54 protein-coding genes, 1 rRNA gene, 1 pseudogene, 1 riboswitch and 1 other annotated feature are annotated in these 52,026 nt (G+C 44.4%); of the genes and pseudogenes, 15 read left to right on the top strand and 41 right to left on the bottom strand.

The window, feature by feature from the left end; translation table 11 throughout:
• From C232_RS0109215 to C232_RS0109135, 16 genes and pseudogenes are all read right to left on the bottom strand, one after another.
• Positions 1-64: ribosomal RNA gene (locus tag C232_RS0109215) — 16S ribosomal RNA — on the bottom strand; the annotation flags it as partial.
• 395 nt (positions 65-459) lie between these two features.
• Positions 460-669 (bottom strand) — a binding site (T-box leader).
• Between the two features lie 64 nt (positions 670-733).
• Positions 734-1,423 carry a thiamine phosphate synthase gene (gene thiE, locus C232_RS0109210; protein ID WP_018663606.1) on the bottom strand — a complete coding sequence of 230 codons (690 nt, stop codon included), beginning with the start codon at positions 1,421-1,423 and terminating at the stop codon, positions 734-736.
• Positions 1,420-2,223 (bottom strand): bifunctional hydroxymethylpyrimidine kinase/phosphomethylpyrimidine kinase, encoded by an 804-nt coding sequence (gene thiD / locus C232_RS0109205; RefSeq protein ID WP_018663604.1) that lies wholly within the window; start codon positions 2,221-2,223, stop codon positions 1,420-1,422. Before thiD ends, thiE begins: the two co-directional genes overlap by 4 nt.
• A gap of 18 nt (positions 2,224-2,241) precedes the next feature.
• The gene (gene thiM / locus C232_RS0109200; protein ID WP_018663602.1) at positions 2,242-3,048 is read right to left on the bottom strand and encodes a hydroxyethylthiazole kinase; all 807 of its coding nucleotides are present in this window, start codon (positions 3,046-3,048) and stop codon (positions 2,242-2,244) included.
• Between the two features lie 18 nt (positions 3,049-3,066).
• Positions 3,067-3,186 (bottom strand): annotated as a pseudogene (locus tag C232_RS19765) (SDR family NAD(P)-dependent oxidoreductase); the annotation flags it as partial.
• 58 nt (positions 3,187-3,244) lie between these two features.
• Positions 3,245-3,352: riboswitch (TPP riboswitch) on the bottom strand.
• Between the two features lie 152 nt (positions 3,353-3,504).
• On the bottom strand, positions 3,505-3,960 hold the full coding sequence (locus C232_RS0109190) for a GNAT family N-acetyltransferase (RefSeq protein WP_018663598.1): 456 nt from the start codon (positions 3,958-3,960) through the stop codon (positions 3,505-3,507).
• A 297-nt stretch (positions 3,961-4,257) separates the two neighbouring features.
• Positions 4,258-4,377, bottom strand: coding sequence for a DUF4023 domain-containing protein (locus C232_RS0109185; RefSeq protein WP_018663596.1), 120 nt, complete (start codon positions 4,375-4,377; stop codon positions 4,258-4,260).
• A 75-nt stretch (positions 4,378-4,452) separates the two neighbouring features.
• Complete coding sequence (locus tag C232_RS0109180; RefSeq protein WP_018663594.1) at positions 4,453-5,769, bottom strand: DEAD/DEAH box helicase; 1,317 nt, start codon at positions 5,767-5,769, stop codon at positions 4,453-4,455.
• 179 nt (positions 5,770-5,948) lie between these two features.
• A complete protein-coding gene (ppdK, locus tag C232_RS0109170; protein WP_018663591.1) occupies positions 5,949-8,624 on the bottom strand; it encodes a pyruvate, phosphate dikinase in 2,676 nt (891 codons plus the stop codon).
• Positions 8,621-9,442, bottom strand: a complete 822-nt coding sequence (locus tag C232_RS0109165; protein WP_018663589.1) for a pyruvate, water dikinase regulatory protein — start codon at positions 9,440-9,442, stop codon at positions 8,621-8,623. Before C232_RS0109165 ends, ppdK begins: the two co-directional genes overlap by 4 nt.
• A 476-nt stretch (positions 9,443-9,918) precedes the next feature.
• A complete protein-coding gene (locus C232_RS0109160; RefSeq protein ID WP_018663587.1) occupies positions 9,919-11,199 on the bottom strand; it encodes an MFS transporter in 1,281 nt (426 codons plus the stop codon).
• A gap of 274 nt (positions 11,200-11,473) precedes the next feature.
• Positions 11,474-11,929, bottom strand: coding sequence for a staygreen family protein (locus tag C232_RS0109155; protein ID WP_018663586.1), 456 nt, complete (start codon positions 11,927-11,929; stop codon positions 11,474-11,476).
• A 45-nt stretch (positions 11,930-11,974) separates the two neighbouring features.
• Entirely contained in the window at positions 11,975-12,742 is a 768-nt protein-coding gene (locus C232_RS0109150; protein ID WP_018663584.1) for a hypothetical protein, read from the bottom strand.
• Between the two features lie 118 nt (positions 12,743-12,860).
• Complete coding sequence (parC, locus tag C232_RS0109145) at positions 12,861-15,305, bottom strand: DNA topoisomerase IV subunit A (protein WP_018663581.1); 2,445 nt, start codon at positions 15,303-15,305, stop codon at positions 12,861-12,863.
• Entirely contained in the window at positions 15,302-17,281 is a 1,980-nt protein-coding gene (gene parE, locus C232_RS0109140; protein ID WP_018663579.1) for a DNA topoisomerase IV subunit B, read from the bottom strand. The genes parC and parE overlap by 4 nt, the downstream gene beginning before the upstream one ends.
• A 182-nt stretch (positions 17,282-17,463) precedes the next feature.
• Complete coding sequence (locus C232_RS0109135) at positions 17,464-17,877, bottom strand: CoA-binding protein (protein WP_018663577.1); 414 nt, start codon at positions 17,875-17,877, stop codon at positions 17,464-17,466.
• 215 nt (positions 17,878-18,092) lie between these two features.
• On the opposite strand from C232_RS0109135, the gene plsY reads away from it, so the two are divergent.
• Both plsY and C232_RS0109125 read left to right on the top strand, forming a co-directional pair.
• Entirely contained in the window at positions 18,093-18,692 is a 600-nt protein-coding gene (plsY, locus tag C232_RS0109130; RefSeq protein WP_018663575.1) for a glycerol-3-phosphate 1-O-acyltransferase PlsY, read from the top strand.
• Between the two features lie 98 nt (positions 18,693-18,790).
• Positions 18,791-19,084, top strand: coding sequence for a HesB/YadR/YfhF family protein (locus C232_RS0109125; protein WP_018663574.1), 294 nt, complete (start codon positions 18,791-18,793; stop codon positions 19,082-19,084).
• 55 nt (positions 19,085-19,139) lie between these two features.
• Here C232_RS0109125 and C232_RS0109120 read toward each other — a convergent pair whose 3' ends face one another.
• The 7 genes from C232_RS0109120 to acnA all read right to left on the bottom strand — a co-directional run bounded on the left by C232_RS0109120 (position 19,140) and on the right by acnA (position 24,298).
• Positions 19,140-19,445, bottom strand: a complete 306-nt coding sequence (locus C232_RS0109120; RefSeq protein ID WP_018663571.1) for a hypothetical protein — start codon at positions 19,443-19,445, stop codon at positions 19,140-19,142.
• 5 nt (positions 19,446-19,450) lie between these two features.
• Positions 19,451-19,873 carry an acyl-CoA thioesterase gene (locus C232_RS0109115; RefSeq protein ID WP_018663569.1) on the bottom strand — a complete coding sequence of 141 codons (423 nt, stop codon included), beginning with the start codon at positions 19,871-19,873 and terminating at the stop codon, positions 19,451-19,453.
• A 187-nt stretch (positions 19,874-20,060) separates the two neighbouring features.
• A complete protein-coding gene (gene tlp, locus C232_RS0109110; RefSeq protein ID WP_018663567.1) occupies positions 20,061-20,291 on the bottom strand; it encodes a small acid-soluble spore protein Tlp in 231 nt (76 codons plus the stop codon).
• 28 nt (positions 20,292-20,319) lie between these two features.
• Entirely contained in the window at positions 20,320-20,469 is a 150-nt protein-coding gene (locus tag C232_RS0109105) for an acid-soluble spore protein N (protein WP_018663565.1), read from the bottom strand.
• Between the two features lie 60 nt (positions 20,470-20,529).
• Positions 20,530-20,664: an FbpB family small basic protein gene (locus tag C232_RS19390; protein ID WP_018663563.1), complete on the bottom strand. Its 135-nt coding sequence runs from the start codon at positions 20,662-20,664 to the stop codon at positions 20,530-20,532.
• Positions 20,665-20,865: 201 nt separating this feature from the next.
• Positions 20,866-21,459, bottom strand: coding sequence for a redoxin domain-containing protein (locus tag C232_RS19095; protein ID WP_169338748.1), 594 nt, complete (start codon positions 21,457-21,459; stop codon positions 20,866-20,868).
• 109 nt (positions 21,460-21,568) lie between these two features.
• Positions 21,569-24,298: an aconitate hydratase AcnA gene (gene acnA / locus C232_RS0109085; protein ID WP_018663557.1), complete on the bottom strand. Its 2,730-nt coding sequence runs from the start codon at positions 24,296-24,298 to the stop codon at positions 21,569-21,571.
• Positions 24,299-24,553: 255 nt separating this feature from the next.
• Here acnA and sspO point away from each other — a divergent pair, with 255 nt between their 5' ends.
• The gene (gene sspO, locus C232_RS0109080; protein WP_018663554.1) at positions 24,554-24,703 is read left to right on the top strand and encodes a small acid-soluble spore protein O; all 150 of its coding nucleotides are present in this window, start codon (positions 24,554-24,556) and stop codon (positions 24,701-24,703) included.
• Between the two features lie 141 nt (positions 24,704-24,844).
• Here the strand turns inward: sspO and C232_RS0109075 are convergent, their stop codons facing one another.
• Both C232_RS0109075 and C232_RS0109070 read right to left on the bottom strand, forming a co-directional pair.
• Positions 24,845-26,089, bottom strand: a complete 1,245-nt coding sequence (locus tag C232_RS0109075; protein WP_018663553.1) for an aminopeptidase — start codon at positions 26,087-26,089, stop codon at positions 24,845-24,847.
• 118 nt (positions 26,090-26,207) lie between these two features.
• Complete coding sequence (locus tag C232_RS0109070; protein ID WP_018663551.1) at positions 26,208-27,338, bottom strand: MGDG synthase family glycosyltransferase; 1,131 nt, start codon at positions 27,336-27,338, stop codon at positions 26,208-26,210.
• 125 nt (positions 27,339-27,463) lie between these two features.
• Here C232_RS0109070 and C232_RS0109065 point away from each other — a divergent pair, with 125 nt between their 5' ends.
• On the top strand, positions 27,464-28,321 hold the full coding sequence (locus C232_RS0109065; protein ID WP_018663549.1) for a metallophosphoesterase: 858 nt from the start codon (positions 27,464-27,466) through the stop codon (positions 28,319-28,321).
• Between the two features lie 76 nt (positions 28,322-28,397).
• Here C232_RS0109065 and C232_RS0109060 read toward each other — a convergent pair whose 3' ends face one another.
• Complete coding sequence (locus C232_RS0109060) at positions 28,398-28,949, bottom strand: YkoP family protein (RefSeq protein ID WP_018663547.1); 552 nt, start codon at positions 28,947-28,949, stop codon at positions 28,398-28,400.
• A 210-nt stretch (positions 28,950-29,159) separates the two neighbouring features.
• Positions 29,160-29,420 carry a hypothetical protein gene (locus C232_RS0109055; protein ID WP_018663545.1) on the bottom strand — a complete coding sequence of 87 codons (261 nt, stop codon included), beginning with the start codon at positions 29,418-29,420 and terminating at the stop codon, positions 29,160-29,162.
• A 113-nt stretch (positions 29,421-29,533) separates the two neighbouring features.
• Here C232_RS0109055 and C232_RS19385 point away from each other — a divergent pair, with 113 nt between their 5' ends.
• Positions 29,534-29,680 (top strand): small acid-soluble spore protein P, encoded by a 147-nt coding sequence (locus C232_RS19385; protein WP_018663543.1) that lies wholly within the window; start codon positions 29,534-29,536, stop codon positions 29,678-29,680.
• 199 nt (positions 29,681-29,879) lie between these two features.
• Positions 29,880-30,131 (top strand): GlsB/YeaQ/YmgE family stress response membrane protein, encoded by a 252-nt coding sequence (locus tag C232_RS0109045; RefSeq protein WP_018663541.1) that lies wholly within the window; start codon positions 29,880-29,882, stop codon positions 30,129-30,131.
• Between the two features lie 100 nt (positions 30,132-30,231).
• Here the strand turns inward: C232_RS0109045 and C232_RS0109040 are convergent, their stop codons facing one another.
• The 4 genes from C232_RS0109040 to C232_RS0109025 all read right to left on the bottom strand — a co-directional run bounded on the left by C232_RS0109040 (position 30,232) and on the right by C232_RS0109025 (position 33,295).
• Complete coding sequence (locus tag C232_RS0109040) at positions 30,232-30,849, bottom strand: lytic transglycosylase domain-containing protein (RefSeq protein ID WP_026314547.1); 618 nt, start codon at positions 30,847-30,849, stop codon at positions 30,232-30,234.
• Positions 30,850-31,095: 246 nt separating this feature from the next.
• Positions 31,096-31,776: an LrgB family protein gene (locus C232_RS0109035; protein ID WP_040400039.1), complete on the bottom strand. Its 681-nt coding sequence runs from the start codon at positions 31,774-31,776 to the stop codon at positions 31,096-31,098.
• The gene (locus C232_RS0109030) at positions 31,748-32,140 is read right to left on the bottom strand and encodes a CidA/LrgA family protein (RefSeq protein ID WP_018663537.1); all 393 of its coding nucleotides are present in this window, start codon (positions 32,138-32,140) and stop codon (positions 31,748-31,750) included. The genes C232_RS0109035 and C232_RS0109030 overlap by 29 nt, the downstream gene beginning before the upstream one ends.
• Before the next feature lie 222 nt (positions 32,141-32,362).
• Entirely contained in the window at positions 32,363-33,295 is a 933-nt protein-coding gene (locus C232_RS0109025; RefSeq protein WP_018663535.1) for an NADP-dependent oxidoreductase, read from the bottom strand.
• Between the two features lie 161 nt (positions 33,296-33,456).
• Between C232_RS0109025 and C232_RS0109020 the strand changes: the two genes are divergently transcribed.
• Entirely contained in the window at positions 33,457-33,732 is a 276-nt protein-coding gene (locus C232_RS0109020) for an alpha/beta-type small acid-soluble spore protein (RefSeq protein WP_018663533.1), read from the top strand.
• Between the two features lie 45 nt (positions 33,733-33,777).
• Here C232_RS0109020 and C232_RS0109015 read toward each other — a convergent pair whose 3' ends face one another.
• Together C232_RS0109015 and C232_RS0109010 are read right to left on the bottom strand one after the other, a co-directional pair.
• A complete protein-coding gene (locus tag C232_RS0109015; RefSeq protein ID WP_018663530.1) occupies positions 33,778-34,392 on the bottom strand; it encodes a hypothetical protein in 615 nt (204 codons plus the stop codon).
• Between the two features lie 18 nt (positions 34,393-34,410).
• Entirely contained in the window at positions 34,411-36,630 is a 2,220-nt protein-coding gene (locus tag C232_RS0109010) for an alpha-galactosidase (RefSeq protein WP_018663529.1), read from the bottom strand.
• Positions 36,631-36,822: 192 nt separating this feature from the next.
• On the opposite strand from C232_RS0109010, the gene C232_RS0109005 reads away from it, so the two are divergent.
• Together C232_RS0109005 and C232_RS0109000 are read left to right on the top strand one after the other, a co-directional pair.
• Positions 36,823-37,185: a DUF485 domain-containing protein gene (locus C232_RS0109005; protein WP_018663527.1), complete on the top strand. Its 363-nt coding sequence runs from the start codon at positions 36,823-36,825 to the stop codon at positions 37,183-37,185.
• Entirely contained in the window at positions 37,182-38,711 is a 1,530-nt protein-coding gene (locus C232_RS0109000; RefSeq protein WP_018663526.1) for a solute symporter family protein, read from the top strand. Before C232_RS0109005 ends, C232_RS0109000 begins: the two co-directional genes overlap by 4 nt.
• 59 nt (positions 38,712-38,770) lie before the next feature.
• On the opposite strand, the gene C232_RS0108995 is transcribed toward C232_RS0109000, so the two are convergent.
• From C232_RS0108995 to C232_RS0108975, 4 genes are all read right to left on the bottom strand, one after another.
• A complete protein-coding gene (locus C232_RS0108995; RefSeq protein ID WP_018663524.1) occupies positions 38,771-39,520 on the bottom strand; it encodes an NAD-dependent deacylase in 750 nt (249 codons plus the stop codon).
• Positions 39,521-39,864: 344 nt separating this feature from the next.
• The gene (locus C232_RS0108985) at positions 39,865-41,880 is read right to left on the bottom strand and encodes an ABC transporter ATP-binding protein (RefSeq protein WP_018663520.1); all 2,016 of its coding nucleotides are present in this window, start codon (positions 41,878-41,880) and stop codon (positions 39,865-39,867) included.
• A complete protein-coding gene (locus C232_RS0108980; RefSeq protein WP_018663518.1) occupies positions 41,880-43,637 on the bottom strand; it encodes an ABC transporter ATP-binding protein in 1,758 nt (585 codons plus the stop codon). The genes C232_RS0108985 and C232_RS0108980 overlap by 1 nt, the downstream gene beginning before the upstream one ends.
• Positions 43,638-44,063: 426 nt before the next feature.
• The gene (locus tag C232_RS0108975; RefSeq protein WP_018663517.1) at positions 44,064-44,378 is read right to left on the bottom strand and encodes a heme biosynthesis protein HemY; all 315 of its coding nucleotides are present in this window, start codon (positions 44,376-44,378) and stop codon (positions 44,064-44,066) included.
• 340 nt (positions 44,379-44,718) lie between these two features.
• On the opposite strand from C232_RS0108975, the gene C232_RS0108970 reads away from it, so the two are divergent.
• Positions 44,719-46,071, top strand: a complete 1,353-nt coding sequence (locus C232_RS0108970; RefSeq protein ID WP_018663516.1) for an MFS transporter — start codon at positions 44,719-44,721, stop codon at positions 46,069-46,071.
• Between the two features lie 206 nt (positions 46,072-46,277).
• Here the strand turns inward: C232_RS0108970 and C232_RS0108965 are convergent, their stop codons facing one another.
• Positions 46,278-47,093: a hypothetical protein gene (locus C232_RS0108965; protein WP_018663515.1), complete on the bottom strand. Its 816-nt coding sequence runs from the start codon at positions 47,091-47,093 to the stop codon at positions 46,278-46,280.
• 167 nt (positions 47,094-47,260) lie between these two features.
• Between C232_RS0108965 and C232_RS0108960 the strand changes: the two genes are divergently transcribed.
• A complete protein-coding gene (locus C232_RS0108960) occupies positions 47,261-48,328 on the top strand; it encodes a DUF3900 domain-containing protein (protein WP_018663514.1) in 1,068 nt (355 codons plus the stop codon).
• 25 nt (positions 48,329-48,353) lie between these two features.
• Here the strand turns inward: C232_RS0108960 and C232_RS0108955 are convergent, their stop codons facing one another.
• Positions 48,354-48,569 carry a hypothetical protein gene (locus tag C232_RS0108955; RefSeq protein ID WP_018663513.1) on the bottom strand — a complete coding sequence of 72 codons (216 nt, stop codon included), beginning with the start codon at positions 48,567-48,569 and terminating at the stop codon, positions 48,354-48,356.
• Positions 48,570-48,676: 107 nt separating this feature from the next.
• On the opposite strand from C232_RS0108955, the gene C232_RS20010 reads away from it, so the two are divergent.
• The 4 genes from C232_RS20010 to C232_RS0108935 all read left to right on the top strand — a co-directional run bounded on the left by C232_RS20010 (position 48,677) and on the right by C232_RS0108935 (position 49,821).
• Positions 48,677-48,841 carry a hypothetical protein gene (locus C232_RS20010; protein ID WP_018663512.1) on the top strand — a complete coding sequence of 55 codons (165 nt, stop codon included), beginning with the start codon at positions 48,677-48,679 and terminating at the stop codon, positions 48,839-48,841.
• Between the two features lie 220 nt (positions 48,842-49,061).
• On the top strand, positions 49,062-49,223 hold the full coding sequence (locus C232_RS19760; protein ID WP_018663511.1) for a hypothetical protein: 162 nt from the start codon (positions 49,062-49,064) through the stop codon (positions 49,221-49,223).
• A 90-nt stretch (positions 49,224-49,313) separates the two neighbouring features.
• Complete coding sequence (locus tag C232_RS0108940) at positions 49,314-49,493, top strand: H-type small acid-soluble spore protein (RefSeq protein ID WP_018663510.1); 180 nt, start codon at positions 49,314-49,316, stop codon at positions 49,491-49,493.
• A complete protein-coding gene (locus tag C232_RS0108935; RefSeq protein WP_018663509.1) occupies positions 49,474-49,821 on the top strand; it encodes a hypothetical protein in 348 nt (115 codons plus the stop codon). The genes C232_RS0108940 and C232_RS0108935 overlap by 20 nt, the downstream gene beginning before the upstream one ends.
• Here C232_RS0108935 and C232_RS0108930 read toward each other — a convergent pair whose 3' ends face one another.
• Both C232_RS0108930 and C232_RS18510 read right to left on the bottom strand, forming a co-directional pair.
• On the bottom strand, positions 49,822-51,078 hold the full coding sequence (locus C232_RS0108930; protein WP_018663508.1) for a hypothetical protein: 1,257 nt from the start codon (positions 51,076-51,078) through the stop codon (positions 49,822-49,824).
• A 389-nt stretch (positions 51,079-51,467) separates the two neighbouring features.
• On the bottom strand, positions 51,468-51,827 hold the full coding sequence (locus C232_RS18510) for a hypothetical protein (RefSeq protein WP_155891557.1): 360 nt from the start codon (positions 51,825-51,827) through the stop codon (positions 51,468-51,470).
• Positions 51,828-52,026 lie beyond the last annotated feature (199 nt).

The raw sequence follows: 52,026 nt of genomic DNA, 5'->3' as shown, positions 1-52,026 counted from the left end.
CGACTTGCATGTATTAGGCACGCCGCCAGCGTTCGTCCTGAGCCAGGATCAAACTCTCCATAAAGATGTTTGATAAAAGCTCATAAAATAAACATTGACGTTTTGTTTTGTTCAGTTTTCAAGGAACAATCTGTTTGACACAACTCTTATATTATATCACTCTATCAAGCTTATGTCAACATTCTTTTATCTTTCATTTTCTTAAAAGATAAAACCAATACTCGTATCGAGCTGGTTTTTATATCATACCATTTAAAATGCTATTCAGTCAACAGTATTCTGATGGTAACTTTTTCCTTTAATCAAATTCCTGTAGCTCCAACCTTTTTAAAAAGGTTTGCTCCAGTTTTCGGCCAAAGCCTCTTCGTTTAGAAGTTTTGCCATGGCAGCAAGTTCCGGCTAATTGATCCTATACAATCAGCCTCATACTCTCCAATAAAAAATATTCCACGCCCCGAAAAAAGGGACGTGGATTATAACGCGGTACCACCCATTGAAGATTGCTCTTCCACTCAATTTGATAACGGTTCTGCCGTTTTCTGCTACTTGGGTTTCACAGAGAAAGTTCAAGGAGGTAATTCGTTCTAATCTTTGTACTGGCTTGCACCGGCCGCCAGCTCTCTTGAACGGGGAGACAAAGAACTACTGGGTTCCTTTCATCACTTTAGACATATTTGAATTGTTAACTATTTTAACAGATCGCTTTTTTCATTTCAATTATCATTTTAAATTTTTATGAAAAACGAAAGAATCTTGCTATGCCAAAACTGTAATATCGAATTTGATTTCTCAATGTTTCTGCCGCTAATGTAACATTTTCTGCACTTGCAATTGCGGAAATGACAGATATCCCGTCCGCTCCTGCTGCAATAACGCCGGCCGCATTTTCAAGATTGATGCCGCCAATTCCGACGATTGGAATTTGAATACCATTATTACGCATTTTTTTAATCATTTGGGTGCCTTGTGCTTTCTTTGCATCTTCTTTCGATTGAGTCGGAAAAATGGGGCCTGCCCCAATATAATCTGCCCCGCCGCGTACAGCTTGTTCTGCTTCTTCAAACGTATAGGCGGATACTCCGATGATTTTGTCCCCAATTTTACTGCGTACCGCTTCAACAGGTTCGTCATCCTGCCCGATATGCACACCGTCGGCACCGAGTATAAGCGCCAAATCAACATCATCATCTACGATAAACGGAACATCATGTTTCTGGCAAATAAATTGGAGTTCCTCTGCCAATTCCTGTTTTTTTCTGTCTTTTAAGGCGCCTGTTCCTTTTTCCCGGAATTGAAAAATTGTAATACCGCCTTTGATGGCTTCTTCTAATACTTCTTGCGGGCGGGCCTGGCAGTTATTGCTGCCCATAATGAAATATAACTTCAGGGCCTTTCGTAAATCTTCTTTCGTTGTCATATTCATCTGGGAACACTCCTTTTACGGTACGCCCAATGATTGGTCGGCCCGTGCCCGCTGCCAATTTGAATCCCGTCTTCTATCGCCGCCGTAATAAATTCCTTTGCTGTCTCGATTGCATCTATAACGGCAGCCCCTTTCGCAAGTTCCGCTGTGATCGCTGCAGAGAATGTACAACCTGTACCATGCGTATTTTTAGTCGCAAACCTTTTTGCCGGGAAATCGTAAAAATATCTTCCATCATAAAGCGTATCACGGGATAATGTTGATTCTTCCTGATGGCCGCCTTTTATGACAACATACCGGACTCCGCAAGCTGCTATTTTTCTGGCGGCTTCTTTCATATCTGAGAAACTTTGAATCTCCATTCCGGATATGATTTCCGCTTCAGGTATATTCGGCGTGGCAATAAAGCTAAGGGGAAGGAGTTTATCTTTTAAAGCGGAAACCGCATCTTTTTTTAACAGTGTTTCTCCGCCTTTTGCAATCATCACCGGATCAACGACAGTCTTTTCCCAGTGATTCACCTTGATTTTTTCTGCAACCGCCTCAATTATCGCTGCGTCAAACAGCATACCTGTTTTCAGTGCATCTGTTCCCATATCTTCTGCAATGGAATCGATTTGCCGGATAACAGCTTCCGTGCTAAGTGGAAAAACGCCTTGGACCCCGAGCGTATTTTGGGCGGTGACTGCAGTAATCACAGACATGCCGTAAACTTCCAGCTCTTGAAACGTTTTTAAGTCCGCTTGAATCCCCGCTCCGCCTCCGCTATCAGAGCCGGCGATTGTGAGTGCTTTTTTCATAAAGGATCTGTCCCTTCATTAAATAAGTTTGTATGAACCGTAATGTTCAATATCGTGTTGGTTAATAGAAGAAAGCTGATTCAAAAATTCAATTTGAAAACTGCCGGGGAAATCCCCTTCTATTTTCCGGCGAGCGATCTCGCCTGCAACACCGTAAGTCGTTAGAGCTGACGCCGCTGCTATCACCGGATCCTTTTCCACTGCCAAAAATGCCCCGCAAACCGAAGATAACAAGCATCCGGTACCTGTTACTTTTGTTAAAATCGGATGTCCGTTATGTATAAGATAAACAACAGAATCGTTGGATACTGCGTCTATTTTTCCGCTGACAGCCACAGTCGCCTTTAGTTTCCGGGCAGCTTCAAGCGCTAGTTCTGTGGTGTTGATGTTCACATTTGCTGCATCTACTCCCTTTATATCGGATTCGATTCCAATCAAGTTCGCAATCTCTGCAGCGTTTCCTCTGATAACCGAAAAATGAATGGTATTTATCAATTTTTGTGCAATTTCTGTTCTGTACTGCGTTGCGCCTGCGCCTACCGGATCAAGTACGACCGGAACGCCGTGCTGATTGGCGGATTTTCCTGCCAGTATCATGGCTTCAACCGTTTTTTCGTTTAAAGTGCCAATATTAAGCACAACAGCGTCGGATACTATCGCCATTTCAGCGGTTTCTTCAACCGCATCTGCCATGACAGGGGATGCCCCGAGTGCCAAAAGCCCGTTTGCTGTAAAATTGGCAACCACAATATTGGTAATGTTATGAATCAGTGGATTGTTTTTTCTGATTTTTTCAATGAGTTCTCCCGGTTTTGTTTTTTCCATGTTCTTACCCCCTCCTTAAAAATAATGGATACTGGATTTTGCCCCTTCACGCACAAAAGCTTTAACAATTGCTTTCCCCAAACCTCTGCTTCCGCCGGTAATAAGAACCACTTGATCTTTTAACTGCGATTTTCTCATCTCCCTTTAACAAGTAAAAAAGCCAGGTCATTAAATGAACCTGGCTTTATCAGCAAAAAGTAAGAAAAATCTACTTTCCTACGCCGGTATGATCCGGATCAGGTCCAAAGGGTTAAAAAACGGATGTTTTTCTCTCAGCCCGCAGTGGGCACCCCTAGTAGTCTGTAATATTCACTTTTTTAAAATTATAAGCCTTTTCACCAGCTCTGTAAAGAATCTTGGCTTTTTCCTTTCCAGCAAATCTTGTTACAAAATGTCTATTCTATGATTCTTTTCCATCCCAGCTTTATGAAATATTGATATTACCCCTTTTCGCTCTTAGTCTAAATCCAGTGATAACCGGATCATATCCCGGCATTGAATTCCATTTTCAACTATTTCTTCAGGATAATGCCTGATAAAAAAATCCCGATCGATACCCATAATCCTGAATCCGCACTTTTGATAGAATGCCAGTTGCCCGATGCTTGAATTTCCGGTACCAACTTCCAGTGTTTTGACGCCGCTTAATCTCGCATTTCGAATCGCGTCACATACCAGCTGCTTACCTATACCTTGGCCCTGATGTTCTTCTGCTACGGCGATATTTACCAATTCTGCCGTAGCAGGCCTGGTTGCAAGCAGTACATATACACCGGCAATTTTCCCCTCCATTTCAGCAGCAAAGCATTCTCCCCTATTGATATACTGTTCAATCATTCTGCGGGATGGATCAGCAAGCAACAACAAATCCAACGGTACTTCTTCACCGCTTTGTAATTTTCTAATTTTCAAAGGTCATCCCTCGTTTAATCATCACATAGTCTTTACTACTAACAATAAGATTTATTGTAATTGATTTTTCAATCAGCTAAAAATACTTCGGTCCTGTTTCTCTGGATTGTAATTCCCATTTTTATGCTTCGGTTAAAACGTTTTTATCTGAAAAAATGATAAAGCAAAAAAGCATCGTTTTACAGAGCTGCCGTCATATTCAGCATTTCTGTTGCAGATTGAACCACGAAAGATTGCACGTTCAGTTGTATAAAAGGCTGCATGTCTTAATCTGCAGCCTTTTGTTTTTTTATGTGTTTAATGCCGCTTTGTCGGCAGTTTCTCGCTCGGGCTTCCGTTGCCCTGGCGTTTTTTATTTTGCTCTGCCTTTTTTTGCTTCTCATGCAGTTTTTCTACAAATTCATGTGTACTGTCCATCTCATTACCTCCCTTGTTGGTGCTCATTGTTACTGTAACCAACCAGGGCGCAGCCATACATATACCCGCTCGTTTTTAACGGTTTCTGCCTCTGCCCTTGTTTGCGTGGCTGCCTTTGCTTTTTCTGCCGTAAAAACCGCCTTTTTCATGCCTTGCTTTTTCTTGTTCCCTTTCGCCTTTGCTTCTGGATTTGTTTTTGTGTTTCCTCACAGACGGACTGCTCTCCACATGTTTTGAAACGGAATGTGCCGCTGCCCTATTTTCTGTTTGATTCGGGGCTGTGTTCAGATTTTTCTTTGGAATCCTGATTTGCAGTGTTCTTTCTATTTTTTCCAGCTGCTGCCGGTCTGCATTTGTATAAAAAGTAACTGCTATGCCATCCATGCCGGCGCGCCCCGTTCTGCCTATCCGGTGCACGTAGCTTTCAGCATCTTGCGGAATATCATAATTAATCACATGGGTTATGCCTTCCACATCAAGCCCCCTCGCCGCTACATCCGTGGCAACGAGCAATTGGATTTTTGCTTCTCTAAACTGTTTCATGACTTGTTCGCGTTTTGCCTGTGACAGGTCGCCGTGCAATTCATCCACTACATAATGATGTGTTTTTAGCACATTATATATTTTGTTCACTCTGCGCTTTGTCCGGCAGAAAATCAACGCTAAAAACGGCCGGTGCGTGTTGATGAGCTCCATCAGCTCCGCCTGTTTCGCCCTGTCTGTTGTGTGGATCGCAAGCTGCTTCACGGTTTCGGCAGGTTTTGTTGTCTTTTCGATACGGACCGTGACCGGCTTTTTCATGTATTTACGGGCAAGTTTTTGGATCTCAGCCGGCATCGTAGCGGAAAAAAGCAAAGTCTGGCGCGTTGCAGGTGTTTGTTTGATAATGGATTCCACTTCATCCAAAAAACCGATATGCAGCATTTGGTCTGCTTCATCCAAAACGAGAGAAGAAATTTGTGATAAATCAATCGTCCCCCGGCGAATATGGTCGAGCAGACGGCCGGGTGTACCAACAACAATTTGGACATGCCTTTGCAGTTTTTTCAGCTGTTTTTGCACGTCCTGTCCGCCATACACAGCAAGTACGTTGATATCCGCACGATCCGAAACCAGTTTTTCCGTCTCCACTGCAATTTGCAGTGCCAGTTCTCTTGTCGGTGCCAACACCAGGGCTTGAATGCAGCTGGCTTCCGGATCCAGATTTTCTAATATTGGCAGCATAAACGCAAACGTTTTTCCTGTTCCGGTTTGTGCTTCCGCAATCACATCCCTGCCACTGAGCACATGGGGAATGGCCTGCTCCTGGATCGGCGTTGGAACGGCGATCCCGTTTTCAAGTAATTTTAAATTGAATTGATCTGAAATCCCAAGATTTTTAAAATCCGGCAAAAATATCCCTGCTTTCTTTAATCACATATGCTTTTAATCTTGCCTGTTTTCTGCCGGAAATGCAACAGGTACAATGTTCACAAAAAAACACACGGGGATTTTCTAATAAGAAATCTCCGTGTGCATGTATTTTGAAGATCTCCGCCGGCCAATCCTGCAGGCGGGTGTTCCGGTTGTCTTTATTTTGAAGTAACAGCAACTTTACCGGTTACTTCTTTTACATTCCGGATTGTCGCCTGGGCGGCAGCAAGCCTTGCAAGCGGAACGCGGTACGGGGAGCAGCTGACATAATTCAGGCCGGTTTTATAGCAGAATTCAATCGAGCTTTTTTCTCCGCCATGTTCGCCGCAGATGCCTGTTTTTAATCCAGGTTTGGTTTTGCGCCCCAGTGTTACGCCGGTTTCGACCAGTTTGCCGACGCCTTCCCGGTCAAGAACGGCAAACGGGTTTTCCGGCAGGACTTTTTGTTCGATATATTGCTGCAGGAATTTTCCTTCTGCATCGTCACGGCTGTAGCCAAATGTCGTTTGCGTCAGGTCATTCGTGCCAAATGAGAAGAAATCGGCTTCTTCAGCAATTTGGTCAGCAGTCAGAGCCGCGCGTGGAATTTCAATCATCGTGCCGACTGTATATTCGAAAGACAACCCCTTTTCCCCCATTACTTCATTTGCGGCCGCAACCACCAGTTGGCGCATCCGTTTTAATTCATTCACATGGCCGACGAGCGGAATCATAATTTCAGGCTGTACGGTAATTCCTTTTTGTTTCATGGCCGCAGCAGCATTGAAAATCGCTTTGACCTGCATTTCGTAAATCTCAGGGAAAATCATCCCCAGGCGGCAGCCGCGGTGGCCGAGCATCGGGTTGAATTCAGCCAGCTGCTGGACTTTCTTCAGCAAATACTGTTTTTCTTTTAATTCTTCTGAATCCGGCGCTGTGATTTCCAATTTTGCCACTTCAACGAGCAGTTCTTCTTTGTCCGGCAAAAATTCATGCATTGGCGGGTCCAGCAGACGGATGGTTACAGGGTGGCCGGCCATTTCTTCAAAAATGCCTTCAAAATCGCCCTGCTGCATCGGAAGCAGTTTTTCCAGCGCTTTTTCGCGTTCTTCCAGCGTTTCTGCGAGAATCATTTCCTGAACAATCGGCACGCGCTTGATATCCATAAACATATGCTCAGTCCGGCACAGCCCGATCCCATCGGCGCCGAATTCAAGTGATTTTTTTGCATCAACCGGATTATCAGCATTAGCGCGGACACCGAGATCCCTCACTTCATCCGCCCATTCAAGCAGCGTTTGGAATTCACCGGAAAGTTCCGGATCAATCATCGGCACTTCTCCGAGCATGACTTCACCCGTTGACCCATCGATTGTAATCACATCGCCGTAACGCACAACGGTTTCGCCTACGGTAAATTGTTTCGCATTCAAGTCGATTTTTAAAGTTTCACAGCCGCAGATGCACGCCTTGCCCATGCCTCTTGCAACAACGGCCGCATGGCTTGTCATCCCGCCCCGTGTCGTTATGACCGCCTGTGAAGCGACAATGCCGTGGATGTCATCCGGCGTTGTTTCCGGACGGACTAAAATGACTTTCTTGCCTTCTTTTCCTAATAGTTCAGCCTCATCAGCATCAAACACCACTTGGCCGGTTGCCGCACCAGGGGAAGCCGGAAGCCCTTTTGCCAGGTGGTTTTTTACCGCAGAATCGTCAATCCGGCGGTGAAGCAATTGGTTAAGCTGGTCCGGATCGACGCGTAAAAGCGCTGTCTTTTTATCGAGAATGCCTTCGTTAACCATTTCTACGGCAATCCGGATTGCGGCCTGGGCCGTTCTTTTGCCATTGCGTGTTTGCAGCAGGTATAATTTGCCGCGTTCGACCGTAAACTCGATATCCTGCATATCCTGATAGTGTGCCTCCAGCAAATGACTTGTTTTCACAAATTGGCGGTACACTTCCGGCATGTCTTTGGCAAGCACCTGGATCGGCTGCGGCGTGCGGATACCCGCAACGACATCTTCACCTTGCGCATTGATTAAGTATTCACCGTACAACACGCGTTCGCCGGTTGACGGGTTGCGCGTGAAAGCAACCCCTGTCCCTGAATCATTGCCCATGTTTCCAAATACCATGCTTTGGATATTGACAGCGGTTCCCAAATGGTCCGGAATTTTATTAAGGCGGCGGTATACAATGGCACGCTGATTGTTCCAGGAATCAAATACGGCATTGATCGCCAAAAACATTTGCGTTTTCGGATCTTGTGGGAAGTCCTGTTTCGTCCGTTTTTTTACGATTTTCTTGTAGCCTGTAATGATTTCTTTCCAATCATCAGCCGTCATTTCCGGATCAGCTGTGTACCCTTTTTGTTTGCGTGTTTCTTCAAGCAGCTGTTCGAAATAGTAAACATCGATTTGCAGGACAACATCCGAAAACATTTGAATAAAACGCCGGTAAGAATCGTAAGCAAAACGAGGATTATCCGTCAATTTTGCGACAGCTTCCACCGTTTGGTCATTCATGCCAAGGTTCAGAACCGTGTCCATCATCCCGGGCATCGAAAAAACAGAACCTGAACGGACGGATACCAGCAAAGGATTGGAAGGGTCCCCCAATTTTTTGCCTGTTTTCGCCTCTAATGTGGCTAATGCTTCTTCGATCTGCGTTTTTACTTCACCGGAGATTTTTCTGCCAGATTCATAGTAATGATTGCAGGCTTGCGTTGAAATGGTAAAACCATAGGGTACAGGCAGGCCGATATTGGTCATTTCCGCCAGGTTTGCCCCTTTGCCTCCGAGTAAGTCCCTCATTTTGCTGTTTCCTTCATTAAATAAGTAAACGAATTTCGTCACTTTGCCAACTCCTCCCTGTTTTTAAACATTTCAATGATGAGACTTGCTGTTTCTTCCACCGCTTTGTTCGATACGTCAATAATCGGGCACCTGATTTTTCGCATAATCTCTTCCGCATAGGCCAATTCCTTATAAATTCTTTCATAGCTCGCATAATTGACATCTGCACGCAGCCCCATCGCCTTGATGCGTTCTTTACGGATTTCATTCAGTTTCTCGGGTGCGATCATCAGGCCGATGCATTTCCGCCGCGGCATCGTAAACAATTCATCCGGCGGTGCCACTTCAGGAACGATCGGGACATTTGCAACTTTAAAACTGTTATGGGCCAGGTACATCGACAGCGGCGTTTTTGAAGTTCTTGAGACCCCGATCAGAATAATATCTGCTTTTTTTAGTCCGGCAGTGTCGCGTCCGTCGTCATATTTTACCGCGAACTCAATCGCTTCGATTTTTTTAAAATACTCTTTATCCAGTTTTCTTACCAATTTTGGCTGGTGGTAAGGCTCCTTGTGAAATTTTTTCATGAATGCCTCCATCAGCGGATTCATCAGATCAACCGCCAGGATCCCTTCTTCTTCGGCACGCCAGTCCAAATATTCTTTTAAAGGGGTTACAACAATTGTGTAAGCAATGATGGACAGCTGGCCTTTTGCAGCTTCAATCACGAGTTCAATATCTTCAGGATCTTCCACATGAGAGTGGCGCCTGATTTCCACAAAACCGCCATTAAATTGGCTCGCGACCGCTTTCACAACAAATTCGGCAGTTTCTCCGACTGAATCCGATATGACATGCACGACTTCTTTTTGTTCCAACGTATTGTCCACACCCTTTTTTCTGAGCGGCTTTTAAAATGATGGTTCAGCTGCTCAATATGTATAAAGTTTCCAACCATTTTCCCCTTTCACTGCTGCTGCCTTACTATATATATATTCAATGTGCAGCAATTGTGTTATACTCAATACAAATATAGTATAACACATTGAAAAGGATTGCGTATACTTTTTTTACTAATTTTTCATTGCTTTTTCTAAGCCCTAACCCGGTTAGGTTAAATAATTACGCTTGAGAATCAGACACACAACGAAAATCCAACAATGCGCCAAGAATAGCCATGATCATCAACTGGTTGGGTCACGCTTTAGTCTGTATACCTTCTATCTCCTCAAACCCGTTTTGAATTTGCTTACTATACTTTCAGTTTATAAGATTCTCAACTATGAGTAAATCATTTGTTCTTTAATTTTGAAAAACGTGGTTCATTCACATAAGAAGTTTTTTAATTCTAACATCAAAGATTTTGCCCGCCGAGAACGTTTGCTTCCGCGTGCTTTTCCTGAATCATCAAGACACCAATAATTCCAAATAGCGAAAAGAAAGCCGGGATGATAAATCCGTAGTGGTAGCCGGCAAGCATCGACACCGCGTGAAAATGGTCCAACACTTTCCCGAAAATACTCGGCAGCAGAACCGCACTTAAAAACCCGCCAGTATTGGCAAAGCCGGAGACAACACCGACTTCCCTGACATCGAACGAATGGCGGACAACCGCAAACGTGAGCGCACTTGCCCCGTTTCCATAACCGATAATAAAAAACAACAATACGACAAGAAATAATGGCGGTTTCCCGCTGCTCATCATAAATACAGACCATGCAAAGAAAATTGCAGCCTGAACAACTATGTAGGGGCGCTTCCGCGATTTCATTCTACCGGCAATCCAACTTGTAACGGGTGCGCCAATAATCGCCCCAATCAAACCGATCATAATTAATTGGCTGGCGCCGGAACGAGACATCCCAAGTATTTCCATCCCATACGGCACTGCCCAGGAACCGATAAAGCCGACATATGTACCGACAATCCCAAAGTGGCATAAAAAGGTTGCCCATGCCTGCCTGCTCGTAAATACCCGCTGTAAAACAGCAGCTGCTTTTTCATGATTTATTTCTTTCTTTGGGCTTGATTTCTGCCGATTTGGCCCGTTTTCTTCCCATTTCTTTGGAATTCGAACCAACACGGCATAAAGCATAGCAGCACAAAATAAAAGGGTAATTCCCATTACGAAAAACGGATGCCGCCATCCTGACGCTGAGATCCACGCAGTTAAAGGAACCGTTGCCAATAGGGAACCGACACTGCCTGCCATGCCAGCATATCCGATCAGCCCGACAAACTCTTTCACATAAAACCACTGGCTCAAGATCAGGACAAGATTAATCCATATTGTCGCATCACCCATTCCTGTCAACAGGCGGGATAGGAATAATACTGCTTCATTCGGCGCAATGCTGTACAAAAATGTCCCGGCACCGTTGAACAATGTGCCTACAATCAAAAAAATATTTGGCCCAAACCGGTCGGATAATACCCCGATTGGAATTTGCAATCCGGCATATGCCAAAAATTGCATCCCTGTCAGTAACCCAATTGCTGCAGCCGTAATATGAAAATCGCTCATTAACCGGTCTGGAATCAACCCCGGTGCCGTCCTCTGGCTTACAATGATCATATACGAAAATAGCACTGCAGCAAAAACAACCCATCTGTACTTACTTCTTTGTTTTTCCAATTTTTCTCTTCTCCCATTTACCATTGTGCTTTTATTATAAACGAATTTTTTTCATTGAGGTTCCTTTTTGACCTATTGTTTCTCAATTTTTCTGAATCCTGAAAGATTTCGTTGCACACCTAACGAACTAAATATAATATTTTATTAGTCAAATATTATCAATAATTAAATTAGCACAAACCTTGATAGTAGATTGACGTTTCCAACTCAGAAAAAATGTTTTTTTCATACATACTTTTTCTCAAAATAAAAACTCCCCATCAAGGGAGCTTTTTTAAGCCAAATACTGCCTCGGTGTCCCGAAATCCAGGCACTGCTGCAGTTCTTTGATATTGGAACGGAATTCGATCCGGATCGGGGCATCGAGAAGCAGCGGATAGTAATGGAGAAAATCCCGGTCACCATGAAAGATTGCCGATAGTAATTTTGGCAGTTCTTTTTTGAAAATGAGTGATCTTACTTGGGCAAGGGTTCTTTCCTCTTCGCTGCATGACAGGTCTATTGTCCCCAGCAGCATAAATTCTCCGAGGATCGTTTTCCATTCTGCTTTCAGAAAATCCTGCTTGCTTGTGTTCATCGTGCCAATGGCAAAACGATTTCCGACGGCCGCAAATATATCTCCGGTGATTGCTGAATAGGTTGCCGTATATTTTCTGCCTTGTAACGGGAAATGAGCGGAAACCGGCGGTATGAAAGAAACGGATAATTGATTCTGAACGGGTAACATCATACTGCATTCCCCCTACAGCTCTTTTCAATATGATATGATACTTGCCTAAGAAGTGTGCGGCCGCTGCCATTTTGCGTTTATCAGCTGCCATTTGCCGTCTTCAAAGTACCAGGTTGACACGACAGTACCAAGCCGGTCTGCATGATAGGCCCCGCTGACTTGCTGGTAACCGGTCAATCCGAAGCCTTTTTTGCCTTTCACTTTTTGCGGCTTATAGACCGCGACAGGATCAATCATTAATTCCAGCGGTTCATTCAGCGTCCCATCATGCTGGTAGATACCAAGCCGGATATAGTCGTCTTTCCGTTTCCGTAAATCGATGAAATAAGTGGACTTTGTATCTTCCATTCTCAAACTTGCCGCAAACACGTCCTCAAACTTACCGGCCAGTTTCAGTGCAGGCGGTAATGGAAGGCTTTTTCCAACGCCTCCGCTGAAAGTATCCAGCCGGTACCGGATTATTCCGCCGCTTCCGCCGCTTTCGCTAAAACCGAGCACATCTTTGACGCCATCATGATTCAGATCAACAAACTGTAATGCAGGTTCATAACCCGGTTCATAATCAATTCGGAAAGCTTTGCCGTCTGATGTGGATATATCCGCCCGGATCTTTTTCAAATAACGGCCGCGTTTTTCAAACGGCATACCTTTCAGCACAATTGAATCTTTTTTGCCATCGCCTGTGATGTCCTCATCATAATGATGAATGCTTGCATCCTTCATTTGCGCCTGTTCACCTGCATAGGTGATGGCAACCGTACTCATGGACATAAACAAAAAAGCGAGCAATGCCAATACATATTCGCGTTTCATACAAATCCACCCCTGCATCTTGTGTTAATTTTAGGATGTACAGGATAATACGTTTCTATGTAATCATTGGCTGAAGATGAAAAAAGTGTCTGCCTGTTTACGGCAAACACTTTTTTCATTAACTTTCATCCGTTGTATCTTTTTCCTTCTCTTCGGCCCAAACTTCAATTACTTCACCATTTTCGCTTTCATCCAAAACAAAAGATCCGTTTGAATAGCGATCGTTATCGCGCAGATGTTGCATCGCAATTTCCTCAAGATGGTCTTTTGCTGTATGGATCCAAACGGTGTCCGTATCATCTATAATTTCCACGCCCGCAACCCGGTGCGGATGGGCTTTCAACTCGCGCAGCATCACAACACCGCGTTTGGCACGGCTTGCTTTTTCAAATTCGGACAACCTCATTTTCTTCACAGCGCCCCTTTGCGTTGCGATAAAAATTTTATTTTTGTCCGGGTTTTCAATGACTTTGCCGCCGATCAACCGGTCGCCGTCTTTTAAATTCATGCCTTTTACGCCGGATGCACGCTGGCCGACCACATTGATTTCTTCTTCGCTGAACAACAGGCCGTAACCGTATTTCGTAGCCAAAAAGACGTCCTTTGTACCGTCCGTCATATGGACATCTATGACTTCATCATCCCCTTTTAAATGAATCGCAACCAGCGCTTTTGAATAACGCTGTGCCTGGTAATGATGCAATTCCGTCTTCTTTGCCATCCCGTTTTTTGTAAAGAACAAGATGAATTGCGGCAGCTTGAAGTCTTCAACCGGCAGCACTTTCATGATTTCTTCATCACGCTCAATCGGCACAATATTTGCGATATGCTGGCCGAGGTCTTTCCAGCGGATATCCGGTAATTCATGGACCGGCATATAAATATAATTTCCTTTATTGGTAAACAGCAGCACCACGTTTACCGTATTCAACTGCTGCATAAAGAGCAGGCGGTCTCTGTCTTTGATGGATAGGTCGCGCCCGTTTGATGCGGTATAGGAGCGGATGCTTGTCCGTTTTACATAACCTGCTTTTGTAACGGTGACGATCACATCTTCATTCGGAACCATGGCCTCAAGATTGATTTTTAACTCCTGAATTTCTGCCTCAATCGCCGTTCTTCTTGCGTCCGCGTATTTTTTCCGGATCTCTTTTAATTCTTTTATGATGACTGACTGCAGCTTTTTATCACTGGATAAAATGGCCGTATAGTCCTTAATTCTTTTCTCCAGCTCTTCGAATTCCTGCTGCAGGGTGGTGATATCTGTATTTGTCAAGCGGTACAATTGCAGGGAAACAATCGCTTCGGCCTGCGGTTCCGTAAAGCCGAACCCGGCCATGATGTTTGCTTTTGCGTCCCGTTTGTCTTTTGATGCCCGGATGGCCGCAATCACTTCATCTAAAATTGACAAAGCCTTCATCAGCCCATCGACAATATGCTTCCTGTCGCGCGCTTTTTTGAGGTCAAATTCAGTTCGTTTCGTGACGACTTCTTTCTGGTGCGTAATATAGGCATCCAGCAATTCCCTTAAACCCATCAGCTGCGGACGCCGGTTATGGATGGCTACCATATTGAAATTATAGGATACTTGCAGATCAGTATTTTTAAACAAATAATTCAGCACGCTGTTTGCATCGGCATCTTTTTTCAGTTCAATGACGATGCGCAGGCCTGTCCGGTCCGTCTCGTCGCGGACTTCCGACATGCCTTCGACTTTGCGGTCAATGCGGAATTCATCCATTTTTTTAACCAGATTGGCTTTGTTGACTTCGTAAGGGATTTCCGTGATGACGATCTGCTGGCGGCCGCCGCGCATATCTTCAATGGCGGTTTTGCCTCTGACCACCATTTTCCCTTTACCGGTTTTGTATGCTTTTTTAATGCCTTCGACGCCCTGGATGATGCCGCCTGTTGGAAAATCAGGCCCCTTTATGACGGCCATTAAATCTTCAATCGTACAGTCCGGGTTTTCAATCCGCATAATCGCGCCGTCAATGATTTCGCCCAAATTATGGGGCGGGATGTCAGTTGCATAGCCGGCTGAAATACCGGTTGAACCGTTCACAAGCAGATTAGGAAATCTTGCAGGCAAGACGGTTGGCTCATTGGCCGTATCATCAAAATTCGGGATGAAGTGAACCGTTTCTTTATCAATATCATGAAGGAGTTCAGCTGCAATCGGGGATAATCTTGCTTCTGTATACCGCATGGCCGCGGCCGGGTCGCCGTCGATGCTGCCGTTATTTCCGTGCATTTCAATCAGGACGCTGCGCAATTTCCAGTCCTGGCTCATCCGCACCATTGCTTCATAAACAGAAGAGTCGCCGTGCGGATGGTAATTGCCGATGACATTGCCGACTGTTTTAGCAGATTTTCTGAAGTTTTTTTCTGCCGTATTGCCTTCCATATGCATGGCATACAGGATCCGCCTTTGCACCGGCTTCAACCCGTCTCTGGCATCCGGAAGGGCACGGTCTTGAATGATGTATTTGCTGTAGCGCCCAAAACGGTCGCCAAGCACCTCTTCTAAAGGCAAATCCTGAAAGCGTTCTGCCATTGTCATTCGTTCATGTCCCCTTCCTCAACCATTAAATTCTCATTGTCTAAAATATTGGAGTCGTCTTCCAAACCAAATGCGACATGATGCTCGATCCATTGGCGCCTCGGCTCCACTTTATCGCCCATCAAGGTCGTAATTCTTCGTTCCGCCCGGGCCGCATCATCAATCCGCACACGAATCAATGTGCGGGTCTCCGGATTCATCGTCGTTTCCCACAACTGGTCGGCGTTCATTTCGCCAAGCCCTTTGTAGCGCTGCAAAATATAACCGCGCCCGACTTTTTTAATCGTTTCATCCAATTCATTTTCCGTCCAGGCATATTCGATGATTTCCTTTTTGCCGGTACCTTTAGAGACTTTAAAAAGCGGCGGCAGTGCGATATACACTTTGCCTGCTTCAATCAGCGGCTTCATGTAACGGTAAAAGAAAGTCAATAACAGCACCTGGATATGGGCGCCGTCCGTATCAGCATCGGTCATGATGATGACTTTATCATAATTGGCATCATCCAGATTGAATTCCGGGCCGACCCCTGCGCCAATGGTGTAAATAATCGTGTTGATCTCTTCGTTTTTTAAAATATCCTGGAGTTTCGCTTTTTCAGTGTTGATGACTTTTCCGCGCAACGGGAGCACGGCCTGGAATTTGCGGTCACGCCCCTGTTTTGCCGAGCCGCCCGCAGAGTCTCCTTCAACCAGATACAATTCATTGCGCCGCGGGTTGCGGCTTTGTGCCGGCGTTAATTTTCCCGATAAGGTGGTTTCTGATTTTTTCCTTTTTTTGCCGCTTCTGGCTTCCTCGCGCGCTTTGCGGGCAGCTTCCCGTGCCTGCGAAGCTTTTACGGCTTTTTTGATTAAAATACTGCTCGTTTCCGGATTTTCCTCCAAAAAATAGGCAAGGTGCTCAGATACAATCGTGTCGACCGCTGAACGGGCTTCGCTGGTTCCGAGTTTTCCTTTCGTCTGCCCTTCAAACTGCAGCAGTTCTTCCGGAATGCGGACTGACACAATGGCCGATAACCCTTCGCGGATGTCTGTCCCCTCTAAATTTTTATCGCGTTCTTTCAGGATGCCGACTTTACGCGCATAATCATTCACGACACGCGTCAAGGCCGTTTTTGCCCCCGCTTCATGGGTGCCGCCGTCTTTTGTGCGGACATTGTTCACAAACGAAAGGATGTTTTCCGAAAATCCGTCATTGAATTGAAAAGCAAACTCTGCTTCGATTCCGTTTGTTTCGCCTTCAATAAAAACAACAGGATGCAGCACTTCTTTTCCCTCGTTCAAATACGCAACAAATGCCTCGATCCCATTTTCATAATGGAAAACGTCTTTTTGGCCGTAGCGTTCATCCGTTATTTCAATTTTTAAATCTTTCAGCAAAAACGCTGATTCGCGTAAACGTTCGCATAATGTATCGTAATTGTAAGTGATTGTACTGAAAACCGCCGGATCCGGTTTAAAGTGGATCGTTGTCCCGGTTTGGTTGGTTTTGCCGACTTTTTCAAGTGTCGTTTCCGGCTTGCCGCCATGGTGGAAACGCTGTTCGTACACATAACCATCACGGTTAATTGTTACTGTCAGCCATTCTGACAAGGCGTTTACAACCGATGCGCCGACACCGTGCAGACCGCCGCTCGTTTTATAGCCGCCCTGGCCGAATTTTCCGCCGGCATGGAGTACCGTTAAGATGATTTCCGTTGTTGGTTTGCCGAGCTTGTGAATCCCGACCGGCATGCCGCGCCCGAAATCCTGAACGCTAATGCTGTTGTCTTTATGTATCTTGACGATGATACGGCTGCCAAAACCGGATAATGCTTCATCGACAGCATTGTCGACAATTTCATAGACAAGATGGTGGAGGCCGCGTGCATCGGTTGAGCCAATATACATGCCCGGCCTTTTTCTTACTGCCTCCAGCCCTTCAAGTACCTGGATGGCATCATCATTATATTCCAAAGTATTTTGTTTCTTTGCCACATATATTCCCCTTTCAATCACCAAGAACCACTCTGACCAGAGAGAGAACAAACACTCGTTCCTATTATAGCATACTTCTTCAAAACGTCTAATACCCATTGTAACGGTAAAATCAAAATTGTAAATATAGAAAAGCAAGCGCCCTTTAACGGAAACGCCTGCTTCTTAGCCGCGGATGCAAATTATTTTGTCAGCGCATGTTCGACTTTTATACAGCGGTTCATCACCACAGTATAACCTTTCTGCTTCAAAAATTGGTACGCTTCTTCATTTTCAATTCCGAGCTGTGCCCAAAATACATCTGCATCTATTTCATCAAATTCTTTTGCAATCTGCGGCAAATATTCGGAACGCCTGAACACATCGACAATATCCACATGCCCTTGAATATCCTTTAATGAAGGTACCGCCTTGACGCCTAAAATTTCATCTGCCTTCGGATTCACCGGAATGATTTCATAACCGGCTTTTTGCATCGCTTCTGAAACCATATATGAAGTTCTTTCCGGGTTATTGCTCAAACCTACAACAGCAATGCGTTTTGCCTTTTTTAAAATGTTTTTGATCTCTTCTCTGCTTGGATTTTCGATTGCCATATCAAAATCCTCCTTCTGTAGTTGACCATAATTTTTCTACTCCTACTATACATTCGATTCCTGTGCTGCTTTCTCCTGCTTTTACCGGCCGGTGCACTTTTGCATACTGCAGGGGAGCAGTTTGTTTAAAAATATTTTTTCTTTCCATGCGGAACATGCTACAATAAGCTTAGCAACTTTTCCGCATGATTATTGGAACGCAAGGGGTTTTGAACATGTATATTGTTTTAGTGCTTATTTTAGCTTACCTGATCGGCTCGATTCCTTCCGGCTTGATCATTGGGAAGCTTTTTTACGGAATCGATATCCGGGAACAAGGGAGCGGAAATCTGGGGGCGACCAATACATTCCGGGTCCTGGGAACCAAGGCCGGCAGTGTTGTGATGGCGGCTGACATTTTAAAGGGAACGCTGGCAACCCTTTTACCTGCCTTCTTTGGTTTGGATCATACCTTGCATCCGCTGCTCGTCGGACTGGTTGCAGTGATCGGCCACATCTTCCCCATATTTGCAAAATTCCGGGGCGGCAAAGCCGTTGCAACTTCTGCTGGCGTTGTCCTCGCATACCAATGGCCATTATTTATTTTGATTATTATCGTCTTTTTGGTCACGTTAAAAATCAGCAAGTATGTGTCACTGTCGTCCATTTCTGCCGCTATTTTTGCAGTTCTGTACACTTTGGTCTATATGATAGCCACACATGATTGGCCGCTGTTTGTTATCATCCTGGCACTGTCTTCTTTTGTACTATACCGCCATAAAGCGAATATCAAACGGATCAGGGAAAAAACAGAGCCAAAAGTAACCTGGCTGTAATATCACACTCTTTCTGTCAGGTTCAATATTTAGTCAAATGCACCGCCATTGTTTTATAATGAAGAGGGTTGAAAGTGACAGATGGAGGGAATATTGGCATGAGAATTTACATAAGTGATGAGGCTGCAGATTGGTTTAAAGAAGAAATGCAGCTGGACGATGGTGAAGCCGTGCGTTTTTTTGTCAAATACGGCGGTTCTTCCCCCGTGCAGCAGGGATTTTCGCTCGGCGTCCGCAAAGATGTGCCGGATGACCCGGCCGCTGCGGTTGAACGGCATGGCCATACTTTTTTTGTGGAAAGTGCGGATGTATGGTACTTTGATGACCATGATTTATATATCGGCTATGATGCGAAACGGGACGAGCCAACTTATGATTATAAGAAACATTAGCCTAAACCGGCTGCCTGGATTCAGGTTTAAAACCCATGAATCCGGCAACCGGTTTTTATTGTAAAAATTTGTGCGGAACAAATGATAATTGTCCTTCTTTTTCTAAAACTTCCCGCTGCTTATTTCCGAAAAGGTCAAAATGGCTGTAGCCGTCTTTGCGGATATGGATCCATTCTTTCCGCAATTCGTAACGGGCGCCCCATCCCGCAAGTCTGCCCAAATCGTTGCAGCCGACCTTAGTGACAGACTTTGCCTCCGGAAAACGATCATCCAGCCAAAAATGGGTTAAAAATGCAATTTCTCCGCGATCAATCGCATCCTTCCATGCTTTCAATTGTGTCCGGCTGATGCCAAATGCCAAGAAAATCACCTCTGTTTTTTTGCTTTTTCGTAAGCTTCATGCCAATCCGGGTACTGTCTGCGGATTGAAATGGGGCGGAAGGTATCTTTCCGGACACAAACATGCCTGGATACAGCAGTAACTGCCAGTTCCCCGCTTTCCGTATAAATTTCATACCCGTAACTTACGCGCAGGCCGTCATATTCTTCGATCCAGGTTTTTACGGTTGCGGTTTCCCCGTAGCGCGCCGGTTTTTTATAAGAAATTTGAATATCTATGACAGGGGAAATAATACCGTCTTTTTCCATATCGGCATACTTAAACCCCAGATCTTCAACGAGTTTGGTGCGCCCCACTTCCATCCAGACCAGGTAATTGGCATGGTAAACCACCCCCATTTGGTCGGTTTCGGCGTATCTTACGGTAATTTTTGATTCTGATACTTGCATATTGCCCACCTCTTTATGTACATACAGTCAATATGATTATTTTATCATAAACATTCGATTTGCACCCCGCAATACGCTTATGTCCGCCAAAAAGCCGGGGCCCGGGATCAAGAGGGAAAATTTTGGTTTCGACTTGAAAACCAATCCAAATTCCATTCATCACCAGCTCCGGCTTGGATGATTTGCGTTATTGTTTTTTCTGGTAAGCGGCTTCGTCCTTGATTTCGTTTCTCATCGCTTCAAGGCTGTCGCGGCGCCGATCATTTTTTTCATTGATCTGTTCAATTTGCGTTTCATCGCTGGTATAAGCCATAGATTCCTCGGCTTTTTCCATATTTTCAATCGTATTGTGCACCATGTTCTGCAGCTTTTCGACATTATCGCTGCGGTCATCCGGTTTTGGCTGGTTTGTTGCCATGTCCTTCTCCTCCTTCAGGCTGAATAACTTACTCCCCTTTTGTCTGGATCACTTGTGCATGTTCCCCCGAACGGTCCTGCATTTTTTTCCCATTATTGCCGGAAAATCCGCGCGGTTGAGTGCCCAGATGATCCGGAGTAAAGTATTTGCTTTTTTTATTCGGATTTCCCAATTTCATCCCCTCCTCCTTAAACAGTTTTACCGGATGGAGAGGAGTTTATGAGCACATGGCAGTGGGTTATTCTGCTAATTTCATGGCATGCTTTTGCTCTAATCGTTCTTCAATTTGCATGATTGCTTCCCTGTCCCGCATTAATGCCTGTTTGTTTTCGGCCACCAAGTCTGAAAATGTCTTTTTGTTGGTTTTTCTCATGTTTGCCCGCTCCTTTGAACGTATTTTCATTTAGTATGGACAAATAAAAGAAATATTATAAATTTATTTTGAACATTTTCAAGAACGAAAACTTTATCCCAAACTAACGGGCGGCCGGATGCTGTCACAGAAGACGTTGCAACAAAGATGTTGCTTTTCTTACTTCGTTCATCAAGCGGCATCCCCTTGCTGATGGGAGTTTCACTTTTGTCCTGTATTACGCCACTTTTTCAATTGCCTGTCTGTTAATTGGCCGATCTGAATATCCAGGATTTTGCCGTTTTCATCCAGCAAATACGTGGTCGGGAGTGCCATCACGTTATAGGCATGGCTTGTTTCCTGGTTTTTGTCTAACAGCACCGGGAATGTCAAACCGTAGTTTTTGGCAAATCGTTTGACATCCGCACCCGTATCCAGATTAACGGCGATGACGGTAAATTCAGACTGGTGTTTTTTGTAAAATTGTTCGAGCATCGGCATCTCTTTTTTACAGGGCGGGCACCATGTCGCCCAAAAATTGAGCAATACTTTCTTGCCTTTAAAATCAGACAAACGAATCGTTTTTTGGTTAAGGCCTTGTAAGGAAAATCCAGGAGCGGCAGTCCCTTTTACAAGCGTTGGCGGGGGTTCTTCAGTTTCACTTTGAAGGGTATGTTCGTAAAGTTTTTCTAAGCTGTCCTGTTCTTTTGCAGCTGCTGTCGCTTCTTTCGTCTGATGAACACGCACGGCTTGTACAACCGCAAGCGATAACAGCAGGACAATCAGGAAAATTCCCGCTAAATTTAATTTTTTCATTACTGAGATCCTCCGGCTTCTTTTTGCCATTATTTTATGTAAAAACGGGAAAAATAGAAGCGGGATGGAAAAAGCTGTGATCAAAAGATCACAGCTTTTTTTCAAACGACTATTTCGTCTGTACTTCATCCTTTGACTGCAGTCTTCCGCGCAGCACCATTTGCAGGATGCCGCCGTGGCGGTAGTACTCGATTTCTACTTCGGAGTCGAACCGGACGAGCGCTTCAAATTCTACTTTGGCGCCTGTTTCATTGGTTGCGGTGACTTTTACCCAATCATGTGGTTTGACGGTTTCATCAATTTGAACATCAAATGTTTCTTTGCCTGTTAAGCCAAGTGTTTCGGCATTTTCGCCTTTTTTAAACTGCAGCGGAAGCACGCCCATCAACACAAGGTTTGAGCGGTGAATCCGTTCGAAACTTTCTGCAATGACGGTTTTAATGCCAAGCAGGTTTGTACCTTTTGCCGCCCAGTCACGGGAAGAACCCATGCCGTAATCTTTGCCGGCAAGAATCGCGAGCCCTGTACCGTTTTCTTTGTATTTCATTGCCGCATCATAGATAGATGTCACTTCATTGTCCGGCCAGTAAGTCGTGTAGCCGCCCTCTGTACCCGGTGCGATTTGATTACGGATCCGGATATTTGCAAATGTGCCGCGCATCATCACTTCATGGTTGCCGCGGCGCGATCCGTATGAGTTGAAATCACGCGGTTGAACGCCTTTTCCCTGCAGGTATTTCCCTGCCGGCGTATTTTTGCCGATTGCCCCGGCCGGTGAAATATGGTCAGTTGTCACAGAGTCGCCGAATTTGCCAATGACGCGCAAATTTGTTAAAGGCTTGACTTGGCCGGGTTTTGGAGACAAATGTTCAAAAAACGGCGGGTTTTGAATATATGTCGATTCTGTATCCCAATTGTAAAGCGGTTCATCACTTGTTTCGATTGCATTCCAGCGTTTATTGTCGCTGAAAACATGCTCATATTGCTTGCGGAACAGTTCAGGTGTCACCACTTGTTTCACTGCTGCATTGATTTCATCCTGGGCAGGCCAGATGTCTTTCAAATAGACATCATTGCCAAACTTGTCTTTCCCAATCGGGTCATTGTTTAAATCGGTGTTGACCGTGCCGGCTAATGCATAAGCAACCACGAGCGGCGGTGAAGCCAGATAGTTTGCTTTTACAAGCGGATGGATACGGCCTTCAAAATTGCGGTTTCCTGACAGGACAGATGTCACCAGCAGATCATTGTCCGCAATCGTTTTTTCTATTTCTTCTTTTAATGGCCCCGAGTTTCCGATACAGGTGGTACAGCCGTAGCCGACAAGGTTAAACCCGAGTTTTTCGAGGTACGGCATTAAACCGGAATCATTCAAATAGCCTGTAACGACTTTCGAACCGGGTGCCAGTGAAGTTTTCACGTATTTCGGCACTTCAAGGCCTTTTTCGACTGCTTTTTTGGCCAATAGACCGGCACCAAGCATCACGTACGGGTTTGAAGTGTTCGTACAGCTGGTGATCGCAGCAATGGCAACCGCACCGGTTTTAATTGGAGTCGTTTCGCCGTTATGAAAATGAATGACAGCTTCTTTGTCCAATTCTTTTGCTTCCAGGCCGAATCCCTGGTTGCCGGCCGGAGCTGTAATCGCGCTTTGGAAAGCAGATTGCATTTTCGAGAGCGGAATTAAATCCTGCGGGCGTTTCGGTCCGGAAAGGTTTGCTTCAATTTCGGACAAGTCCAGTTCGAGCACATCAGTATAAACCGGATCTTCTTTATCCGGCGTAAAGAACATGCCATTTTCTTTTAAGTAGGCTTCCACTAAAGCAACATGGTCTTCGCTGCGCCCGGTTAAGCGCAAATAGGCGAGTGATTCGTCATCAACCGGGAAAAATCCGCATGTTGCACCATATTCAGGCGCCATGTTTGCAATCGTTGCACGATCTGCAAGCGGCAATGTGGAAACACCCGGTCCGAAGAATTCGACAAATTTGCCGACTACCCCTTTTTGGCGGAGCATCTGTGTCACTTTTAATGCAAGGTCAGTCGCGGTCGCGCCGTTTGGCAGGGAACCGGTCAGTTTAACGCCAATGACTTCCGGAATCGGGAAGTAGGAAGGCTGTCCGAGCATGCCGGCTTCTGCTTCAATCCCGCCGACACCCCAGCCAAGTACACCGAGGCCGTTGATCATCGTCGTATGGGAGTCTGTTCCGACAAGGGTATCCGGATATGCTTCATACTCGCCGTTTTCCGTTTCTTTTTCATGGACCACACTGGCCAGGTATTCAAGGTTCACCTGGTGGACAATTCCGGTTGCAGGCGGGACAGCGCGGTAGTTATCAAATGCTTTTTGCGCCCAGTTCAAAAACTGGTAACGTTCTGCATTCCGTTTAAATTCAAAATCCATATTGACTTGCAAAGCATCCGCCGTTCCATATTTATCAACCTGCACCGAGTGGTCGATGACAAGGTCAACCGGAATTTCCGGATTAATTTTGTCAGGATTTCCGCCCAAATCGGCCATTGCCTTGCGCAGGGAAGCAAGGTCAACGACTGCCGGCACGCCGGTAAAGTCCTGCAAAATCACGCGGGACGGCTTGAATGGGACTTCTTTATCCCTGGCCTCATCCGATCCCCATTTTGCCAAATCTTCCACATGCTCTTTCGTAATGACACGCCCATCCATTTGGCGGAGTACCGATTCGAGTAATACCTTAATGGAATACGGCAGGCGTGCTACGTTAGCGACCCCTGCGTCCTGCAATGCCGTTAAACGGTAGTAGTGATAGCGTTTCCCTTTTAATTCAAAAGAAGACCGCGCTTGAAAGACATCGTTGTTCATGTCTTCTCCCCCTTTTTTCAAAGATTCGTGTTTTATCAAGTTAATAGAAAAACAAAATGATTCATAAAAAAATCTTCACATTTTCATCATATTACATTATGCGACATAAGTAAATAACAATAATGTTATTGCAATTGATAAGTTTTGTTTATAACACTTTTGATTCAGAACATGAAAATTTTATCCCTCTTCCGTTTCCAACATGATTTTCCGCTTTTGAAACATACTAAAGCAGAAACAAGGGGGTGAAAAAACATGGCGAGGCAAAAAGCGAACCATATCCGCCCGGGAATGAATGCAGCAAAGGCCCAGGGAAAAGGTGCGGGCTATAACGAAGAAGTTTCCAACGAACCACTAACTGAAAAAGAAAAGCAATTTAATAAAAAACGCAAAAAAAATCAATAAGACAAAAAAAGAAATCAGCGAAAAAAGCTGATTTCTTTTCAATTTTTCAGAAACCTGACACCAATATATTTTTTATATATAGCAATGATATTTTCTCCTGTAACCTTAAACGAGTGATAACAGCGCGGGCGGAAAGTCCCGTTAAAATGCCCAGTCACCGTTGCGGAAGACCGGCATAACTGTTCCATCTTTTTTAATCCCGTCGATATTCATTTTTGCGGAACCAATCATGAAATCGACATGGATAGGCGATGTATTCATGCCATGTTTCAGCAGTTCTTCTTCACTCATTTTCGTTCCGCCTTGAATTGTGGTTGGATATGCTGCGCCAATCGCCAGGTGGTTGGATGCATTCTCATCAAATAGCGTATTGTAAAACGTAATCCCGGATTGCGAGATCGGTGACGGATCAGGAACTAACGCGACTTCACCCAAACCTGTGCCGCCCTCATTTTCAAACACAACCTTTCTGATGGCTTTCTCACCCTTTTCAGCGGAAATATCGACTATTTTTCCATCTTTGAAATGGACTTCAATGCCTTCAATCAGGGTGCCAGCATAGCTCAATGGTTTTGTGCTGCGGACTACGCCTTCCATCCGGTGTGTGTCCGGTGCCGTAAAGACTTCTTCCGTCGGCATATTGGCAATGAATTCGACGCCTTTAGGGTCAACGCTTCCCCCGCTCGCCCAAATATGGTTTTCCGGCAGGCCTAATGTCAAGTCGGTGCCCGGTGCCGTATAATGCAGCGCGTCCAATTGAATTTCGTTTAATTTTGCAGCCTTTTCATCCAATGTTTGTTTATGTTTGTCCCAGGCAGCAACCGGATCTTCCTCATAAACACGGCAGGTTTTAAAAATTTGGTCCCATAAAGCATCCACTTGAGCTTCGGATGTTTTAAGATCCGGGAACACGGCAGCAGCCCAGCCGGCACCCGCAGCAGCTGCAACAGTCCATTTGATGTCATCATTTTGCGTCGCAACCATCTGCGCCCGGAATGCTTTGCTGGTCGCTTTTTGGTAAGCAGCAACTTTGGCCGGATCCGCTTCATTTAAAAGGCCGGGATCACTTGATAATATGGATAGGCGGCTGACTTTGTGATTCAGCACATGATCTTCGGTTTCGGCGATTTTATAATCCGGAATGTCTGTTAAAATTGCTTCCGGCTGGTGGAGATAATTTTGCTTGATGATTTCATCGTCGTGCCAAACCACAATGACTTTTTCCGCTCCCAAAGCATACGCTTCTTTAACGACGAAGCGGGCTAACGGCGCCTGGTCAACATTGATCGTCATTTTCACCCAGTCACCTGGTTGAACGTTTATGCCTTTTGCCACTAATAGCTTTGCATACTTTTGTAAATTTTCTTCAAAATTTGGCAGTGCCATTTTTGTTTCCCTCCATATCCTGTATTTTATAACGGGCGCAATCTAAGTATGGATCACCTGACTATTTTATACAATTCAATATTATACCAGAAGTTGGGAATCTTTGGTGAAACTTGGCTCATGGCCGGCTGCCCGTTAAAATTTCAGCGATTAATTCTGATGATGGTGTTGGATGGAGCTGATGATGAAATTTTGCCACCTGAAGCTGGTACTTGTTGAAACCATCCCGATCCTGGAGAATCGAAAGAATTTGTTTATAAAGGTTTCCCTTTTTTAAAGGAAATACAAGACCTGCTTCTTGTAAGTGCTGGAGATTAATTTCTTCCTGCCCGGGCAAAGCATCGTATATCACGATAGGTTTGCGTTTAAACAGGCTTTCACTAATGGTTGCACCACCTGGTTTTGTCAAAATCGCGTCGGCCTGATCATAAAGGTCATTCATTTCTTTTCTGCAGCTAATATAGGGAAAAGGAATAATATGAGGCTTGTTTAATCCCTTTATCTTTTCGTATAAATCTGTATTTTTACCACAAAGCACATAAAAATGAATCGGTTGGGAAGAACGGGACTCTTTAAGCTGTTCGATGATTTCATCTACTCTCCCAACCCCCATACTGCCGCCCGAAATCAGGACAGAATATAGCGGTTTCTTTTTATAGACGGGCTGTAACTGTTTGATGATGTTTGAATGAATGGGAATCCCGGTAATGAAGATTTTTTCATCGTCTATTCCTCTCTGTATCAGATAGGACTTCATCTGCCCGGTGGGGACAAAGTGAAAATCAATATGGTCCAATCCCCAAAAAAGATGGATAAAATAATCCGTATACACATTGACTACCGGAGTTTTTATCTCCTTTCTCTTTTTCATACAGTTAAGCATATAAGATGGCAAAGCATGCGTACAAATAATCAAATCCGGTTGTTTTTCTTCTATCAGCTTTTTCATAAAAGGCAAAAATAACCATTCATATATACGATAACGCTTATTTTTCTCAAAATTTCTGTACACAGCATGTTGATAGACCGCATGGTACAGGGCTGGAAATGTATGGATCCATTTCAGGTAAAGATGAGATACCACTTTTTCCATTTTCCCGTAGCTGTAGCTCAGAATATCGACTTTATCGCATGTAATAGCAGAGTCTATTTCCAACATTCCATCCGCTATCGCATGTGCAACCTGGTGATGGCCGGATGGAATTTGTAAAAATGGCAGAAATAAAACAGACTTCGTTTGTTTTTGCATAACGCACCTCTGTATCGCTTTGTCTGATCTTCCATCCTAAATTAAAATTGGAATGAATGCCATCAATTACTTGTAAAAAAAACAACCTTTTTCCTGTATAATTTCTTAGGAAGGGGGAATGTTGATTGAACATACTATTTATTTTTCTGATTATTATAATCGTCTATTATTTCATCAAAAAAGCGCATTGGAATACGAAAGATATCGTATTTAACAAAATAAAAGTGAATTCAGCATTACCGTTATCCACTGGCCACCATCCAAAATTAAACGTTTTGCAGCTTTCTGATCTGCATCTGGAAAATATATCAATTTCTCCTCACGAACTGTATGACATGTTAAAAGATGAGCCCCTTGATTTAATTGCACTGACTGGAGACTTTCTTGATCGTAAACGTACCATTCCCAAACTGGTTCCCTATTTGAAAGTGCTAAATCAATTACATGCTAAATACGGGATTTATGCCGTCTTAGGCAATCATGATTATGTGTTGCCCGAAAAGAATGTAACAGAATTAATTGGCCTACTTGAGAAGTATCAATGTAAAGTTTTGCAAAATAAACATGACACCATTTCTGTTAACGGGACACGGGTTCATATCATCGGAATTGATGACTATAGTACAAATCGAAGCAATATAGAAGCTTCGTATCAAGGAATAACAACCGGAACAAAGTTAGTCTTAACCCATGATCCAAACATTATTCTGGACATGAAAGATGATCATTTTGATTATTTGCTTGCCGGCCACTTTCATGGTGGACAGATTTGCTACCCAAAACCGTACCACCTTGCCAAAATGGGGAAGCTTGCACGAATGAATGTAATTAAAGGTTTTCATACCCAAAACGGTAAGCCTTTTTACATCAGTGAAGGACTCGGACAAACGGGTTTAAACATCCGTGTTGGAAGCCGGCCTGAAGTAACGCTTCATGAACTGGCATTGGCAATGGCTGATGAAGAAGTGACAAAAGCCATGTAAGGAAAGAAAAAGCTGTTATCTTTAACAGCTTTTTTTCATGCTTAAACATTCCCTTCCACAATGGTTAATCCAAAAATCAATTTCTGTACAGCCTGGATAACTTTTCCCTGGACATGAACAAATAACTCGGTTTTTGATGTTTTAAGACATGGAGCAAAGAATGTTGCCCGGATATCATCTCAATCGGTAAGAAAGCGATTTGTTTAAACCATTTATAAATCGGGTGAGAGATATCAAAAACTTCAAAACCGAGCCGCTTACAGCCTTTATTTAGTGCTGTAATCCCGATGATGCCTTTAATTTCACCGGAATACGGGTGATTTCGAATATAAAGTTCAATTCCAGGCAAAGACCTTTTGACGTAATGATAAATCATGAGTGCTTTTTTCAACTCACTGTTCAGGTTTTTAAACTCATGGCACAGCCGGACATTGTGAAGATGAATTTTAACTAATCTATCGTTTTTATTGATTTGTGTCCCATCTAATAAGACAATACTCCTGCCTTTATATTTAGTCAGTCTCACCCGAAAAATATTATCTTCTTCAACAGAAATGTATTTTAGACGTGTACAATGATAATACAAAGGATCAATTATCCCCCAAATGGAGATAAGATAATCTCTCATGCATCTGGCTCCTTTATGATTTCTCAACAAACATAATGCCCTTTTCTTGTGAAAATACAGAACAAATTTTTTAACAGCTATTGCCAGTACCGCAAATATTTGTGCGCAAAAAGCACCCGTCCATCACAGCGTGCCATCCCGTTTTCTGCTGCTTCGCTCTTTTGAAACATCTAGTACAAACAAAAAGGCGGAGCCATACCCGCCTTCGTACTAGCCCTCCAGGTTAGCATTCTCTACGATTTTATCCAGGTCTTTTTGAAACTGTTGAAGCTTTAACCTTTGTGTTTCGCTTGCCACCTCAAGCGCGTTTTCAATTTGCTGGTAAGTTTCGTTGATTTCTTCTTTTAAATGTTTTAAATGGTGGCCATAGTCTTCGCTGTCCACCGTTAAATCCTGATAAATATCCTCTGTCTGGTTCATACTTTGCTGGGCAGCCTGGAACGCCTGCTGCTTGTTCTTATGGTAAGGCATTGGTCATCTCTCCTTCTAAAGAATGCAATGACTAGTATTCACCGTTTTTCTGTAAATAATCCGCATAACTGTACAGTAAAATGCAAACAGTATACAACAGGAGGGATACACAGATGGTCAATAAAAACAACAGCAATGATATGCACAGAAACCAGCCAAAAGGCAACCACGGCGGGCAGCCGGAGCCGTTAAGCGGTTCAAAAAAAGTGAAAAACCGAAACCATTCCCGGCAGAAACATAATCCGGGCCATGATATGTAAATCGAAAGGGCAAGGCTCTGGCCGGAAAATTTCCATACATTTCATCATGATTGCGGCAGGCGCCTTCCCTATTTTTGATCATTTAAATGTTTTTCGAATATGGCTCAACAGGTTTATCCTATTTCAATAAAGGCAATAATAACAACAAGTTTGATAGAAAAATATATCAAACAAAGTATTGGATTGGAGGAATGTTGAAATGTCTTTCATTTTATATTTAATCGTAGGTGGAATTATCGGATGGCTTGCGGGCCTGATTTTAGGCAGAGATGTTCCGGGCGGTGTGATTGGTAATATTATTGCAGGGATCGTCGGGGCCTGGCTTGGCGGCGCCATCTTTGGCGACTGGGGGCCGACACTGGCTGGTATGGCCATCATCCCGGCACTTATCGGAGCCATCATTCTCGTGTTTATTTTGAGCTTTATTTTAAGAACAGCAAGAAAGGCTTAAGATGGAAAAGGGCGGCCAAACCGCCCTTTTTTTTCGTGGTAAAAATGTATCTCAGTTTTGCCGCACCTTTTTTAGCAGCCGTTTCTATCATGTACCCCGTTCACCGGTCTCCCTTTTGAACGTTCTCTTTTTTATACATGCGGGCATAATGCATGACTTCCGTGACATATTCATTGCTGTGGTTATATGAATAAACCGCCTTTTCGATGCGGCCGCTCGCCGCGCCGTTTCGGGCCAGGTAATTGGCTGCGCTGAAGATGGCATCCTTATCATCAAACGGATCCGCTTTCCCGTCTCCATCTGCATCCACGCCATAACCGCCGTACTTATGAATGACTGCAGGGTTGGTTTTATCATTTTCTGAAATATTTCCTTTTCCCAGGCCGCTGCAGGAAGGATGTTTCCAGCCTACGAAACTGCACGGCATAAATTGCATCGGCCCTTCAGCACCGGCAGGCGATACCATCGGCTTCATGGTTGAGAACCTTGTTTCAACACGATGATGGGCAGCAAGCACGTACCATGGAACCCCGTATTTTTTCTCTGCTTCCAAGTAATAAGCAAGATATTTTTGGGGAATATCGGGATTATACTTCTTTTGAATCTCTTCTTTTGCGTGGTGGGAGATGAGATAAAAACCGATGACCAAAACCGGAATGAGCAGAATAAACAGCGTTTTGCGCCGCTCCTGTTTCTTTTTTCTTGATGATTTGGGCATTTCAAAATAAGTCCTTTCACGTTCCATTCTGTTTATATTTTTATCATACCGAAACAAAAAGCCGAAATCCATGGAAAGATTTCGGCCTGCATTAAAAATCATCAGCACTCTTCTTAATGGTTCTCCGGCACCGCCAGCTTTTTTGAAAAATGCCCGTACAGCACGCTCATGCTTATCATAAGGATTTCAAAAGTGCTGTGTTCATCATAAACATCTGCCGCTTTTTATGAGATAAACAACCGGCGATTATTGAAAAAACCACGGGATGACAAAAGAGGTCAAAATGGCGGTCATGCCCATGGCCACACCCGAAACCGCCCCTTGCAGATCCCCTTCCTTGACGGCTTCACCGGTGCCGATCCCGTGGGAAATGGTGCCGAGCGCAAGGCCTCTTGAAATCGGATGGTCAATTTTTGCCCATGTCAAAAGCTTCAACCCGAACATCGCGCCAAACATGCCTGTGATCATGACAAAGCCCGCCACCAATATCTGGCTGCCGCCGATCATTTTTGCCACTTCACTTGCAACCGGCACGGTAATCGACTTTACGGCCAGGGATGCAAAAATGAAACGGGACAATTGAAAGATCTTAGCCATGATCAGTGCTGTACTAATGGTAATGACGCTGCCCGCCGCCATGCCTCCTAATACAGGTAACAAGTAACGCCGCAAGATTTCGCGGTTTTTATAGAGCGGGACAGCAAGCGCGACAGTGGCCGGGCCGAGAAAATAGGTCATAATCCCTTTTGCCGGACGGTATTCCGTATAGGTCACATGGCTGATTAATAGCAGCAGGATGACCACTACAGTACTGAAAAAAACAGGTGTCGTAAACGGGGAAGGATATTTCCTGGCAATGCGCAAAGACAACAGATACACCAAAATGGTTATCGCAACGCTATATAGTGTGACTATGCTGCTGCTCATAACTTTCCTTTTTGCTCCTTGCCAGAACTTGTGCTGAAAATCCCGTCCCCAAAATACCTGCTGCCGCGCTCACTGCTAAGATAAGAAAAAGAACAAGGCCTTCATGAATAAAAATCGTGCCGAGTGTCATCAATCCGGCGGAAATCGGGATAAAAAAGAAAGACAGATGTTTCAGAATCCAAGTGGCCCCCGCATCGATCCACTGCAGTTTCAAAATCCCCGTTGCCAGCATGACAAACAGCAGCAGCATCCCGCATACATTTCCCGGAATCGGCAAATGGGTGAGTTTGACGATTTCCTGGCCAGCCATGAAAATACCCCAAAGCAATCCAATTTGTGCTAAGAAAACAACCGGCTTCTTCATTTCCATACTCCCTTTGTGTGTTAGTAACAGACCGAAGCACCGCATTCAGACCCGGGAAACCGGATCGCAACGGCAAATTTCTGTATTAGTACAGTTTATACTATACAAATATTCGATAAAGGTTTTAAATATCCTTTATTTTTTTGAAAAAAAAATAAAATTGGCCGGCTGTGCCGATTGATGAAACGGCAACTAAAAAAAGAACTTGAACGGTTCAAGTTCTTAAAAAGTAATAACAATCTTTCCACGGGCATGATGGGATTCACTTAATGCATGTGCTTCTCTTACCCCCTGCTGTGAAAACGGGAAAGTTTGGCCGACGATTGCTTTCACGGTGCCTGATTGCAGCAGTTCCCCGATCTCTGCAAGCTGTTTGCCATTCGGCTGCAGCCATAGAAAATCTGCTTTCACACCGTATTTTTCTGCTTCTTCCTGTTTTGGAGCTTCCGCGATGGAAACGAGCCTTCCGCCTTTTTTTAATATTTGATAGCTTCCGGACTGGATGCGGCCGCCCAGGGTATCGTACACTGCATCGAAATCCTTCAATATTTCTTCAAAATGTTCAGTTCTGTAATCAATCGCCATATCGGCACCCAAGTTCTTCACAAATGCGCCATTCTCTGCACTTGCCGTTGTTGCGACATATGCACCGGTATGATGGGCAAACTGGATGGCAAGACTTCCAACACCACCTGCACCGGCATGGATCAATATCTTTTCTCCTGCCTTTAAGCCGAGCACATCATAAAGCCCCTGCCAGGCAGTTAAACCGGCCAGCGGAACCGAAGCGGCTTCTTCAAAAGAAACATTCGGCGGTTTTAAAGCCAGTTTATCCTCATCGATGGCAACAAATTCCGCGTAGGTCCCGTTCCTGGTTGTATCCGGGCGCGCAAAAACAGCATCCCCCACCTTGAAATTTTTTACTGACTTGCCGGTTTCTGTGATGATTCCCGCGGCATCCCATCCTAAAATAATTGGAAAATCAAAAGGAAGCATGTCCTTTAAGTAACCTTCCCTTAATTTCCAATCAATTGGATTCACCGAGGTCGCTTTCATTTGCACAAGCACCTGGTGATCCTGAATAGAGGGAATTGGCACTTCTGCTTCTTGAAGCCTGTCCTTCCCGCCATACTGATTTATAACGACTGCTTTCATCTGCTACTCCTCCTGATTTCACATTACAATTTATTATTGTATCTTTTTCCAGACGCTTCATCAAATCATTCAGCTTAACAACAGTATGCGCTTCAAATCAAATGAAATACCGTGTATGACGGGCGCCCAAAATTTAAATAATAGGACTGGAGGGGATAAAAATGGGCAGACGAAAACGAAAACCGCTTGTTGCCGGGGCAAGAAGCGGCCTTGACCAATTAAAAGCGAATGTCATGGCACAACAGGGATTTCATGTCGATCGAACACATCCGGATGCGGTAAAATACGAAGTTGCAAAAGACCAGGGCATACCATTGCAAAAAGGCTATAATGGGCGGCTGACATCCGAACAGGCCGGCAAAGTCGGCGGCCCGATCGGCGGAAGCATGGTGAAAGAAATGGTCAGAATGGCACAGGAGCAGTTAAAAAAGCAATAACAGTATTGCAACTGTCACGTACAGAGGATCAGGCCCTCTGTACGTTTATTTATAAATGAGTTGTTCAAGTTCTGTTTTGTCCATCTGGCCGCGGATGCCGCTTTTCTGAAGAAAATAGCGGATGATTTCTTCCCTGCCCATTTTTAACTGTGCAAGCCCGCGCGCAATGGTTTTCAAATACGGCGCCGGCGGTTTTACAAACAGCTGCCCGTCCATTGGCATGCCGGTTGTGAACGTAAAGATCGGCGCACCGTCTTTCATCCCTAAATAAACAATGCGGTTATACCAGCCGCTGCCAACCCGGGCAGAGCCTTCCTCGATTACTTTTTTTAAATCAATCTCCAGCTCGGCGAGTCCGTTTTCCTGGTCCACCACTTCTTTAAACTGTTGTGCCGTCACCAAATACATTCTGCCAACCGTTTCAGCTTTTTCATGCCTCTTTGTGCTGATAAAAGCAACGCCGCCTTTGCCCCATTTGCTGTTCTCCCTGGCAAAATAGAGCGGGTATGGCATCATGATTTTTTTATCGGACATAGGCGGCGTATGGTCGGTGCAGCCCGGTTCCTCCTGTGAGGATCCCGGCGGCCGCCCGCCTGCTATATAACACATAAACCGCTCACGCAAAAGATTTGACCCGTAGCTTGCATACCAAACATTCATTGTATTCACCTCTAAAAATTAGTCCGGAACGGCCCGAATCGAAAACAGCCGTGAAGCATAATCGCCGGGCCGTTTTTTTGAAGACAGCATGCTTTCCGTAAGCAGCAGGCCGGCATGCATGAGTTCATCGCCATAAACTGTTTCCTGATAACCATCCACCTGATACAACCGGCCCGCATCCAAGCCTTGCAAACGGATCCGCGAGAAAGGTGCATTTGGCCGCGCATACATTTGATAGCAGCCGGCAAGTGCTTCTTTTTGGTCAGCGGACACCACCATCCACGCCGCCTGCCCCGATTCGAACGGACTTTCCAAGCGGTAAAAACGGCCGAATTGGATGAGTGCGCGCTTTTCTTTAAAAAATGCAGTTTGTTTTCGGATCACCGCTTTTTCATCCTTACTGAGCAATGTAATGTCCAGTTCGTAGCCAAACGTGCCAAAATAAGCCACGTTCGCGCGCGTATGAAGCGGCGTTATCCTGCCGGCCTGGTGGTTTGGAACAGCGGAAACATGGCTGCCGATGGAAGAAAGCGGGTAAACAAAAGAAGTGCCATACTGGATTTTCAATCGTTCCGCCGCATCCGTATCATCGCTTGCCCATGTTTGCGGCGCATAATACAGCATTCCGGGGTCAAAACGGCCGCCGCCGCTTGCACAAGACTCAAACAATATCGCAGGAAAATGTTCAATCAATTTTTCGTATAATTTATAGACACCGAGAATATAACGATGGAACACTTCACCCTGTTGATTTTTTGGCCAGGCGCGCGAAAACACTTCCGTTATATTGCGGTTCATGTCCCACTTCATATACGAAATTTTTGACGATCCGATCGTTTCGCACATGGCTTGAAAGAGCGTTTCAACAACCTCATCGCGGCTGAAATCCAGCACATACTGGTTGCGGCCGTGCGACATTGGGCGATTCGGCGTTGCGATCACCCAGTCGGGATGCCGGCGGTACAAGTCAGAATCTTTATTCACCATCTCAGGTTCAAACCACAAGCCGAATTTCATGCCGAGGGCTTCAATCTTTTCTGATAGGCCCTTGATTCCTTCCGGCAGTTTTTCCAGGTTGGCCGTCCAGTCCCCCAGTGAGCTTTTATCATTGTTTCTGTTGCCAAACCAGCCATCGTCAAGGACAAAGAGCTCAATCCCCAAATTCTTTGCCTCCTTGGCAAGCGTTAGAATTTTTTCTTCATCAAACTTAAAGTATGTAGCTTCCCAACTGTTGAATAGGACCGGCCGGGTTTTGTCACGCCACACCCCCCGTACCAATCGTTCACGGTAAAGATGGTGATAGGTTTGGCTCATGCCGTTTAAACCCTGATCTGAATAAACCATCACACATTCCGGTGTCACAAAGGTCTCACCGGGGTTCAGCTTCCATCTGAACTGGAACGGGTTGATGCCCATCATCACACGTGTTACCTGAAAATTGTCGACTTCGGCACGGGCAAGAAAATTTCCGCTGTAAACAAAGCTGAAGCCGTAAACTTCCCCGCTCCGTTCTGTTGCTTCGGGCCGCTTTAAAGCCAGGAAAGGATTGAATTGGTGGCTGCTTGCCCCGCGCGCACTGGAAACGGACTGGACGCCTTTCGCCAACGGTTTTACCTGGACATGGTTTTCCCGTGCCCATGCCCCGTGCAGCGTAACCATTTCAAAATGATCATCCGGAAAATCAACACTTGCACTCATCGCTTCATTTAAATAAACATGGCGCCTTCCCCGATTGGTAAAAACAGCATGACGCGTCAACACGTTACACCCGGCATAAATGGTATAGGACAAAATCAGCTGCATTTCCAGTACGTGATCAAACAAATAAATCTCCAGCGTATCGGCTTCGTTGTCGTCTTCCACATAAACTGCCGGCAATCCTTTTAATGTTGGTTTGCCTTTTTTTAATTGGTAGCCCTGATAACGGAAGTCTGCAATCCTGCTTCCAATTGTATCACGGATTTCAAATGCCGGATACCTGAAGTCAGTTGTCCCGTAGCTTGGATACTCTTGTTTGATATATTCAAGGGATGAAGTATGGTTCCCTTCCAGGCGATTTGCAGATGCCCCGTGTTTCTTTCTTTCTGTTAAATGGCGGAATGAAGGACGGTGCCGGATTTTTTTACCGTAGTATAAATGCTCCAGCTGCCAGAGATGATCCATCACGCAAAATATATAGCTGACAGCGTCATTTGTTAAATGGAACTCTTTTGTTTTTTCATTGACAAAAACAGGCATGATACACACCTCTTTCGTTTTCTTCCTTTCTATTGTATGTGCCTGTTTTCGTTAAATTTACATGCATACGCTTTATTTCACATATCATTCTATTTCTAAACCATTTTTCTTTTCAGGCACATTTTTAGAATTATCTAACAATAATATTGACAAAATTGTGAACAATCCAGTACGATGAAGGAGAAAAAATACATGGTTGAAGGAGTGGTTTTTGTGGAAAAAATGGTGCACAATCATTCACCAAATCCTGATTTTGAGAAAATCGCCGCAAGCACCGGATTTCAAAGACTGATGGCCGCCAAGAAAAGATTCATTGTACCGCTTACTGTTTTCTTCCTAGTTTTTTATTTCGCACTGCCGGTGTTAACTTCGTATTCAAAAGTGTTAAACCAGCCGTTCGCCGGGGATATTACCTGGGCCTGGGTATTTGCTTTCCTCCAATTTATCATGACCTGGGTTTTGTGTACCATGTATGTTAATAAAGCAGTCTTCTTTGACAGGATGGCTCAAAAGGTATTGGATGAACATGCCCAAAAGGGAGAAAAAGCCATATGAATGTAACCGTTATCATTTTATTTTTATCCATTGTTGCCCTGACCCTGGTGATCACTTACTATGCGGCAAAACGGACGAAAACCGCAAATGAATTTTATACCGCCGGCGGGGACTTAAGCGGCTGGCAGAACGGCTTGGCAATCGCAGGTGACTATTTGTCTGCCGCATCTTTCCTTGGCATTGCCGGGATGATCGCTTTAAGCGGTTTTGACGGTTTCTTTTACAGTATTGGCTATCTCGTTGCGTATCTCGTTGTCTTATTTATTGTTGCAGAACCGTTACGGAATTTGGGAAAATACACACTGGCGGATATGATCAATGCCCGCTTTGATGCCAAAAAAGTACGCGGAGTCGCGGCCGTCAATACGATTACGATCGTAATTTTCTATATGATTGCACAGCTTGTCGGCGCCGGGGCGCTGATCCAATTGCTATTTGGGCTGCCTTATTGGGCGGCGGTTCTCATTGTCGGTATAATGATGACAATTTATGTGCTGTTCGGCGGTATGACCGCAACAAGCTGGGTGCAGATCATTAAAGCGATGCTGCTGATGGTTGGAACAGTTGTCATTTCCTTTCTCGTGCTCGCAAAATTTCAATTTAATATTCTTCAAATGTTCCATGAAGTGAAAACGGCTACATCATTGGGAACAGATTATTTGAATCCGGGTGTTAAATATACAAACCCGGTCGACACGATCTCGCTTATGCTGGCTTTGGTGCTTGGTACAGCCGGCCTGCCCCATATCTTAATGCGCTTTTTCACAGTCAAAGACGCAAAAACAGCCAGGTCTTCCGTTGTCACCGCGACATGGGTCATTGGCATCTTTTACATTTTAACGATTTTTCTTGGATTTGGAGCGGCTGCTTTTGTCGGCAATGAAAAAATTGTGGCCGCAAATGCTGCCGGCAATATGGCGGCGCCGCTTTTAGCAGGAGCGCTCGGCGGCGATTTCCTGATGTCCTTTGTGTCTGCGGTTGCATTTGCGACAATTCTTGCAGTGGTTGCCGGGCTTGTGCTTTCCGGCGCATCGGCATTCGCCCACGACATTTACGGCCAGATCATGAAGAAAGGCCAGGTAACCGAGAAACAGCAAATCGTTGCAGCGCGTTACGCTTCAATCGGCGTTGCAGTGTTCTCAATTCTATTGGCCTTATTTGCACAAAAAATGAATGTTGCATTTCTTGTCTCACTGGCATTCTGCGTGGCAGCAAGTGCAAATCTGCCGGTAATCATCTGTACGATTTATTGGAAAAAATTTAATACTGCAGGCGCCATCACCGGTATGCTATGCGGATTAATTTCTTCGCTCGTTTTGGTTGCCATCAGCCCGAATGTATTTTCACCGATTGAAGGGGCTGCAATTTTTGTTGGCACGCCATTGATCACGCTGACAAACCCGGCGATCATCTCCGTTCCGCTCGGTTTCATCGGGGCATATATCGGCACAGTGGCATCGAATAAGCAGGATGCAAAGCGGTTTGCTGAAGTATCCGTGAAAGCGAATACCGGCTACAAAGAGTAAATATAAAAGCCTGCCCCTCACCAATGAGTGTGCGGGGCAGGCTTCTATCCTATCTTTTTTTATATAAACCGGTTCACCATTTCCAGCAGCTCCCCGATTTTCCAATCCCTCACGATTAAATCCGCGGCATCATCCATTTCGGTTGGCTCCATATTAACAATCACCAGCTTTGCCCCATTTCTCTTTGCTTCTAACGGGAACTGGTTGGCTGGTGAAACTGAGAGCGAGGACCCGAGAACAATAAACAAGTCCGATTTTTCAGCTTCATCACTTGCCTGGTAAAAAGCATCGACTGGCAGGCTTTCACCAAATAACACGACTGACGGCCGGATCAATCCGCCGCACGGGCATTTGTAATTCCCTTCAAGAAATAACGTATCCGGATAAACGGTGCCGCAGCGGTTGCAATGGCATTTTCTCAGCGTGCCATGCAGTTCAATGACATTTTCATTGCCGGCTTCCTGGTGCAAGCCATCCACATTTTGAGTGATAATCGAGCTGAGCAAGCCCCGTTGTTCCCAATCAGCAAGAATTTTGTGGCCTGTATTCGGCCCGGCCTGCTGTTGGTTCTTCATGCGGTTGTAATAAAAGTCAATAAAGCTTTGCACATTCTCATTCATCGCTGAAACGCTCGCGACAGTATCCGGATGGACTTTTTTCCATAAGCCTTTACTCGATGACCGAAAATCAGGCAATCCGCTTTCGGTGGACATCCCGGCACCTGTAAAAACGACCGGATACTTTGCAGCGCTTAAACTGTGGCTCAGTTCCTGAATCACATAACTGTCATCTTCATCTAAGATGGCCAAACGATCACTTCCCTTTTTTATCAGATTACGCTTTTCTCTACCCTTTATTTTAACAAAAATGATTGAAGAACAAACCAAAAATATCTTAGAATACTTATTTCATATCGGCCTATGAACTGCAGCTCTCTCCTTTTTTTTGCTTGAGATCGCGTTCATCCGGCTTATGAACTGCATTTCTCCCCCAATTCTCCCAAGATAGCGTTCATCCGGTCTAAAAATGACAATTTCATTCCCTTCATTACCGGCAAGCTGTTTTTTCTCAAATGACCCGTTAAAACTCCATCCATACAAAAAAGGCTTTCCCAATGTTCATTACGAATCATCAGGAAAGTCCCTTATATTTCTTATCCGGCTTCCCCCGCCAGGCTGCCGTGCTGCATCTGATACATTTGGTAATACTTGCCTTTTCGGGCCATCAGCGTGTCGTGATCCCCTTGTTCAACGATGCGGCCGCGGTCCAGTACAAGAATCTGGTCCGCATTTTTAATCGTGGAAAGGCGGTGGGCAATCACAAATGTGGTTCTGCCTTTTTTCAAGACGTCCATCGCATTCTGGATCAAGCTTTCCGTCTCCGTATCGATATTGGAGGTCGCTTCATCCAAAATTAAAATCGCAGGGTCAAATGCAAGAGCGCGCGCAAATGAAATCAACTGGCGCTGCCCCGATGAAAGGGTGCTCCCTTTTTCAATGACCGGTTCATCCAGCCCCTTTTCCAAATTCGCGAGCACTTGATCGGCACCAACTGCTTTTAAAACTGCTGCCGCTTTTTCCCTTGTAATCCGCGGATCGTTTAGGCTGACGTTTGAATAAATGGTACCAGTAAACAAATACGGATCCTGGAGCACAATCGCCATATGGTCACGCACGGTCTGGCGCGGAAGGTCGTGGATATTGATCCCGTCAATCCGGACCTCGCCTTTGCTGCAGTCATAAAAACGGAACAGCACATTCATAATTGAACTTTTTCCGGAACCGGTATGGCCGACAAGTGCCACCGTTTCACCCGGTTTTGCTTCAAAATCGATATCTTTCAGCACATATTCGTTTTCTTTATAACCGAAATAGACATGGTCAAAAACCACATGCCCTTGATAGCGCGGCATTGTTTCACTGCTCACATCTTCGCCTTTTTCATCGAGCAGTCTAAAGACACGTTCGCCGGCAACCAATGCCTGCTCCAAATTGCTGAACTGGTTGACAATATTATTGATCGGATTAAACAGGCGGTTAATATAATCGACATAAGCGTACAGGAGACCAACCGTCAGGCCGGCCCCGAGCCCCTGTGTGCCGTGCCCGAAATACCAGATAAACGCAACGAGGATTAAATTCTTTAAAATGCCGGTTATATTATGGGATGATAAAGAATTCAGCGTCAGCAGTTTATTTTGGTAACGGAAATGTGTTTCATTCAGCGCCTCAAACTCTTCACGCGTTTGTTTTTCACGCCGGAATGCCTGGATAATCGGCATACCCTGAATTGATTCATTGATCATTGCATTCAGTTCGCTGACTTTGGAACGGATCATATGATTGTATTTTTGGGCGTATTTTCTGTAAATCCGCATCCAAACCAGCAAAATCGGAATCAGAAGCAAACAGATCAGCGCCAATTTTACATCGAGCAAAAACATGGCAATATAGATGCCGATGATATAAAAGAACCCGCTGAAAAAGTTTGACAGTACCGCCACATACAGTTCATGAATAGCCTCTGTATCATTTGTGATCCGTGATACGACTTTCCCGGCCGGAAGATTATCAAAATACTGGATCGGCAGTTTTTGCAAATGGGCGAACACATCATTGCGCATTTTCTGGATAATGCGATTGGCCGCCTTTTGCAAATAAAAATACTGTCCGAACTGGGCGATCCCTGCAATAACAAATAAGCCGAAATATACCAGCAGCAGTTTAACAATATAAGGCACCTCCGGCTGGTAAAAGCGGAGTACTTCAGCAGCCGATAAACGTTCAGCTTCATAACTTGCAGTTTTTCCTTTCAGCGTCACGAAAAGCCGGCCGTTCTTTACGGATCGTTCCCCATCCTTTGCCGCTAAACCGTCCACAAAGTAGAAGTGTTTGTCTACTTGTACGATCGAAACTTTTTTCCCGCTTTTCTCTTCAGCTCCGGCATAAGCAGCCCTTTTATAATAATGCCCCTGATAAACCACAGCCCGGGCTGGATGTTCCGTCTGCACCCACTCGTTCTCAATCCCTAAAATGTGCTGGTCAATCAAATTTTTAGCAATAAGCGGGCTTATCACGTCGGCTGCAACTGCAAGCACCAAAGCAGCCAGCGCTGTAAAGAGAATGCCCTTAAATTGAAGGGCGTATTGAATCAATCGTTTTGCGACCATTATGCCCTCACCTCCTCATGCTCAGGGGGTTGCAGCTGCTGGCGGAGAAATTGTTCATAATACCAGCCGTGGCGTGCAAGAAGCGCTTCATGTGTGCCGGCTTCAATGATTTTTCCTTCATCGAGCACCACGATCCACCGGGCATGTTCAACAGCTGACAAACGGTGGGTCGCAATGATCGTCGTTTTATGATGACGTTCGTTGCGGATATTCGCAATAATGACAGCTTCTGTTTTCGCATCAACTGCCGATAAGGCGTCATCCAGAATTAAAATTTCCGGATCATTTAATAAGGCACGGGCAATCGAAATCCGCTGTTTCTGGCCGCCTGAGAGTGCCACCCCTTTTTCGCCGACAAGGGTGTCAAGCCCCTCCGGCAACATCTCAATGTCTTTCTCTAATGCAGCAAGACGGATGGCATGTGCCAGTTCCTCATCTGTCGCTGTATCTGCACCGAACAGAATATTTTCTTTTACCGTCCGCGAAAACAGCACATGATCTTGCGGGACATATCCGATCCAACTGAGGACACGGTCTTTTTCAAGCGTTTCTATTCTTGCACCGGAAATTTCCAGCGCCCCGTCCCCGAGCGGATATTCGCGCAGCAGCTGTTTAATCAGCGTCGTCTTCCCGCTCCCTGTCTTCCCGACGATCCCGATCGTATCCCCTTTACGAATTTGCAAATCAATATGTTGCAGATTGAGATGATTCGAACGCGGATATTGGAATGACAGCCCGCGAAAATCAATCGTGTCCGGCCGGGCAACCATGTTCGGGGCTGGCGGATCTTTTACATCTTCTTCCACATCCAAAGTGTTCTGGACCCGGTCTAAGGAGGCATTGCCGCGTTGCATGACATTGATCAACTCCCCGATGGCGAACATCGGCCACGTCAGCATCCCCAGGTAGACATTAAATGAAACCAAATTCCCCAGTGTAATGCTTTGCTGGAAAACCAAATAAGTCCCGTATGCGAGGCCGATCGTATAACTTAGACCCGTGATAATTTTCGTCAACGGGCTAAAAAACGCATCAATCTTTTCTACCGCAATATTTTTTTCGTACACATCTTCCGTCATTGCGCGGAATCTCGATTGGTCGGCTTTTTCCTGGTTATAGGCACGGATGACGCGGACACCGGCAACTGATTCAAGTACACGATCATTTAAATCGCCGAATGCATCCTGTGCAACAGTATATCGTTCATGGATTTTTTTGCCCAGCACCTTAATACCGAACGCCAAAACCGGCAGCGGCAGGATGGCTGCGAGCGTTAATTTCCACGAAACGAGAAACCCCATCGTCACGATAATCGTCAGCATATACATCGTTGAGTCAACCAGCGTTAGAATTCCGAAGCCGGCCGTTTGCGAAACCGCCCGCAAATCATTTGTCGCACGCGCCATTAAATCCCCGGTCCGGTTATGCTCAAAAAACGGCGGCGCCATTTTCAGAAAATGGCTCATCAGCCGGGAACGCAGTATTTTTTCAATAATAAACGCCCCGCCAAACAAATTGTATTGCCAAATATAGGTAAATCCATAGAGAAGAATGGCGACTGTAAACATAGCCGTGAGATAAGCGGTTAAGGTTTGTGCAGTCAGGTCCCCTGTAAAAATTTTATCAATCGTTTTACCGACAATCATCGGCGGAATGATTTCCAATAAATTAACAATGCCAAGCGCCAGAACGGCAATTGTATATCTTTTCCAATACGCTTTAAAAAACCAGCCCAATTTTCCTAATACACTTAACAAAACATCGTCCTCCTCTCCCTGCTGTACTAACCACTTTCCTTCTCCGCAACATGCGGTTGCCGCACCTGTCTTTGCATCTCATCTCTTCCTCTCTTTTATAAGTGATATCAAAACAGCGGGATCAGCTGCCATCCCCAAAACGCAAAAAAGCACAGTATACGCTCTTTATGGGAGCAATACTATGCTTCACAATAATTGCGCAGGCTTTAGCAACCTGCGTTAGACTCCTGCCATCATTTCAGGCCGCGATTACGAAGGTTGCGTCCATATTCAGTTTGATAGATCCATAACGGTTAACCATCCTTCTCATGACACGCAACCTCCTTTTGCAACAGTTTTTGAATAGCCATATTTTAGCACGTCTGCTGGTGATTGTCAATTTACTTTTGAAAAATTTTCCATCTTTCTCATTTTTTAAATCCTTTATCATCCATGATGGTGATGATCGTGCCCGTGTCCTTTCGAAGGATTGGTGATCACGAATCCTTCTTCCGGAACGTAATAGTACTGGATCCAGATGCCGTCCAGATATGCTTCCCTGGAATCCAAAAGAATGTCGATGCCCTTGTCTGTTTTTACAATTTCATCGTGTTCCTTTGGCGTATCAAATTCGATGCCGTAATGGGCATGATCACCGTGCATATTGGTAATATAGACACGGATCATCTTTCCTTCCGCTTCATCCGAATTCAGCCTGCTTTTTAAGACTTTTGCTGCATTTCGATTGATTTTTACCTTCATCTTCCAACCTCTATTCTATAAAGTGAATCTTTCATCAGCGGGGTTTTCTTGAACCCCGCCTAACCTTTTTGAGTGGGAGTCATACTGCCCGTTATGTCGGGATTAATTTGTACTTTTATTATTATGCCAGAAAAACGGCAAATCGCAAAATTTCCGGCATCCGTTTTTTATTTCAGTTACTTAAAATTTGCATACTCGAAATATTTTAGACTATAATACAACTGTTTTCAGTTACAGAATGGAACGGACGGCTTTCAGAAAGGATAATGAATATAATGCGCCGCCTATCCTTTGCTTCAGACACTTTAAAAAACGCAGATCATAAGTGAGGTAAGAAACCATGGCTGTATCAAAAAGAACTATATTTTTAACCGCGATTGCATCAGGCACAATGCTGAACCCGCTGAATTCATCAATGATCTCGCTGGCGCTGCACAGCATTCAAAAAGATTTCCATCTCAGTTTTTCAACCGTTTCGTGGCTGATTTCTTCCTTTTATTTGGCAAGTGCGGTTGCCCAGCCTGTGACAGGAAAAATCGGCGACTTAATCGGGCGCAAGAAAATGTTTCTGGCCGGGCTTGTGCTTGTGGCCGTGTCGGCAATCGGTGCCCCGCTCGCCCCGGCATTTTCTGTGCTGCTGGTCATGCGCCTCTTCCAGTCAATCGGCAGCAGCGCCATCTATCCATCCGGCGTCGCGCTGATTCGGAACCATATCCATGAAAACCAGGCCCAAGCACTTGCGGTGTTGTCTATTTTTGCATCCGCCATGACAGCACTCGGCCCGACAGTCGGCGGCCTTCTGATCGGAATCGGCGATTGGCCGTCCATTTTCGTTGTGAATTTTCCTTTTATTATCATTAGCTTTTTACTGGGTTGGTTTATGATTCCGAAAGATCCTGCCAAGAAAGATACCTCTTTTAAAACGGTGGTGCAGCAATTGGACTGGACCGGGATCTTCTTGTTTGCAGCAGGTCTTGTAATGCTGCTTTACTTCCTGCTCTCACTGGAAACGGCTGTCCATTTACGGGCGGGCATCTTGGGCTTCTTACTGTTGATCGCTTTTGTATGGTTTGAATGGCATAAAGAAGCGCCGTTTATTGATGTCCGGTTTTTGAAACAGCACCGATCCTTGACAATTGTTTATGTACAGTTTATTGTGCTGAACCTATTTAATTACTGCCTGTTTTTCGGCTTGCCGAGCTTTTTCCAGGACGGGCTTCATTTCAGTGTGCATACAAGCGGCCTGATGATGCTGTTTATGTCGGGCGCGAGTATTATTGTCTCGCTGGCATCAGGTAAATGGGTGGATCGTGTTGGCACGGCAAAACCGATTCGGATTGGCGCTGCGGCAATGACGGCAGGCGCCCTGCTCATGGCCTTATTTTTCTTGAACGCGCCCATTTGGTTAATGGGACTGATTCTCTTTCTTCTTGGAATCGGGTACGGGATCGGCAATGTGGCCCTCCAGGTTGCAATGCTCGATGAAACGCCGGAAAATATGGTGGGTACAAGTTCAGGGCTTTTTCAAACCTGCCGCTATTTAGGATCTATCCTATCATCGGTTGTTCTCGGAATTGTTTTTGCAGACGGGATCACATCCGGGCGATTTATTTTTCTGGGGGCTGTATTAATCGCAACCGGCGTGATTTCAGTTTTGATCAGTTTAAAACCTGTAAGATCAAGGGCATTTTGACAAAATAAGCGCGGTTTCGGTATCCGCGCTTGTTTTCTGATCCTATATATTTTCACATGAAATCAATTTAGTTTACATAATATAATTATAATATAACATGAAACATGAACAGAACACTGCTACTCTGTCATCAACTGTAAAAAGTAGTAGCAATGAAAAGTGATGCCAGGTCTTGATGTAAAAACTTAAGTTCATTTTATATAACATCAATATCTTTTTAATTTTGCAGCTGTATAACCGATCAGCAGGGTCACCAGCGAGAAAAAAATCGCGATACTTGAAAAAGCCAGAATATAAAAATTGTACCCGGCTAATTTCGCGATCAGCTCACTGATATTAAAACCGAATAAAACAGCCATCACATTCAGAAAAACCAGCAGCCCAAAAATCGACAGGCAGCCGCTATACGCCCCTTTTAAGTCCGCCGTGCTTAAGGCAATATGGGAAGAAATACAGATGGCAAGCAGAACATAAATCCAAAAACGGGGATTCACGAAGTTATCGATGGTAAACAGGTTCGCAGCCAGCGCACTGAATGAACTGCCCAGTAAAATGAGAATATGTTTCTGGGCGGCACCAGTTTGAATCTGCATATGGACCGTATCCATAAACGGCGCGTATGTATCAGGCAATAAAACATACATCCCGGCAACAAGCGTAAGGATACCCAGGATGACTGGCGCTGTCCCGATAAAAAAGTTTCCGATCCGCTGGTACAAGCTGCCCGGGTTATACTCATGGCTCACATAGCCAAGCACCCCGTCCCCGCTATACAGCTGCAGCCATTTGATCTCTGTTATGCGGTGGCCGAATACAATGCACATAAGCACATGGCTCAATTCATGAACCGGCGTACCGAGCCATGCCGTCGCTGCAATCCCCTTCCAGCCGAAAGCCCGGAGCAAAAACTGTGTCGACCATTTTTCTAAAAACCCGAGCACAAAACCGACGGCAAGCAGAACCCCGAGCAAATTAAATAGTTCTATTAAACTAAGCAGCAAAAGATGAATGACAGTTTGCAAAACCCGGCCCCTTTCCGGTGAACCATAATCTGTTTCTTCATTTTAAAACAGAACTGGCTTGAAATCCAGAAAAGCACGGCCAAAGAGAAATTTTCCCGGTTTGTCCAAAATCAATTTTTCCAGTAAAATAGACGACAGTGAAAAATTGAATGAACCAGGTGAACATAATGGACTTTGTAATCAACTATCTCTCCTTCTACGTCATCCAGGTAGAAGGACAAGGTGAACAGGCGAGAAAAACATATAAGCATTTTCAAACGTTAGATCAGGAAGAATACGAGCTTAGCAATGTTAAAGACTTTCTCGACGGCGAACTTGAAAAAATTACGAAACGAAAAGTGGACATCCACCCAAAATCGGAACAAGTCCCCACTAAAATTGGCCGTTTCATTGTCGAGCCGGGCTACGGACTTGACTCAAATCCGAATTTCAACCTTTTCAGCCGCGCACGCCAGGCGGATTCAAAAGAAGCTTTTCAAAAGACAAGCGAAGCATTTTTGGCTATCTATCTCGACACCAACGCGGTCAGGGGCGGCGCCTTCCTCATTGCTTCAGCAAAATTGAGGAAATACTTCGATGAGCCGTTTATTTTCATCATGAAATGTGACTTTGAACCGAAAGTGGCAACCATTACGGATGAAGCCACGCTGTTGCGGAAAGTTGAAATGGCGATTACGACGAAAGGCATGAAATCGATCCAATATCCTTATATGCCTGAAGAAGGGATGATTGAAGAGTCACAGCTGAAAATCCACCAGGCTTCCCACGCCCACTATTTCGAAGAGTTTTTAAAATACGTCGAATACGGTGAATCGATGCCGCAAATCATGAAGTCGCAGGTAAAAACGATGGTGGAAGAACATTTCCATGAAGTGCTTGAAGAAGACAGCACCGAGTTTTTGGAATTTGAAAAGGAAATGGAAATCTGGGAAGCAAGCCCGAAACGGGAAATCCAGGAAAGGCTGACAACAGAACAGGTGATGGAAGCAACGGCACAGATTGTGGAAAATGCCCCCGAAGCAGATTTGGAGATGAAACTGGACCATATTTCGCTGCGTGCCCTGCTTTCCGATTTCGGCGAAGCCGTGCATATTGCCAAGATTGGCGGCCGCTATGTGACCGTGATTGAATCTGATTCCATCCTCTTTGAGAAAGAATTCTCGCCAATTGAGTTCCTGCAACCGGATGAGTTGGAGAAGGTACTGGAGCGGGTTGGGAAAAAAGTGTTAAAATGACCGGTACTTCAAACTAAAACGCGCTCTAAATTGCAAAGAACAAAACCAATAAAGATAAAGCCGTTATCAAAGCACCAAGTATTTTCTTTTTTTCTTGGAAATAGGATATACCCATGCACAGAAACATGGCTCCAAAAGAAATTTCCTTATATTGGTAGAACACTTCCTTTTGAGCGATTAATTCGTATGTTAGCATCGCAATTATAATAAGCGCAAAGAAGTACTGTAAGATTTTCATCATGCAACTCACTCCAGTTTGGGGAAATTGTTATAAAAAGGCAAATAAACATTTTGCTTTCCGGATAATTTCAGCATCTTTTACACATCCTATACTTTGGAGGTGGTAAAATGAATGACAGAGGTTATAAATCAAATACTTACTCGTACAACGATCAGCTTGATAACGAGGCAGGGAATGAAAATCAAGAAGGTGTAATGGATAGTATCGGTGAAACCATCCAAAATGCCATCAACAAAGTGACCGATAATGACCAAAACAATACCCAAAGTTAATGTTGAAACCGTTGGACGCCAATCAGTGGCGTTCTTTTTGCAACGAGGCTATCCTTCACTTATTTTTTCTCTTTACTACAGTAATGATCAAAGCTGGTAAATGATGATCCCTGCTTGTTAGACGATTATTAATTATTATTTTTTGTATTTTTCTTCAACAAAACGCAAAAAGTAATGTTTGAATTCCTGCTCTCCAGCGATTAAATGTAAGGAGGAAAATATGGCAAACACAACAAACAATCAAGATGGAAATACCAGGGCAGCTGTTCGCCTGGACCATTCACCCATTACAGACCCTCTAAATAGTGATCATGCATATAATGACAAGGGATTAAACAACATTGAAAAACTCAATAAAGCCATAAAGAAAAATTCCAAATAAATAATCAAGTTGCAACAATACCAACGGCGCTTAACAGAACGAATTACACCGGAAGAATCATAATGGCAGCCGAGCCAAGGGGGTTTTAAAATGGAGCAAAATAGGTTAAAACAAATTTTATCTTCTTCTGCAGAAATTCATGTAAAATACAACGGAACTTCCGTTTGGATTGACAAATTAAATGAAGACGGAAAAACAGCAACCGTTCACGCAATGGAACCCTTGGAAGAACGGACTATCGTTGAAATCCATGAATTGGAAGAATCTTAAGTTAAAGGTGCGTCAAAACAGCCAAGAACTTCTTGGCTGTTTTGATTTTTCTGTCGTTGTTTGTCTGCCAGGAGAAATATATACCCGCCTCATTCTGCTATTTCAGCGAAAGCCCGAAAAACCGGATGCTCTTTTTGGTTACATTCAAACATTAACGATAATTAATTGCGCCCATAATGAGCATCACAATGGTCAGTTGGCCTTTCAAACGGCATACGTTTCATCATTTTCCTCCACGGCTTCTGCAAGTGTTACAGAAAGCATCATTAGTGACTATGCTTTGAGCCCTGTGCTAACCATATTTGATAACCAAACAAAAGTTGCGTGATTACTCCATATTATTCAATAAGATTACTTTCCCGTTCACTGCATCAACGCCATATGCACAGTCCAGCTTTTTGGATGGCACATATTGCTTTCTTAAAGAATCAAAGACATACACCGGCTCAACTGTTAAATACGGGGAAAGTTTTTCGAAAGCCTTTTCTTTAGTAATGGCTGGCTGTTCGGGAGCCTTGAAACGGGAAAATAACTCATCCAGCAATGGCTGATTATCAACATAATTTATAACTTGAAAGTCTTTTGCATTGATAATGAGCACCAGTTTTCTTGCAGGTTGAGTTTCCTGCTGTTTCAAGCCCAGCTCGGCATGTATGTAACCTTTCGCCCTGTACAATGTTTTCAGCAGCCATTTTTCTGAGTCTTGCGGGTATTGCTGGCGCAGAAAATCCGTGGCTGCCAGGATACATTTCTTTTCTTCCTGAAGCAGTATCGGCAAGGCATCAGGACTTGGCTCGTATGAATAGGCCTGACCAGCTGTGACCTCATCTACTAAGTCCCATTCCGTTCGTTCGAAAGGCAACCGTAATGGCGTTTTCCATTCAAGCAATTCATTCACTGCGGTTACAGGCTGTTCAGACGGAGGCGGCAGAAGTCCGTTCTCCCCAATATATACTTCTTCTATCCCGTAAATTGTAAAATAACATTCCTGCTCGAACGAAGGGACCATAATCGGCTTAAGTTGCTTTTTTGCCATTCGTTCCATTTCATTTTGCGAAAACACAATATTTCCATGCTCTTCTATTTCTTCAGGCGGAAATGTACCGTTGACGGAGATTAAGGTAAGGCGTCCTGCTGAATCATATTGGATTTCAATTAACCCCGGGGGCAATGTCGGCATTCCGTTTACTCCGCTTCTAAATTCCAGTTCCCCTTCTTCCTCTCTGAACAAATAAAATTGTTTCCCAAAAACAAGCCCTGTTTCTTTTTCAATCCAGCTGATCATGTCATCTGTTTTCAAATCTTTAAAGACTATACCGTTCAGGGCAAAAGTTTTATCCCCGACAAAAATGGCCCTCATTATTCTCCGGCTCTGCACATCTATCTCAATAACCGCAGTACCATCCGGATTAAGATCCTCATCCTCTTCAATCACCCCAAAAGGAAACCACTCCATGGACAATGCATACTGCGTTTCCTGATAAATATCAACAGAACGGTAAAACGCATACCTTTTTAAAAAATATTCTTCTAATCCAAACTTTCTTTTTACCAATTCCACCAGTTCCTGCGTTTTTGGATCCATTCGCCTTCCCCCTGTTTACATATGTTGCTATATTATATACGGTTGATTCAAAAAAGGGTTTCGCAAATCAACAATGTAAGGTATATTCGAAATATGCCGTCTATATGGGATAACCAATGTAATGAATAATGTACATTTTTGGGTGTTGTTCCTGAATCCCTTTCCTATAATCAAAACAATACGGTGGTGTTTTTATTGAAATTGAGAAAAAAAGATTATGTGATATCTTTCTGTATAGTGTTTGTATTCATGATAGCCCAAATCTTTCCAAGCGGAAATCTGTTCCCCGTTCTCATTAAAACCTTTATCATCAGTATAATGTTATCTCTTATAATTGGCACAATTACAAATTTCTTGTTCAAAAAAGGAAAACAAAGGAAATAGCCCAATTATCCAAAGTAATCCGACAGCGGTACTTTTCTGCCTGCTTTATCCCATTGATGGTATTCATCAAAAACGGACATTACATCATGATGCGCACGAATTTCCACTATATTCTTAACTGCAAGATAACTCCGCCAATAATCAAACATAATACTCGTTAAGCTCCCGTTATATGAACCACTGCCAAAGTCTTCTATTGAATGATTTCCATATGTGCCCGAAAAGGCTTCCACTAACTCCGCCTCTGTATTTGTGATTTCATTGAATTCTTTCTCACTCAACTTTCGCAGTGTAAAAATATAGTCTACCCCAATCACTGCGTAGACCAATGAACAGCTGAATATGTTCCTTGACAAATGCTTCATAAAAGAAAAAGCACCCCAACGTTTGGTATAGTTTAACTGACGAGAAAAAACTACCAAACAGAAGAGGTGCCTCCTATTATGATAGCGAATAATGACCTAAATAAGCAACTGCCAAATGAAATAAAAAGCACATTCAAGGAACTAAAAATACTGAAACATCTACGAAACGCCGGTATTACAAAGAATTTTGGATTTTCCT

The organism is Heyndrickxia acidiproducens DSM 23148, from assembly GCF_000374345.1.
GTDB lineage: Bacteria > Bacillota > Bacilli > Bacillales > Bacillaceae_C > Weizmannia > Weizmannia acidiproducens.
The sequence above is the reverse complement of the archived record's forward strand: the minus strand, read 5'-3'. Positions and strand labels throughout refer to the sequence as shown.

What these genes read in the sequence shown, in the direction of transcription:
- C232_RS0109125 (WP_018663574.1), top strand. Translation starts at nt 18,791, where the DNA reads ATGAGAATTTACATAAGTGATGAGGCTGCAGATTGGTTTAAAGAAGAA.
- C232_RS0109015 (WP_018663530.1), bottom strand. Translation starts at nt 34,392, where the DNA reads ATGAATGTTTGGTATGCAAGCTACGGGTCAAATCTTTTGCGTGAGCGG.
- C232_RS0109040 (WP_026314547.1), bottom strand. Translation starts at nt 30,849, where the DNA reads ATGCCCAAATCATCAAGAAAAAAGAAACAGGAGCGGCGCAAAACGCTG.
- C232_RS20010 (WP_018663512.1), top strand. Translation starts at nt 48,677, where the DNA reads ATGAATGACAGAGGTTATAAATCAAATACTTACTCGTACAACGATCAG.
- sspO (WP_018663554.1), top strand. Translation starts at nt 24,554, where the DNA reads ATGGCGAGGCAAAAAGCGAACCATATCCGCCCGGGAATGAATGCAGCA.
- thiE (WP_018663606.1), bottom strand. Translation starts at nt 1,423, where the DNA reads ATGAATATGACAACGAAAGAAGATTTACGAAAGGCCCTGAAGTTATAT.
- C232_RS0108985 (WP_018663520.1), bottom strand. Translation starts at nt 41,880, where the DNA reads ATGGTCGCAAAACGATTGATTCAATACGCCCTTCAATTTAAGGGCATT.
- C232_RS19760 (WP_018663511.1), top strand. Translation starts at nt 49,062, where the DNA reads ATGGCAAACACAACAAACAATCAAGATGGAAATACCAGGGCAGCTGTT.
- C232_RS0109045 (WP_018663541.1), top strand. Translation starts at nt 29,880, where the DNA reads ATGTCTTTCATTTTATATTTAATCGTAGGTGGAATTATCGGATGGCTT.
- C232_RS19390 (WP_018663563.1), bottom strand. Translation starts at nt 20,664, where the DNA reads ATGAGAAAAACCAACAAAAAGACATTTTCAGACTTGGTGGCCGAAAAC.
- C232_RS0109155 (WP_018663586.1), bottom strand. Translation starts at nt 11,929, where the DNA reads ATGATGTTACCCGTTCAGAATCAATTATCCGTTTCTTTCATACCGCCG.
- plsY (WP_018663575.1), top strand. Translation starts at nt 18,093, where the DNA reads ATGTATATTGTTTTAGTGCTTATTTTAGCTTACCTGATCGGCTCGATT.
- C232_RS0109000 (WP_018663526.1), top strand. Translation starts at nt 37,182, where the DNA reads ATGAATGTAACCGTTATCATTTTATTTTTATCCATTGTTGCCCTGACC.
- C232_RS0109105 (WP_018663565.1), bottom strand. Translation starts at nt 20,469, where the DNA reads ATGAAATTGGGAAATCCGAATAAAAAAAGCAAATACTTTACTCCGGAT.
- C232_RS18510 (WP_155891557.1), bottom strand. Translation starts at nt 51,827, where the DNA reads ATGAAGCATTTGTCAAGGAACATATTCAGCTGTTCATTGGTCTACGCA.
- C232_RS0109055 (WP_018663545.1), bottom strand. Translation starts at nt 29,420, where the DNA reads ATGCCTTACCATAAGAACAAGCAGCAGGCGTTCCAGGCTGCCCAGCAA.
- C232_RS0109025 (WP_018663535.1), bottom strand. Translation starts at nt 33,295, where the DNA reads ATGAAAGCAGTCGTTATAAATCAGTATGGCGGGAAGGACAGGCTTCAA.
- C232_RS0109115 (WP_018663569.1), bottom strand. Translation starts at nt 19,873, where the DNA reads ATGCAAGTATCAGAATCAAAAATTACCGTAAGATACGCCGAAACCGAC.
- C232_RS0109020 (WP_018663533.1), top strand. Translation starts at nt 33,457, where the DNA reads ATGGGCAGACGAAAACGAAAACCGCTTGTTGCCGGGGCAAGAAGCGGC.
- C232_RS19385 (WP_018663543.1), top strand. Translation starts at nt 29,534, where the DNA reads ATGGTCAATAAAAACAACAGCAATGATATGCACAGAAACCAGCCAAAA.
- C232_RS0108940 (WP_018663510.1), top strand. Translation starts at nt 49,314, where the DNA reads ATGGAGCAAAATAGGTTAAAACAAATTTTATCTTCTTCTGCAGAAATT.
- C232_RS0109150 (WP_018663584.1), bottom strand. Translation starts at nt 12,742, where the DNA reads ATGAAACGCGAATATGTATTGGCATTGCTCGCTTTTTTGTTTATGTCC.
- C232_RS0108960 (WP_018663514.1), top strand. Translation starts at nt 47,261, where the DNA reads ATGGACTTTGTAATCAACTATCTCTCCTTCTACGTCATCCAGGTAGAA.
- C232_RS0108975 (WP_018663517.1), bottom strand. Translation starts at nt 44,378, where the DNA reads ATGAAGGTAAAAATCAATCGAAATGCAGCAAAAGTCTTAAAAAGCAGG.
- thiM (WP_018663602.1), bottom strand. Translation starts at nt 3,048, where the DNA reads ATGGAAAAAACAAAACCGGGAGAACTCATTGAAAAAATCAGAAAAAAC.
- C232_RS0109030 (WP_018663537.1), bottom strand. Translation starts at nt 32,140, where the DNA reads ATGAAGAAGCCGGTTGTTTTCTTAGCACAAATTGGATTGCTTTGGGGT.
- C232_RS0109010 (WP_018663529.1), bottom strand. Translation starts at nt 36,630, where the DNA reads ATGCCTGTTTTTGTCAATGAAAAAACAAAAGAGTTCCATTTAACAAAT.
- C232_RS0109060 (WP_018663547.1), bottom strand. Translation starts at nt 28,949, where the DNA reads ATGAGAGATTATCTTATCTCCATTTGGGGGATAATTGATCCTTTGTAT.
- tlp (WP_018663567.1), bottom strand. Translation starts at nt 20,291, where the DNA reads ATGGCAACAAACCAGCCAAAACCGGATGACCGCAGCGATAATGTCGAA.
- C232_RS0109075 (WP_018663553.1), bottom strand. Translation starts at nt 26,089, where the DNA reads ATGGCACTGCCAAATTTTGAAGAAAATTTACAAAAGTATGCAAAGCTA.
- C232_RS0109035 (WP_040400039.1), bottom strand. Translation starts at nt 31,776, where the DNA reads ATGAGCAGCAGCATAGTCACACTATATAGCGTTGCGATAACCATTTTG.
- C232_RS0109070 (WP_018663551.1), bottom strand. Translation starts at nt 27,338, where the DNA reads ATGCAAAAACAAACGAAGTCTGTTTTATTTCTGCCATTTTTACAAATT.
- C232_RS0108970 (WP_018663516.1), top strand. Translation starts at nt 44,719, where the DNA reads ATGGCTGTATCAAAAAGAACTATATTTTTAACCGCGATTGCATCAGGC.
- thiD (WP_018663604.1), bottom strand. Translation starts at nt 2,223, where the DNA reads ATGAAAAAAGCACTCACAATCGCCGGCTCTGATAGCGGAGGCGGAGCG.
- parC (WP_018663581.1), bottom strand. Translation starts at nt 15,305, where the DNA reads ATGACAATGGCAGAACGCTTTCAGGATTTGCCTTTAGAAGAGGTGCTT.
- C232_RS19095 (WP_169338748.1), bottom strand. Translation starts at nt 21,459, where the DNA reads ATGAAAAAATTAAATTTAGCGGGAATTTTCCTGATTGTCCTGCTGTTA.
- C232_RS0108935 (WP_018663509.1), top strand. Translation starts at nt 49,474, where the DNA reads ATGAATTGGAAGAATCTTAAGTTAAAGGTGCGTCAAAACAGCCAAGAA.
- C232_RS0108955 (WP_018663513.1), bottom strand. Translation starts at nt 48,569, where the DNA reads ATGATGAAAATCTTACAGTACTTCTTTGCGCTTATTATAATTGCGATG.
- C232_RS0109135 (WP_018663577.1), bottom strand. Translation starts at nt 17,877, where the DNA reads ATGGCAATCGAAAATCCAAGCAGAGAAGAGATCAAAAACATTTTAAAA.
- acnA (WP_018663557.1), bottom strand. Translation starts at nt 24,298, where the DNA reads ATGAACAACGATGTCTTTCAAGCGCGGTCTTCTTTTGAATTAAAAGGG.
- C232_RS0109005 (WP_018663527.1), top strand. Translation starts at nt 36,823, where the DNA reads ATGGTTGAAGGAGTGGTTTTTGTGGAAAAAATGGTGCACAATCATTCA.
- C232_RS0108930 (WP_018663508.1), bottom strand. Translation starts at nt 51,078, where the DNA reads ATGGATCCAAAAACGCAGGAACTGGTGGAATTGGTAAAAAGAAAGTTT.
- C232_RS0109185 (WP_018663596.1), bottom strand. Translation starts at nt 4,377, where the DNA reads ATGGACAGTACACATGAATTTGTAGAAAAACTGCATGAGAAGCAAAAA.